The organism is Stenotrophomonas sp. SMYL41, assembly GCF_036319965.1.
In the GTDB taxonomy this organism is placed as follows: domain Bacteria; phylum Pseudomonadota; class Gammaproteobacteria; order Xanthomonadales; family Xanthomonadaceae; genus Stenotrophomonas; species Stenotrophomonas maltophilia_R.
This window is the reverse complement of the sequence record NZ_JAWIRX010000002.1, coordinates 56,438-112,533: the sequence shown is the minus strand read 5'-3', so window position 1 is coordinate 112,533 and position 56,096 is coordinate 56,438. Positions and strand designations below refer to the sequence as shown.

The 56,096-nt window shown below is 67.1% G+C and carries 53 protein-coding genes (2 of these 53 running past the window's edge); 27 read left to right on the top strand and 26 right to left on the bottom strand.

Annotated elements, in window-relative coordinates; genetic code table 11:
- The 3 genes from V3B30_RS02920 to V3B30_RS02910 form a co-directional block, all read left to right on the top strand.
- Positions 1-332 carry the 3' portion of a carboxymuconolactone decarboxylase family protein gene (locus V3B30_RS02920; RefSeq protein WP_053509636.1) on the top strand. The gene continues 118 nt to the left of window position 1, outside the view, so only the last 332 of its 450 coding nucleotides appear in the window; its start codon lies beyond the left edge, outside the window; it ends in the stop codon at positions 330-332.
- Positions 333-572: 240 nt separating this feature from the next.
- Positions 573-2,444: an ABC transporter ATP-binding protein gene (locus V3B30_RS02915; RefSeq protein WP_262082700.1), complete on the top strand. Its 1,872-nt coding sequence runs from the start codon at positions 573-575 to the stop codon at positions 2,442-2,444.
- A 79-nt stretch (positions 2,445-2,523) separates the two neighbouring features.
- Entirely contained in the window at positions 2,524-3,303 is a 780-nt protein-coding gene (locus V3B30_RS02910) for a ferredoxin--NADP reductase (RefSeq protein WP_262082701.1), read from the top strand.
- Between the two features lie 77 nt (positions 3,304-3,380).
- Here V3B30_RS02910 and V3B30_RS02905 read toward each other — a convergent pair whose 3' ends face one another.
- Positions 3,381-3,860 carry a glutathione peroxidase gene (locus tag V3B30_RS02905; protein WP_100473345.1) on the bottom strand — a complete coding sequence of 160 codons (480 nt, stop codon included), beginning with the start codon at positions 3,858-3,860 and terminating at the stop codon, positions 3,381-3,383.
- Between the two features lie 130 nt (positions 3,861-3,990).
- Here V3B30_RS02905 and V3B30_RS02900 point away from each other — a divergent pair, with 130 nt between their 5' ends.
- Positions 3,991-6,159, top strand: a complete 2,169-nt coding sequence (locus tag V3B30_RS02900; RefSeq protein WP_262082702.1) for a M3 family metallopeptidase — start codon at positions 3,991-3,993, stop codon at positions 6,157-6,159.
- Positions 6,160-6,229: 70 nt separating this feature from the next.
- Here V3B30_RS02900 and cfa read toward each other — a convergent pair whose 3' ends face one another.
- The 3 genes from cfa to V3B30_RS02885 are packed head-to-tail and all read right to left on the bottom strand — an operon-like array spanning position 6,230 to position 8,586.
- Positions 6,230-7,345, bottom strand: a complete 1,116-nt coding sequence (gene cfa, locus V3B30_RS02895) for a cyclopropane fatty acyl phospholipid synthase (protein ID WP_262082703.1) — start codon at positions 7,343-7,345, stop codon at positions 6,230-6,232.
- A 19-nt stretch (positions 7,346-7,364) separates the two neighbouring features.
- Positions 7,365-8,246 (bottom strand): DUF3298 and DUF4163 domain-containing protein, encoded by an 882-nt coding sequence (locus V3B30_RS02890; protein ID WP_262082704.1) that lies wholly within the window; start codon positions 8,244-8,246, stop codon positions 7,365-7,367.
- 37 nt (positions 8,247-8,283) lie between these two features.
- Complete coding sequence (locus tag V3B30_RS02885; protein ID WP_006455911.1) at positions 8,284-8,586, bottom strand: GNAT family N-acetyltransferase; 303 nt, start codon at positions 8,584-8,586, stop codon at positions 8,284-8,286.
- A 209-nt stretch (positions 8,587-8,795) separates the two neighbouring features.
- On the opposite strand from V3B30_RS02885, the gene V3B30_RS02880 reads away from it, so the two are divergent.
- Entirely contained in the window at positions 8,796-8,957 is a 162-nt protein-coding gene (locus tag V3B30_RS02880) for a hypothetical protein (protein ID WP_014037806.1), read from the top strand.
- Positions 8,958-9,000: 43 nt separating this feature from the next.
- Here V3B30_RS02880 and V3B30_RS02875 read toward each other — a convergent pair whose 3' ends face one another.
- Positions 9,001-9,627, bottom strand: coding sequence for a rhomboid family intramembrane serine protease (locus V3B30_RS02875; RefSeq protein WP_014037807.1), 627 nt, complete (start codon positions 9,625-9,627; stop codon positions 9,001-9,003).
- Between the two features lie 7 nt (positions 9,628-9,634).
- Complete coding sequence (locus V3B30_RS02870; protein ID WP_262082705.1) at positions 9,635-11,200, bottom strand: oligopeptide:H+ symporter; 1,566 nt, start codon at positions 11,198-11,200, stop codon at positions 9,635-9,637.
- Between the two features lie 161 nt (positions 11,201-11,361).
- Here V3B30_RS02870 and V3B30_RS02865 point away from each other — a divergent pair, with 161 nt between their 5' ends.
- Positions 11,362-12,198, top strand: coding sequence for an endonuclease/exonuclease/phosphatase family protein (locus V3B30_RS02865; RefSeq protein WP_262082706.1), 837 nt, complete (start codon positions 11,362-11,364; stop codon positions 12,196-12,198).
- 170 nt (positions 12,199-12,368) lie between these two features.
- Here the strand turns inward: V3B30_RS02865 and V3B30_RS02860 are convergent, their stop codons facing one another.
- Positions 12,369-12,980: a superoxide dismutase gene (locus tag V3B30_RS02860; RefSeq protein WP_005410310.1), complete on the bottom strand. Its 612-nt coding sequence runs from the start codon at positions 12,978-12,980 to the stop codon at positions 12,369-12,371.
- 218 nt (positions 12,981-13,198) lie between these two features.
- On the opposite strand from V3B30_RS02860, the gene V3B30_RS02855 reads away from it, so the two are divergent.
- Both V3B30_RS02855 and V3B30_RS02850 read left to right on the top strand, forming a co-directional pair.
- Positions 13,199-13,660, top strand: coding sequence for a ribonuclease domain-containing protein (locus V3B30_RS02855; protein ID WP_100473352.1), 462 nt, complete (start codon positions 13,199-13,201; stop codon positions 13,658-13,660).
- Entirely contained in the window at positions 13,657-14,070 is a 414-nt protein-coding gene (locus V3B30_RS02850) for a barstar family protein (RefSeq protein WP_100473353.1), read from the top strand. The genes V3B30_RS02855 and V3B30_RS02850 overlap by 4 nt, the downstream gene beginning before the upstream one ends.
- Positions 14,071-14,254: 184 nt before the next feature.
- Here V3B30_RS02850 and V3B30_RS02845 read toward each other — a convergent pair whose 3' ends face one another.
- Both V3B30_RS02845 and V3B30_RS02840 read right to left on the bottom strand, forming a co-directional pair.
- On the bottom strand, positions 14,255-16,015 hold the full coding sequence (locus tag V3B30_RS02845) for a hypothetical protein (RefSeq protein ID WP_262082707.1): 1,761 nt from the start codon (positions 16,013-16,015) through the stop codon (positions 14,255-14,257).
- 10 nt (positions 16,016-16,025) lie between these two features.
- The gene (locus tag V3B30_RS02840; protein WP_100473355.1) at positions 16,026-16,625 is read right to left on the bottom strand and encodes an NfuA family Fe-S biogenesis protein; all 600 of its coding nucleotides are present in this window, start codon (positions 16,623-16,625) and stop codon (positions 16,026-16,028) included.
- A gap of 90 nt (positions 16,626-16,715) precedes the next feature.
- Between V3B30_RS02840 and V3B30_RS02835 the strand changes: the two genes are divergently transcribed.
- The 3 genes from V3B30_RS02835 (at position 16,716) to zupT (ending at position 18,388) form a co-directional block, all read left to right on the top strand.
- Positions 16,716-17,066, top strand: a complete 351-nt coding sequence (locus tag V3B30_RS02835) for a 4a-hydroxytetrahydrobiopterin dehydratase (RefSeq protein WP_100473356.1) — start codon at positions 16,716-16,718, stop codon at positions 17,064-17,066.
- Entirely contained in the window at positions 17,063-17,479 is a 417-nt protein-coding gene (locus V3B30_RS02830) for an energy transducer TonB (RefSeq protein ID WP_262082709.1), read from the top strand. The genes V3B30_RS02835 and V3B30_RS02830 overlap by 4 nt, the downstream gene beginning before the upstream one ends.
- Before the next feature lie 99 nt (positions 17,480-17,578).
- On the top strand, positions 17,579-18,388 hold the full coding sequence (gene zupT, locus V3B30_RS02825; RefSeq protein ID WP_100473358.1) for a zinc transporter ZupT: 810 nt from the start codon (positions 17,579-17,581) through the stop codon (positions 18,386-18,388).
- A 54-nt stretch (positions 18,389-18,442) separates the two neighbouring features.
- On the opposite strand, the gene V3B30_RS02820 is transcribed toward zupT, so the two are convergent.
- Entirely contained in the window at positions 18,443-19,417 is a 975-nt protein-coding gene (locus V3B30_RS02820) for an RluA family pseudouridine synthase (protein ID WP_049401092.1), read from the bottom strand.
- A gap of 407 nt (positions 19,418-19,824) precedes the next feature.
- Between V3B30_RS02820 and V3B30_RS02815 the strand changes: the two genes are divergently transcribed.
- A complete protein-coding gene (locus tag V3B30_RS02815; protein ID WP_262082711.1) occupies positions 19,825-23,088 on the top strand; it encodes an Rne/Rng family ribonuclease in 3,264 nt (1,087 codons plus the stop codon).
- A gap of 171 nt (positions 23,089-23,259) precedes the next feature.
- On the opposite strand, the gene V3B30_RS02810 is transcribed toward V3B30_RS02815, so the two are convergent.
- The 10 genes from V3B30_RS02810 to V3B30_RS02765 all read right to left on the bottom strand — a co-directional run bounded on the left by V3B30_RS02810 (position 23,260) and on the right by V3B30_RS02765 (position 37,113).
- Complete coding sequence (locus V3B30_RS02810; protein ID WP_262082712.1) at positions 23,260-24,147, bottom strand: endonuclease/exonuclease/phosphatase family protein; 888 nt, start codon at positions 24,145-24,147, stop codon at positions 23,260-23,262.
- Positions 24,148-24,149: 2 nt separating this feature from the next.
- Complete coding sequence (locus V3B30_RS02805) at positions 24,150-27,317, bottom strand: discoidin domain-containing protein (protein WP_262082713.1); 3,168 nt, start codon at positions 27,315-27,317, stop codon at positions 24,150-24,152.
- Positions 27,314-28,150 (bottom strand): carbohydrate ABC transporter permease, encoded by an 837-nt coding sequence (locus tag V3B30_RS02800; protein WP_006456347.1) that lies wholly within the window; start codon positions 28,148-28,150, stop codon positions 27,314-27,316. The genes V3B30_RS02805 and V3B30_RS02800 overlap by 4 nt, the downstream gene beginning before the upstream one ends.
- Positions 28,147-29,028, bottom strand: coding sequence for a sugar ABC transporter permease (locus V3B30_RS02795; protein ID WP_005410323.1), 882 nt, complete (start codon positions 29,026-29,028; stop codon positions 28,147-28,149). Before V3B30_RS02795 ends, V3B30_RS02800 begins: the two co-directional genes overlap by 4 nt.
- Positions 29,025-30,362, bottom strand: a complete 1,338-nt coding sequence (locus tag V3B30_RS02790) for a sugar ABC transporter substrate-binding protein (protein ID WP_100473362.1) — start codon at positions 30,360-30,362, stop codon at positions 29,025-29,027. Before V3B30_RS02790 ends, V3B30_RS02795 begins: the two co-directional genes overlap by 4 nt.
- A 4-nt stretch (positions 30,363-30,366) precedes the next feature.
- On the bottom strand, positions 30,367-31,971 hold the full coding sequence (locus V3B30_RS02785; protein ID WP_100473363.1) for a glucoamylase family protein: 1,605 nt from the start codon (positions 31,969-31,971) through the stop codon (positions 30,367-30,369).
- 250 nt (positions 31,972-32,221) lie between these two features.
- Positions 32,222-35,278 carry a TonB-dependent receptor gene (locus V3B30_RS02780; protein ID WP_100473364.1) on the bottom strand — a complete coding sequence of 1,019 codons (3,057 nt, stop codon included), beginning with the start codon at positions 35,276-35,278 and terminating at the stop codon, positions 32,222-32,224.
- A gap of 76 nt (positions 35,279-35,354) precedes the next feature.
- Positions 35,355-36,392, bottom strand: coding sequence for a LacI family DNA-binding transcriptional regulator (locus V3B30_RS02775; RefSeq protein WP_042358849.1), 1,038 nt, complete (start codon positions 36,390-36,392; stop codon positions 35,355-35,357).
- Between the two features lie 149 nt (positions 36,393-36,541).
- Positions 36,542-36,817 (bottom strand): BolA family protein, encoded by a 276-nt coding sequence (locus V3B30_RS02770; protein WP_262082715.1) that lies wholly within the window; start codon positions 36,815-36,817, stop codon positions 36,542-36,544.
- The gene (locus tag V3B30_RS02765; protein WP_032129789.1) at positions 36,814-37,113 is read right to left on the bottom strand and encodes a YciI family protein; all 300 of its coding nucleotides are present in this window, start codon (positions 37,111-37,113) and stop codon (positions 36,814-36,816) included. The genes V3B30_RS02770 and V3B30_RS02765 overlap by 4 nt, the downstream gene beginning before the upstream one ends.
- Positions 37,114-37,488: 375 nt before the next feature.
- Here V3B30_RS02765 and V3B30_RS02760 point away from each other — a divergent pair, with 375 nt between their 5' ends.
- The 3 genes from V3B30_RS02760 to V3B30_RS02750 are packed head-to-tail and all read left to right on the top strand — an operon-like array spanning position 37,489 to position 40,910.
- Positions 37,489-38,397, top strand: coding sequence for a ScpA family protein (locus V3B30_RS02760; RefSeq protein WP_100473366.1), 909 nt, complete (start codon positions 37,489-37,491; stop codon positions 38,395-38,397).
- Between the two features lie 13 nt (positions 38,398-38,410).
- Entirely contained in the window at positions 38,411-39,286 is an 876-nt protein-coding gene (scpB, locus tag V3B30_RS02755) for an SMC-Scp complex subunit ScpB (RefSeq protein ID WP_100473367.1), read from the top strand.
- Positions 39,279-40,910, top strand: coding sequence for a pseudouridine synthase (locus V3B30_RS02750; RefSeq protein ID WP_262082716.1), 1,632 nt, complete (start codon positions 39,279-39,281; stop codon positions 40,908-40,910). Before scpB ends, V3B30_RS02750 begins: the two co-directional genes overlap by 8 nt.
- A 116-nt stretch (positions 40,911-41,026) precedes the next feature.
- Here V3B30_RS02750 and V3B30_RS02745 read toward each other — a convergent pair whose 3' ends face one another.
- Positions 41,027-41,815, bottom strand: a complete 789-nt coding sequence (locus tag V3B30_RS02745) for a helix-turn-helix transcriptional regulator (protein ID WP_262082717.1) — start codon at positions 41,813-41,815, stop codon at positions 41,027-41,029.
- A 90-nt stretch (positions 41,816-41,905) separates the two neighbouring features.
- Here V3B30_RS02745 and V3B30_RS02740 point away from each other — a divergent pair, with 90 nt between their 5' ends.
- Positions 41,906-43,036, top strand: coding sequence for an MFS transporter (locus V3B30_RS02740; RefSeq protein ID WP_262082718.1), 1,131 nt, complete (start codon positions 41,906-41,908; stop codon positions 43,034-43,036).
- Here V3B30_RS02740 and V3B30_RS02735 read toward each other — a convergent pair.
- The 3 genes from V3B30_RS02735 to V3B30_RS02725 form a co-directional block, all read right to left on the bottom strand.
- Positions 43,023-43,457: a hypothetical protein gene (locus tag V3B30_RS02735; RefSeq protein WP_262082720.1), complete on the bottom strand. Its 435-nt coding sequence runs from the start codon at positions 43,455-43,457 to the stop codon at positions 43,023-43,025. The two genes, V3B30_RS02740 and V3B30_RS02735, sit on opposite strands and share 14 nt — an antisense overlap.
- Before the next feature lie 103 nt (positions 43,458-43,560).
- Positions 43,561-44,367 (bottom strand): amidohydrolase, encoded by an 807-nt coding sequence (locus V3B30_RS02730; protein ID WP_262082721.1) that lies wholly within the window; start codon positions 44,365-44,367, stop codon positions 43,561-43,563.
- Positions 44,368-44,381: 14 nt separating this feature from the next.
- The gene (locus V3B30_RS02725) at positions 44,382-45,530 is read right to left on the bottom strand and encodes a pyridoxal phosphate-dependent aminotransferase (RefSeq protein WP_164116333.1); all 1,149 of its coding nucleotides are present in this window, start codon (positions 45,528-45,530) and stop codon (positions 44,382-44,384) included.
- 180 nt (positions 45,531-45,710) lie between these two features.
- Here V3B30_RS02725 and ccmA point away from each other — a divergent pair, with 180 nt between their 5' ends.
- The 11 genes from ccmA (at position 45,711) to V3B30_RS02670 (ending at position 54,014) form a co-directional block, all read left to right on the top strand.
- Positions 45,711-46,340 (top strand): heme ABC exporter ATP-binding protein CcmA, encoded by a 630-nt coding sequence (gene ccmA, locus V3B30_RS02720; RefSeq protein WP_014037834.1) that lies wholly within the window; start codon positions 45,711-45,713, stop codon positions 46,338-46,340.
- A complete protein-coding gene (ccmB, locus tag V3B30_RS02715) occupies positions 46,337-47,032 on the top strand; it encodes a heme exporter protein CcmB (protein ID WP_006456616.1) in 696 nt (231 codons plus the stop codon). Before ccmA ends, ccmB begins: the two co-directional genes overlap by 4 nt.
- Positions 47,033-47,075: 43 nt before the next feature.
- On the top strand, positions 47,076-47,846 hold the full coding sequence (ccmC, locus tag V3B30_RS02710) for a heme ABC transporter permease CcmC (RefSeq protein ID WP_087923100.1): 771 nt from the start codon (positions 47,076-47,078) through the stop codon (positions 47,844-47,846).
- A complete protein-coding gene (gene ccmD, locus V3B30_RS02705; RefSeq protein WP_005410342.1) occupies positions 47,843-48,031 on the top strand; it encodes a heme exporter protein CcmD in 189 nt (62 codons plus the stop codon). The genes ccmC and ccmD overlap by 4 nt, the downstream gene beginning before the upstream one ends.
- Complete coding sequence (gene ccmE, locus V3B30_RS02700) at positions 48,028-48,489, top strand: cytochrome c maturation protein CcmE (protein ID WP_100473374.1); 462 nt, start codon at positions 48,028-48,030, stop codon at positions 48,487-48,489. Before ccmD ends, ccmE begins: the two co-directional genes overlap by 4 nt.
- Positions 48,490-50,409 carry a heme lyase CcmF/NrfE family subunit gene (locus V3B30_RS02695; protein ID WP_262082722.1) on the top strand — a complete coding sequence of 640 codons (1,920 nt, stop codon included), beginning with the start codon at positions 48,490-48,492 and terminating at the stop codon, positions 50,407-50,409.
- Between the two features lie 8 nt (positions 50,410-50,417).
- The gene (locus tag V3B30_RS02690; RefSeq protein WP_201116834.1) at positions 50,418-51,035 is read left to right on the top strand and encodes a DsbE family thiol:disulfide interchange protein; all 618 of its coding nucleotides are present in this window, start codon (positions 50,418-50,420) and stop codon (positions 51,033-51,035) included.
- A 4-nt stretch (positions 51,036-51,039) separates the two neighbouring features.
- Positions 51,040-51,489: a cytochrome c-type biogenesis protein gene (locus V3B30_RS02685; protein ID WP_262082723.1), complete on the top strand. Its 450-nt coding sequence runs from the start codon at positions 51,040-51,042 to the stop codon at positions 51,487-51,489.
- Positions 51,483-52,472: a cytochrome C biogenesis protein gene (locus V3B30_RS02680; protein ID WP_100473378.1), complete on the top strand. Its 990-nt coding sequence runs from the start codon at positions 51,483-51,485 to the stop codon at positions 52,470-52,472. The genes V3B30_RS02685 and V3B30_RS02680 overlap by 7 nt, the downstream gene beginning before the upstream one ends.
- Before the next feature lie 84 nt (positions 52,473-52,556).
- Positions 52,557-53,669 (top strand): homoserine O-acetyltransferase, encoded by a 1,113-nt coding sequence (locus V3B30_RS02675; RefSeq protein ID WP_100473379.1) that lies wholly within the window; start codon positions 52,557-52,559, stop codon positions 53,667-53,669.
- On the top strand, positions 53,670-54,014 hold the full coding sequence (locus V3B30_RS02670; protein WP_100473380.1) for a DUF1294 domain-containing protein: 345 nt from the start codon (positions 53,670-53,672) through the stop codon (positions 54,012-54,014).
- Between the two features lie 55 nt (positions 54,015-54,069).
- Here V3B30_RS02670 and cydC read toward each other — a convergent pair whose 3' ends face one another.
- Positions 54,070-55,749 carry a thiol reductant ABC exporter subunit CydC gene (gene cydC, locus V3B30_RS02665; protein ID WP_262082725.1) on the bottom strand — a complete coding sequence of 560 codons (1,680 nt, stop codon included), beginning with the start codon at positions 55,747-55,749 and terminating at the stop codon, positions 54,070-54,072.
- Positions 55,746-56,096 carry the 3' portion of a thiol reductant ABC exporter subunit CydD gene (gene cydD / locus V3B30_RS02660; RefSeq protein ID WP_262082726.1) on the bottom strand. 1,395 nt of this gene lie beyond the right edge of the window, so the window shows 351 of its 1,746 coding nt (coding positions 1,396-1,746); the start codon falls outside the window, past its right edge — the gene reads right to left on this strand; the stop codon is at positions 55,746-55,748. The genes cydC and cydD overlap by 4 nt, the downstream gene beginning before the upstream one ends.

The following is a 56,096-nucleotide window of genomic DNA, read 5'->3' as shown; positions in this document are numbered from 1 at the left end:
AACTGCTGTTCCTGCGCGTATCGCAGCTCAACGGCTGCGGCTACTGCATGGACATGCATGGCACCGCGCTGCGCAAGGGCGGCATCGAGCCGCGCAAGCTGGACACCCTGCCTGCCTGGCACGAGAGCCGCTTCTTCGATGCCCGCGAGCGTGCGGCGCTGGGCTGGGCCGAGGCACTGACCCGGCTGACCGACGGCGCACCGTCGCAGGCGGCGTTCGATGCACTGGCGCCGCACTTCGATGAGAAGGGCATCAGTGACCTGAGCATGGGCATTGCGGTGATCAATGCCTGGAACCGGCTGGGCGCCGGGCTGCTGCCGCCGCTGCCGTAAAAGAGGCCAGCCCGGTGGGTCAGGTTCCTGCAGCTGCTGGTAGGTGTCGACCTTGGTCGGCACGGTAGATCCACGCCATGCGTGGATGTGGTTGGGTCGGATCCCTTCGCATTGCGAAGGGCTCTGACCCGATTCGGGCCGATGGGGTCAGAGCCCTTTGCACAGCAAAGGGATCCGACCCCGGCGGCCACACGGCTGCACTGACCCCACCTGCACGCATCGGGCGCGCACAATACGCGCATGCCTGCTCCCTCCACCGCTGGCGCTGCCGCCGCAAAGAAACCGAGCCTGCGCCAGCGCTTCAGGGCGATGCGCAACCTGCCACCGTTCCTGCGCATGGTGTGGCAGACCAGTCCTGTCCTGACCCTGGCCAGCCTCGGGCTGCGCCTGATCCGCGCACTGCTGCCGGTGGCGATGCTGTACGTCGGCAAGCTGATCATCGACAGCGCTCTGCACCTGAGCCAGCACGATGCCGGCTTCCCGCCGCTGGGCGAGGCGCTGGCCAGTGGCCTGCTCAATCCGCTGCTGGGCCTGCTGGCGCTGGAGTTCGGCCTGGCCATCGCCTCGGACCTGCTTGGCCGGCTGGTCAGCTATGCCGATGCCCTGCTCTCGGAGCTGTTCGCCAATGCCACCAGCATCCGGCTGATGGAACATGCCGCCACGCTGGACCTGGAGGATTTCGAAGACCCGGACCTGCAGGACAAGCTGGACCGTGCGCGGCGCCAGACCATGGGCCGGATGAACCTGATGAGCCAGCTGTTCGGCCAGGTGCAGGACGCGATCACCGTGGCCAGCCTCGCCATCGGCCTGCTGGTCTACGCACCGTGGCTGATCCTGCTGCTGGCGCTGGCCCTGGTGCCGGCCTTCATCGGCGAATCGCACTTCAACGCGGCCGGTTACAGCCTCAACTTCCAGTGGACGCCCGAGCGACGCCAGCTCGATTACCTGCGCCAGCTTGGTGCCAGCGTGGAAACGGCCAAGGAAGTGAAGATCTACAACCTGCACCGTTTCCTGGTGGAACGCTACCGACGCTTGTCGGTGGCTCTGTTCCAGGCCAACCGTGCCCTGGCCCGGCGCCGCGCGCTCTGGGGCACGCTGCTGGCCGCACTCGGTACGCTGGGTTACTACACCGCCTACGCCTATATCGCGTGGCGCACGGTGCGCGGCGACTTCTCGATCGGCGACCTGACCTTTCTCGCCGGCAGTTTCCTGCGCCTGCGCCAGCTGCTGGAGGGCCTGCTGATCGGGTTCTCGCAGGTGGCCAGCCAAGCGCTGTACCTGGATGACCTGTTCTCGTTCTTCCAGATCCAACCGGAAATCCACTCGCGCGAAGGCGCCGTGCGCGTACCCCAGCCAATCCGCCAGGGCTTCGTGTTCGAGAACGTCGGCTTCCGCTACCCGGATGCCGAGCAATGGGCCGTGCGCCACCTCGATTTCCAGCTGCGGGCCGGCGAAGTGCTGGCGCTGGTCGGGGAGAACGGCGCCGGCAAGACCACGCTGGTGAAGCTGCTGGCGCGGCTGTACGAGCCGGACGAGGGCCGCATCCTGCTCGATGACCGCGACCTGCGCGACTACGACCTGGACGACCTGCGCGCCAACCTCGGGGTGATCTTCCAGGACTTCGTGCGCTACAACCTCAGCGCCGGCGAGAACATCGGCGTTGGCCAGGTCGAGGCGATGGACGACCAGGCACGCATCGCCGACGCCGCGCGCCGGGGCATGGCCGAGGAGGTGATCGACGACCTGCCCGGCGGCTACGACCAGCTGATCGGCCGCCGCTTCAAGCAGGGCGTGGACCTGTCCGGTGGCCAATGGCAGAAGATCGCCATCGCCCGCGCATGGATGCGCAATGCGCAGGTGATGATCCTGGATGAGCCAACTGCAGCGCTGGATGCGCGCAGCGAGTTCGAGGTGTTCCAGCGGTTCAGGGAACTGGCGGATAATCGCACCGCAGTGCTGATTTCCCACCGCTTTTCCTCGGTACGCATGGCCGACCGCATCCTGGTGCTGGCCGATGGCCGGATCGAGGCCAGCGGCACCCACGCACAGCTGATGGCACAGGGCGGCCGCTATGCCGAGCTGTTCGAGCTGCAGGCGGCGGGTTACCGCTGAGAACGCCTCTCGTTCCGCCCAATGAGAACTTGTCTCATTTGAGATAGAATTCCCCCGACGACTTACGATAGATACGCTCATGTCCTCCGCTTTTGGCGCCGAAACGGTGCTTGAGGTCCGTCACTGGACCGATGCCTACTTCAGCTTCACCCTTACCCGCGACAGCGGTTTCCGCTTCGAGAACGGCCAGTTCGTGATGATCGGCCTGGAAACCGAGGCGCGGCCGCTGTTGCGCGCCTATTCGATCGCCAGCGCCAATTGGGAAGAACAGCTGGAGTTCTTCAGCATCAAGGTGCAGGACGGCCCGCTGACCTCGCGCCTGCAGCACATCAAGCCGGGTGACAAGGTGCTGGTCGGCAAGAAGCCCACCGGTACCCTGCTGATCAGCGACCTGCACCCCGGCAGGAACCTGTACCTGCTGGGCACCGGTACCGGCCTGGCGCCGTGGCTGTCGGTGATCAAGGACCCGGAAACCTACGAGCGCTTCGAGAAGGTGATCCTCTGCCACGGCGTGCGCTACGAAAAGGACCTGGCCTACCGCGACTACTTCGAGAAGGAACTGCGCGAGCACGAGTTCCTCGGCGAGATGATCGGCGACAAGCTGCTGTACTACCCGGCCGTTACCCGCGAACCGTTCGCCAACCAGGGCCGCCTGACCTCGCTGATGGAAAGCGGCGAGATGCAGCGCACGCTCGGCCTGCCGGAACTGAGCCCGGAGAACGACCGCGCGATGATCTGCGGCAGCCCGCAGATGCTGGCGGACCTGCGCAGCGTGCTCGATGCCCGTGGTTTCCAGGTCTCGCCGCGCATCGGCCAGCCGGGCCACTACGTGTTCGAGCGCGCGTTCGTCGAGAAATAAGCAAAAAGGGGACGGAGGGGATTAAGTCGTTTGTGCACAAACGACTTAATCCCCTCCGTCCCCTTTTTGGGTTCATCTCACAGCAGCGCTTCGATCTCGCCGCGCAGCTGCTCCGGCCTGGTGGTCGGCGCATGACGCGACACCACCCGCCCCTGGCGGTCAACCAGGAATTTGCTGAAGTTCCATTTGATGCGGGCGCTTCCGAGCAGGCCACGCTTCTCGCGCGCGAGCCATGCCCACAGCGGGTCGGCACCTTCGCCGTTGACCTCGATCTTCTCCGACAACGGGAAGCTGACCGGATAGTCCAGCGAACAGAACTGACGGATCTGCGCGGCGTCGCCGGGCTCCTGCGCACCGAACTGGTTGCACGGGAAGCCGATCACCACCAGGCCGCGTTCGCGGTACTCCTGCCACAGCTGCTCCAGACCGGTGTATTGCGGGGTGAAGCCACAACGGCTGGCGACGTTCACCAGCAGCAACGGCTGGCCCTGGTACCGGGCCAGCGCCTGAGGCTGGCCGTCAAGGTCTCGGAAGCTGAAATCGTAGGCGGTGGTCATGGCAGCGGGCCGTGGGCGGTGAATGCATGGTATCCGGGCCCGGCCCCGGCAACATGCCTTTTGACACAAGTGCAGGCGACGCCGGCCGGGTTACCCTCGGGCCCTTGTTTGCCTTACCGGAGCTTCTACCTTGACCACTCGCCTTGCCCTTGCCGTGGCCATGACCCTCGGCCTTGCCCTGCCCGCCTACTCGGCCGGCGCCGCCACCCCGGCCGCCAGCACTACCGCCCAGCAGGCCAACCCGTTCTTCGCCGAAAGCCCGCTGCCGCTGCACTTCCCGCAGTTCGACAAGATCAAGGACAGCGACTTCGCCCCGGCCTTCGACGCCGGCATGGCGCAGCAGCTGAAGGAAGTGGAGGCCATCGCCAACAACAAGGCCAAGCCGACCTTCGACAACACCATCATCGCCCTGGAAAAGAGCGGTGACATCCTCGACCGTGCGACCACCGTGTTCTTCAGCCTGGTCGGCGCCGACACCAACGACACCCGCAAGAAGCTGCAGGCCGATTACTCGGCGAAGTTTGCCGCGCACAGCGATGCGATCGCGCTGAACGGCAAGCTGTTCGCCCGCATCCAGGCGCTGTACGACACCCGCAGCCAGCTGGGCCTGGACGCCGAAGGCGTGCGCCTGGTCGAGAAGTACTACGACAACTACGTGCGCGCCGGCGCCAAGCTGTCCGAGGCCGACAAGGCCACGCTGAAGGCCATGAATGCCGAGCTGGCCAACCTGGGCACCAAGTTCAGCCAGAACGTACAGTCGGAAGTGAACGCTTCGGCGATCACCGTCGACGACGTCAAGGAGCTGGACGGCCTGTCCAGGGAGCAGATCGCCGCCGCCGCCGAAGCCGCCAAGGCCCGTGGCCTGGAAGGCAAGTACGTGATCACCCTGCTCAACACCACCGGCCAGCCGCCGCTGACCAACCTGGCCAACCGCGCCCTGCGCCAGAAGATCTACGAAGCCTCGACCACCCGCGGCAGCCGCGGCGGTGAGTTCGACAACACCGCGCTGGTCTCGCGCATCATGCAGCTGCGTGCCGACAAGGCCAAGCTGATGGGCTTCCCGAACTTCGCCGCCTACAACCTGACCAACCAGACCGCCAAGACCCCCGAAGCAGTCAACGCGATGCTGGGCAAGCTGGCTCCGGCCGCGGTGGCCAACGCCAAGCGCGAAGCCGCCGACCTGCAGGCGATGATCGACCAGGAACAGAAGGCCGCTGGCAAGCCGACGTTCAAGCTGGAACCGTGGGACTGGGCCTTCTACAGCGAGAAGGTGCGCCAGGCCAAGTACAACTTCGACGAGTCGCAGCTGAAGCCGTACTTCGAGATGAAGAACGTGCTGGAGAACGGCGTGTTCTACGCCGCCGGCCAGGAATTCGGCCTGACCTTCAAGCAGCGCACCGACCTGCCGGTCTACCACGATGACGTCACCGTCTACGACGTGTTCGACGCCGACGGCAGCCAGCTGGCGATCTTCATCTTCGACCCGTATGCACGCGCCTCCAAGCGCGGCGGTGCGTGGATGAACTCCTACGTCTCGCAGTCCAAGCTGACCGGCTTCAAGCCGGTGGTCGCCAACCACCTGAACATCCCGAAGCCGCCAGCCGGCCAGCCGACCCTGCTGACCTGGGATGAGGTGAACACCACCTTCCACGAGTTCGGCCATGCCCTGCACGGCATGTTCTCCAACGTGAAGTACCCGTACTTCTCGGGCACCTCGGTGCCGCGTGACTTCGTCGAGTTCCCCTCGCAGGTCAACGAGATGTGGGCGGACAACCCGGTCATCCTGAAGAACTACGCCAAGCACTACCAGAATGGTTCGGCGATGCCGCAGGCGCTGCTGGACAAGGTGCTGGCCGCGGCCAAGTTCAACCAGGGCTTTGCCACCACCGAGTACCTGGGTGCGGCGATGCTGGACCAGCGCTGGCACCAGATCGGCGCCGACCAGGTGCCGGCAGCCAAGGACGTGATGGCCTTCGAGCGCGCCGCGCTGGAAAAGGACGGCATCTACTACGCGCCGGTCCCGCCGCGCTACAAGACCCCGTACTTCAGCCACATCATGGGCGGCTACTCGGCCGGCTATTACGCCTACATCTGGTCGGAAGTGCTCGACGCCAACACCCAGAAGTGGTTCAAGGACAACGGCGGCCTGAGCCGCAAGAACGGCGACCACTTCCGCGCCACCCTGCTGTCCAAGGGCGGCAGCGTCGACGCGATGCAGCTGTTCCGCGATTTCGCCGGCCACGAGCCGCAGATCGAACCGCTGCTGGAAAAGCGTGGCCTGACCGGCGCCGGCAACTGATCGCCAGCGCGGTAGCGTGAAACGAAAACCGCCCGGGCGACCGGGCGGTTTTTTTGTTGGGTCATCCAGATCAGCGCGGCGCCACGTACCCGCCCGGCACGCCCTCCGGCGACAGCACCAGCTGCCACAACTGCGCATGGCGGCAGCGGAAGGTGGCCATCGACCCGGCCAGGTAGAAGCGCCACATGCGGCGGAAATGCTCGTCGTAGCGCGCGTCCAGCTGCGGCCACGCCGCTTCCACGTTGCGTCGCCAGGCCTGCAGGGTCAGGTCGTAATCGGTGCCGAAGTTGTGCCAGTCCTCCAGCACGAAACGGCCTTCGAACGCTCGGGTGATCTGCACCGCCGACGGCAGCATCGAGTTGGGGAAGATGTAGCGCGCGATCCACGGATCGGTGCGATGCCGGGAGATGTTGGTGCCGATGCTGTGCAACAGCAGCAGGCCACGCGGCGACAGGCAGCGTCTGGCCACCTCGAAGAAGCTGGCGTAGTTCTTGTCGCCGACGTGCTCGAACATGCCGATCGAGAAGATCGCATCGAACGGTTCGTCCAGTTCACGGTAGTCCTGAAGGCGGATCTCGATCGGCAGGCCGGCGCACAGTTCGCGCGCGAACTCGGCCTGCTCCTGTGAAATCGTCACGCCGACGCCGCTGACGCCGTAGCGCTCGGCGGCGAACTTCAGGGCCTCGCCCCAACCGCAACCGATGTCCAGCACACGCTGGCCCGGGCGCAGGCCCAGCTTGCGGCAGACAAGGTCGAGCTTGGCTTCCTGTGCGGCATCGAGGTCATCGGCATTGCGCCAATAGCCGCAGCTGTAGACCAGGCGCTGGCCGAGCATGGCCTGGTAGAGATCGTTGCCGAGGTCGTAGTGGCGGCGGCCGACCTCGTAACTCCCCTGCCCGGCCTGCAGGTTGAACAGACGCGCCTTCAGCGCATCGGCCACTTCGCGCCAGCCGTGCACCCGCTCATCCAGGTGCGCCTGCATCAGGTGGACGAGGAATTCATCCAGGACGTTGGCATCCCACCAACCTTCCATGTAGCTCTCGCCGAGGCCGAGCGAGCCATGGCCCATGACCCGCGCGAAGAAGCGCGGGTCATGCACCTGGATGTCCTGTGGCTGGGTGCCGCCGATGCGGACCCCGGCTTCGTGGAGCAGGCCGGCGACCCGCTCCTGCAACCCTGTATCCACGCCACCTCCTCGACTGCGGTCAACCGCGTGCGAACAGCTCCACGTAGTCCTTGGCCACGTGCGGCAACAGCACCGCCGCCGGAACATCGGCGGTCTGGGTACCGTCCGAGTATGGACCCACCTGGTACGGCGGGAAAACAAAGCGCAGCGCGGTGATCTGCCCCTTGTCGTCGGTCAGCGGCTGGAACTGGCTGAAATTGTCGGCCTGCGGGCCGGTACCGTCGGCGATCATGCGCGATGCATTGCGCAGCGATTCCTGCAGCTGGGCCGGGTCCATGTCCTCGCCGCTGAACCGCGTGGCCACGCGTTCGCGCAGCTGGTCGGCGACAAAATCGCTGATCGCCTTCCAGCCCTTGGCGTCGGCCACCAGCTTGTCGGCGCTGAGCATCTGCTGATGCTGCGGCAGCCAGACGAAGCGGGCCACCAGCGGTTCGCCGTGGGCGCCACCGGTGTAGCGGCTGCCATCGGCACTGACCACCACCAGCTGCGGCGTTTCCAGCAGCTTCTCGAAGCTCAGCGACAGCTCGTAGGGCATGGTCGGCTTGTCGTTGCCAAGCCCGTCCAGCGCCTGCTGCAGGTCACTGCGCGCACTCGAGGCATAGCTCTGCAGCGCGCGGGCCAGGCCCGGATAACGGTCAATGCCGGCCGGGTAGCTGATGCCCACCACTTCGCGCTCGTTGTTCTCGATCACGTCGCGCAGGTCCAGCGGCGCTTCCGTGGCCGGCGTTTCGCCTGCCGCCGTCGCCTCGGCGGCGGGCGCCGCGTCAGTCGCCGGCGCCGGCTCGCTTTCACGCTGGCAACCGGCCAGCAACAGCACGCCCACCACGCCGGCCAGCACGCTGCCGTGCAGTGGCCGGTTGTTTCCAGTCTTCATCGGGATCCCCTGTTCATGTTTGTACATCATCGCCTGCCATGGCTGAAGCGTGGCCCGCTGGCATTCAGCCAACGAGCAGGTCGTGGTACTCCTCGTGCCGCTGCAGGAAGGCCTCTGCATAGGAACATGCCGGCACCACCTTGTACTTCTGTTCGCGGGCGAAACGCAGTGCCACGCGGGTCAGTTCACCGGCAATGCCACGGCCGGCAATCGGCTCGGGCACCTCGGTGTGGGTGATGACCATGCGCCTGCGTTTGATCTGGTAGTCCAGCACCGCCAGCTGTCCTCGTACACGGGCGGTGAAGCGGTGGTTGGCCAGGTCGTGTTCGACCTCATAGGCCAGACCGGGGGGCGTGACCGAAGCCATGGAACGTTCTCCTGCGGCGACTGCGTGGATGGTGCGCAGCCGGGCGCCATGATCGCGTGAAGCCTGAACAGGGGCAAGTCCAGTCCATTCACGTCAGTTTTCGCCCCTCAAGCTGGAGGCGGGCCGGCCGCTATCGCCTATGGAGGGGTACGGCCAGGCTGGCACGACCCTTGCGACCGTTGACCATGCGCACCACCGTGGAGGCTCCCATGCACGCCAGCAATTCCCATTCCGATACCGACCGCGCCCTGCTGGAGGGCCTGCTGCAACTGGCGGTGGAAGGGCAGACCGAGGATCAGGATTTCCAGCGCATCGGCGAGGAAGTGTTCGCCCGCCTGCTGGATACCTACGGCCAGCAGACCGCGGCCTGACCCGGCCGGGGCGGATCGCACCCGATCCGCCCCGATCCCCGCATCAGCCGCCGCCGAGGCGGAAGGTCGGGTTGGAGAGTTCGCGCAGGAAGTGGTTGAAGATGCTCGGCTGCATGGCCAGCATGAAGATCACACCGAACGCCGCACCTGCCAGGTGCGCGCTGTGGTTGATGCGGTCGCCGCCGCGCTTGTCCATCCAGATGCTGTAGCCGACGTAGAACGCGGCATAGATGATTGCCGGTGCCGGGATGAAGAACACCAGGATGATCGACCACGGCTTGATCAGGATGAAGGCGAACAGCACCGCCGACACCGCACCGGACGCGCCGAGGCTGAGGTAGTTCGGGTTCTTCTGGTTCTTCAGGTAGCTGGGCAGGATCGAGACCAGCAGCGCGCCGATGTAGAACGCCGGGTAGGTCAGGTAGCTGCCGGTCAGCTGCACCATCACGCTTTCAATGAATCCCCCGAAGAAGAACAGGGTGATCATGTTGAAGATCAGGTGCGACCAGTCGGCGTGGATGAAGCCATAGGTCACCAGCCGGTCGTACTGGCGGTGACGGTCGATGGCCGGCGGCCACAGGATCAGGCGGTCGGCCAGCTTGCGGTTGTTGAACGCCATCCACGACAGGATGGCGGTGATGGCGATCAACAGCAGATTGACGGGGGTCATGTCAGGCTCAGGCGCTACGGTAGTTGTCGACCATACGATAGCGTTTCGCATACCAACCGAAAGCCAACGCCGCGACGAAGGCGAAGCCGGCGAAGAAGAACATCAGGAACGCCGCCTCACTCAGGCCCGTGCCGGCGATCTGGTGGGTCACCGTGTCGTTGCGCACCGCCGCGTTGGACAGCAGCACCCACAGGTTGCCGATGGTGGTGGTCAGGTTCCAGAAGCTCATCACCACGCCCTTCATCGCCTGCGGCGCCTGGCTGTAGGCGAACTCCAGGCCGGTGGCCGAGACCAGCACCTCACCGAAGGTCAGCAGCGCATACGGCAGGATCTGCCAGAAGATCGACATGGCGTTGCCACCGTCCATCACCACCTGGATGCCGCCGATGACGATCCAGGCCAGGCCGCTGAAGGCGATACCGGCGGTCATGCGGCGCAGCGCGGTCGGCTCGAAGCCAAAACGGCGCAGGGCCGGGTACAGCACCAGGTTGTTGAACGGAATCAGGATCATCACCAGCAGCGGGTTCAACGCCTGCATCTGCGAGGCGGTGAACCAGCTCGGCATCTGCATCTGCTGGCCCTGCAGGACCCAGGTCGAGGCCTTCTGGTCGAACAGCGAGAAGAACGGCGTGGTCAGCGCGAAGATCACCAGCACGCGCAGCACCGAGCGCACGCCTTCCACGGCTTCGGCCGGATGCTGGCCACGCGCGCGGTCCAGCTGCAGCCAGGTGCCCCCGCCGATGCCGGCGAGGATGGCCACCAGCGCCAGGCACAGGCAGATCACGATGCCCAGCGAACCGACCAGGCCGAACGAGGCCGCCGCCAGCACCAGCCCGAGCACGGCGATCACCAGGCCCGGACGGCCCTGGCCGGCCACGCGCGCGGTCAAGGCCGTGCGCACCACGTTGGCGAACGAATGCGGATCCTTCGGCGGCAGCGGCACCAGCACGTAGCGCTTGCGGCCCAGCCAGAACACGAAGGTGGCGATGAACATCAGGATGCCCGGGATGCCGAACGCCCACTGCGGGCCCCAGTTCTTCAGCACCAGCGGGATCAGCAGCGAGGCGAACAGCGAGCCGAAATTGATGATCCAGTAGAAGGCGTCGAAGACGATCTTGGCCAGGTGCTTGTTGCTCTGGTCGAACTGGTCACCCATGAACGAGGCCACCAGCGGCTTGATGCCACCGGCACCGAGCGCGATCAGGCCCAGGCCGAGGAAGAAGCCCTCGCGGCTGTTCTCGAACAGCGCCAGGCACAGGTGGCCGGCGCAGTAGACCAGGCTGAACCAGAGGATGGTGTGGTACTTGCCGAAGAACCTGTCGGCCAGCCAGCCACCGAGCAGCGGGAAGAAATACACGCCGATCATGAAGCTGTGCATGATGTCCTTGGCTTCACCGGCACGGCCTTCCGCCGTGATTTCCTGCAGCAGCAGCGAGGTGATCAGGAACTGCACCAGGATGTTGCGCATCCCGTAGAAACTGAACCGTTCGCAGGCCTCATTGCCGATGATGTAGGGAATCTGGCGCGGCATCCTTCCTTGGCCGGCGATGGGGGCGACTGCGTCGTGGCTCATCCTGTAAGGCATTCCTGCAAAGCGAAAGCCGCAAGGTTACCGGAAGCGGGGCTTGCGAAGCACGCTGCAGGGCTGCGTGACAACGGTGCCAATCCATGGCAGGCAGTGCTGGCCCGCCGGAAGTCACGGCACCTGCACGACAAAAGCGTAAACTTATCGTTATGCGCCCCCTCGCCCACGCCCGTCTCCTGCTCAGCTGTTTCGTGCTGCTGCTGGCGTTGCAGGCGCAGGCGCCGGGCGCCGCTGCCAGTGAAGGCGCCCCCCGGCAACTGACCGTGGCCGCGCTGGAACTGCCCAGCCGCGATGACACGCAATGGAAGCAGCGCCGCGAGCAGGTGGCGCAGCTGCTGACCGACCTGCAGCCGGACGTGATCTCGGTGCAGCAGGTGCTGCAGCAGCAAGGCCGCAACCCGGCCTGCTGGCTGGCCAGCCGGCTGCGCTACAGCTGCGACTTCGTTACCGCCGACCCGCCCAGCCAGCCGCTGCGGCATGGCAATGCCATGCTGACCCGGTTGCCGGTCAGCGAGGATGGCGTCACCCTGCTGCATCCTCCCAGCACCTTCAGCGCGGCCGGCATGATGCGGCTGAAGCTGGGCGAGGCGCTGGTCAACATCTATGTGGCGCGGCTGCGCCCGGACCCGGACGAGGCCACCGCCCGCCAGCACCAGACCAGTGACCTGATGACCTGGATCGGCGCCACCGCCGAAGGCATGCCCAGCCTGATTGCTGGCGATTTTTCGGCCAACACGGTGGAACTGGTGCGCAGCACCCCCGGTTTCCAGCCGGCCCGGCGTAATCCCGGCGGCCGCGCCGAAGCGCCTGCAGCCAGTGGTGGTGGCAGCAGCGGCCATGGCCTGGACGTGCTGTTCCAGGTCAAGCACTTCGGCGGCATCCGCCAGCAACCCATCCTGCTGCCGGCCGACGGCGACCTGCCTGGCCTGCGCCTGGGCGTGATGGCGACGGTGCGCCTGCAGGGCGATGCGCCCACGGCCGAATAGCCCCGCCTTCGGCCCAGGTGCCGACCTTGGTCGGCGCATTCCCACTGCGCTCGCACCCTCTCCCGTGCCGACCAAGGTCGGCACCCACCAGGTCCTGCCCGACATCCGGAAGCTGGCAAAAAAAAGGCCGGGGTCACCCCCGGCCTTTTCCGTTCATCCAGTTACCGCGATCAGGCGATCGCTTCCTGGTAGCGGCGCTCGACTTCGTTCCAGTCGATGACGTTGAAGAACGCGCCGATGTATTCCGGGCGGCGGTTCTGGTACTTCAGGTAGTACGCGTGTTCCCACACGTCCAGGCCCAGGATGGGGGTGTTGCCTTCCATCAGCGGGCTGTCCTGGTTACCGGTGCTCTCGACCACGACCTTCTTGTCCGGGGTCACGCTCAGCCACGCCCAGCCGCTGCCAAAACGGGTCAGTGCTGCCTTGGTGAAGGCGTCCTTGAACTTGTCAAAGCCGCCCAGGTCCTTGTCGATGGCCTTGGCCACGTCGCCCACCGGGTTGCCGCCGGCATTCGGGGCCATCACGGTCCAGAACAGCGAGTGGTTGGCGTGGCCACCACCGTTGTTGCGCACCGGGCCCTGCAGGTTCTCCGGCAGCGACTTGAGCTTCTTCACCAGCTCTTCGACCGGCAGGTCAGCGTACTCGGTGCCTTCCAGCGCCGCGTTGACGTTGTTGATGTAGGTCTGGTGATGCTTGGTGTGATGGATCTCCATCGTCGCCGCATCGATATGCGGTTCCAGCGCGTCGTAGGCGTAGGACAGCTTGGGCAGGGTGTAGGCCATGATGCATCTCCTGAGTGCGAGGGCACCCGACGGTGTCGGGCGGTGCGCGGTGAATGATGGGGACAGACCACCAGATTACCAAGGGGGATGTAAAGGAAATTGCGTCCTGCCAGTGAGCACGACGGCAATTGTTACGCAGCAGTGACGCAATGCTCTCCTCATGCACGGTGCAGCACGCAGGCGCTACAGTGCGTGCATCGCCCTTGCCCGCCCTGCCCATGCGCAACCCCCGGCTGCTGATCACCGCCATCGCCCTGCTGCTGCTCGGCCTGGTCGCCAACCATTTCCTGCAGCGGCCGCCGGCACCGCAGTTCGCGCCCGGCCTGCAGGGAGCACCGGCCGCGCCGGCACCCGCCACGGCCACCGCAACGCCCGGCAAGGACAGCGGGCTTCCCGCGTTCCTGCCTGCCGAAGCGCGCGCGACCATCGCCCTGATCCAGCGCGGCGGCCCGTTCCCGCATCGCCAGGACGGCAGCACCTTTGGCAATCGCGAGCAGCAACTGCCGCAGCGCGCGCGTGGCTACTACCGCGAATACACCGTCGACACCCCCGGTGCGCGCACCCGCGGCACGCGCCGCATCGTCACCGGTGGCGATCCGCCGGAGGCGTGGTACTACACCGACGACCACTACGCATCGTTCCGCAGCTTCACCGTACCGGCCCAGGGAGCACAGCAATGAGCCACGATGATTTCGGCCTCGGCCTGCATGACATCAACAACGCCGGCGTCTACGCCATCGACAGCGGCGACATCAGTGCACTGGCCGCGGCGATGCGCGATGCCGGCCTGAAGGTGATCCGCATCGACCTGGAGAACGTGGCGGACAAGCGCACCCTGCTCGCCCGGCTGGCCGCGCAGCTGGATTTCCCGGCCGGCTTCGGCGGCAACTGGGATGCGCTGTCGGACAACCTGCGCGATCTGCAATGGCTGCAGGCCAAGGGCTACGCGCTGTTCCTGGCCGACGTGGATGCGCTGCGCGCCGGCGCACAGAAGGACTTCGACACCCTGCTGGACGTGATGGACGAGGCCAGCCGCGACTGGCTCGGCCGCAACGTACCGTTCTGGGTGTTCCTGTCGCAGAGCGCGTAGGCGCACGTCCTGGTGGAGGCCGACCTTGGTCGGCGCTTCTGTGCCAACCAAGGTTGGCACCTACCAAAGCGCGCCAGCATGGCCGTCACATCCCGCGATGGGTCCATCGAAAAGCCCCCTTGTTGTTCAAGGGGGCGCGCCAACGGCGCGGGGATAAGGAAACATGCGTGGACAACGGGAGCCCTTAGCGGCTCCCGTTGTCTTCCTGGAGCTCTTTCTTGAACGGGATGTCCGGCGGCGGTCGTGCCACCGCCGGCTGGTCCTGCATGTTGGGGTTGGTCAGGCCACAGCCGCCACCGGCCTGCAGGATCGAAATGACGCAGGAGATCTTCGTGTTGGTGCCCGGCAATGGGATTTCCATCGCCTTGACGCCCTTGCGGACCCATTCGGCCAGCAACGATTCCTGCGGCACCCAGTATTTGTCGAACGAGGTCGGCGTGTAGTCGTACGGCGGGCGCTTCAACCAGGTGCCGGACTGCGCGATGCGCTCCTTGCTCCAGCTGTCGTTGGCGCCACCGGGCGCACCGCGCTCGGCATGGCCATCGCCTTCCTGGCCGGGCACCCTCACGCTGCCATCGGCATTGAACAGGCCATTGCCCCTGCCAGCGGCGCTGGCCTGGCGGGCACCGTCGCTGCTGCCATCGCGGTTGCGGCTGGAAGCCCCCCAGTCATCGCCCTTGGCAGGCGTCGCCCAGTTGCCGGGATCGGGGGCTGGGCGTGCTCCTGCGTTCGCCGGTGCACTGCTGGACGCTGACGGACGCGTACTGCTGCTCGCCTGCGCCGCGCTGCCATTGGCCACAGCTGAAGGCGTCGCCGTGGCACTGCCACTGGAGGATGCGGGTGCCACCGCCGGTGCGGAGGCCACTTGACGTTCCCGCACCTGCACGTCGCGGCCGCTGGGCACGCGCACGGCAGGCTCACGCCCGGCCACCGCCGCCATCCGCACCTGCGGATCGACCACGGCCTGCACTTCACGTTCGCGCACCTGCACGTCCTGCTGCGGCACGCGCACCTGCATTTCCGCGCTACGCAACGGTTGTGGCACGTCCGGCGCATCGACCGTACTGACTTCGCGTTCGCGCACCTGGATGTCACGCACCTGCGGCGTGCGCACGGCCAGTTCCGGGATGCGCACCTGGCTTGGTGCCGGCGGCGCCTGCACCGGCTGCACGCTGCGCTCGCGCACAGCGGGTGTGCTGTCCCGCGGTACGACGCTGACTTCGGTACGCGGCACACTGACCGGCGGCACCACGAAATCCGTGCTGGCCTGCGCCACTTCGGTGGCCTGGACGGGCGAAGGCGGCGGCGCGGCAACCGGCGCCGGCTCGGCTTCGGCGGGTGGTGGTGGAACGCTGGCGGTCGGCGCGGATGCCGGGGATGAGGCGGCGGCTTCGGCAGCCACCGGACGCGGCGCAGGGACCGTGGCAGCGCCCGCCTCCTGGCCCGGCGCAACGCGACCCGCCGCCGCGGTCGCAGCCGCTTCGGCGCCCGGCTGATCGCCACCGCCTTCCCGCGTGGCACGGCCGACGAACTCCACCTGCACCCGCTCGCCCTCGGCGCCCTCTTCTTCCGGCGCAGTGGTACGGATCACCGCCACCCAAAGCAACAACACGAAGAACAGCAGGTGCAGCAGTGCACTGGCCAGTGCCGAGGTCCAGCGCATCCAGCGCTGGTCGCGCGGCGCAGCGTCCCAGTCCTGCCAGAACAAACGGCGCAGTGCCTGCCACGGTGACAGCTGCGGCAGCTGTCCGGGCGGGCCGGGCAATGGGCGGGGCAGCAGGATGGCGATCACGTCGCGGGCATGGAACGGGCGCGGCAACGGCCCCATCGAGCGCAGCCACAGCGCCCAGCCATACGGCAGGCGCGTAGTCTTCTCGAGGACGGCGCGGGGCTGCTGGCGCGCCAGCAGCAGATCGATGAGTTGCTCGGCCCGGGTCAGAGGCACGCGTCAGCGGTCAGGCGACGTTGCCGCGCGGGATGTACGGCGCGTGGCCGCTGTCGTGGTCGGTCGCGTCGCGCACGGCAGTCACGCCCGGCACGCGTCCCATCAGGGTCTTTTCGATGCCCTGCTTGAGCGTCACGTCGGCCATGCCGCAGCCCTGGCAGCCACCGCCGAAGCGCAGCAGCACCACGCCATCGGACGAGACTTCCTGCACGGCCACCTTGCCGCCATGCGAGGCCAGCTGCGGATTGACTTCGTTCTCCACCACCCAGTGCACGCGCTCGACCAGCGAGGCGGCATCACCGGGCGCCTCCCCCTTGATGCGCGGCGCCTTGATGGTCAGCTGCTGGGCACCGGCGGTGCCGGCAACGATGTCGATCTCGGCGCCATCGAGCCAGCCGACGCTGCCGGCATCGACATAGAGCGTGAAACCATCGCAGTCCACCGCCCACTCATCGCCGAGCAGATCGGTCGGTTCGGCGAATTCCAGCCTGGCATCGGCGCGCGGGGTGCCGGGGTCGACCGCACTCAGGCGCACGCCCATGCCGGGCACGGCCTCGCGTTCGATCAGCTTGCGGAAATGGGTCTGGGCAGTGTCGGAGATCTGGATCATCAGGCTATTCTAGCCAAGTAAGCGTCAGCCGCTCATTCGGTTTATACACCGTCCGGCGCATTGTTCAGTCAACACGAGGTGGAGATTCCCATGGCCGACCTGATTCCACTGGCCCAGGCCCGTTGCGTGCCACGCAAAGGCAGCGACCACAAGCTTGGCGAAGCCCGCCTGGCCGAACTGTTGCCGCAGATTCCCGGCTGGGAGCTGAGCGAGGGTGGCCAGGCCCTGTCGCGCACGTTCCGCTTCAAGGATTACTACGCCACCATGGCCTTCGTGAATGCGTTGGCCTGGGTTGCCCACCGCGAGGACCATCATCCGGACCTGGGCGTGCACTACGACCGTGCGGTCGTGCGCTTCTCCACCCACGATGTGGGTGGCCTGAGCGAGAACGATTTCATCTGCGCGGCGAAGACTTCGGCCCTGACGGAGCAACTGCCATGAACGTACGTTTGCTGAGCCTGTCCCTGATCGCTGCGGCCGGCGTGGCCGGTTGTGGCGCGTCCGAACCGCCGGCACCGCCACCGCCGCCGCCGACCGAAGTGGCCGCAGTGAAGACGCCGCCGCCGCAGTATCCGCTTGAACTGGCCTGCATGGGCGTAGGCGGCACCAGCACCTTCAAGGTGACCATCGGTACCGACGGCAAGCCGAGCGACATCGCGCTGTTGAGCGGTGCCGGCAACCCGCAGCTGGACGAACTGGCCAGGACCGCCGTGCAGGGCTGGCAGTTCAAGGCGGCTACCCGCAACGGCGCTGCGGTGCCGGCCACCATCCAGGTGCCGGTCAGCTTCAACCCGCCGCAGCCGAAGCCGGACCAGTGCTTCGCCATCGAAGAGCGCCTGCGCCGCGGCGGCTGATCCCGCGCGCCCCGACGAGGCCAGCCGACGCCCGCCTCGCCCTCCCCCGCCCCGGCTTCATCCGGGGCGGTTGTCTGTTGACCAGGACCGCGTCGGTACATGCTGCAGATTCCCCCCGAAAATGTCTGGATCGCACTGGCGGTCACCCTCGCAGCCGGCCTGGCCACCGCCATCGGCAGCCTGCTGGTGCTGTTCTCGCGCCGCCCCAACCCGCGCCTGCTGGCCTTCGGCCTGGCCTTTGCCGGTGGCGCGATGGTCTATGTGTCGCTGTCGGAAATCCTCAACAAGTCCATTGCCTCGTTCGCCATGGCCTATGGCGAGCGCACCGGCTTCACCTACGGCACCCTGGCCTTCCTGCTGGGCGTGATCGTCATCGTGCTGATCGACCATTTCATCCCCAACCCGCATGAAAGCCTGGACAAGCAGGATCCCGCATTCCGCGAGAACAGCCGCGAGTACCTGAAGCGCGTCGCCCTGCTGACCTCGGTCGCGATCACCGCGCACAACTTCCCGGAAGGCCTGGCGACCTTCTTCGCGACACTGGAGAGCCCGTCGGTGGGCATGCCGCTGGCCTTCGCCATTGCCATCCACAACATCCCCGAGGGCATCGCGATCGCGGTGCCGGTGTATTTCGCCACCCAGAACAAGCTCTACGCATTCACCGCCAGCCTGCTGTCCGGCCTTGCCGAGCCAGTGGGCGCGGCGATCGGTTACGTGCTGCTGTCCGGATCACTGTCGCACGCCACTTTCGGCTGGGTGTTCGGGCTGATCGCCGGCGTGATGGTGTTCCTGGCACTGGATGAACTGCTGCCAGCGGCCAAGCGCTATGCCAAGGGCCACGAGACGGTTTATGGACTGGTCGCAGGCATGGGCACGCTGGCGATCAGCCTGGTGCTGTTCAAGTGGTGAGGGGCTTGCGGCTCGCTTTTACAGGGGAGCGCCGGGCACGGCCCGGGGCAAGCTTCAGCGGAGCCGGTCCAGCGCCTCGACCAGCTCATCGGCCAGCGGTGCGTTCAGCACATACGGGCTCTTGCCGTCGTCCAGGGCAAACTCCAGCGAGGCCGCATGCAGGAACAGGCGCTTCAGCCCGATCTGCTCACGAAGCCGCTTGTTGACGGCGGGATCGCCGTATTTGTCGTCACCGGCCACCGGGTGCCCCAGATGCTGGGCATGCACGCGGATCTGGTGGGTACGCCCGGTCTCGATGCGGACCTCGCAGTAGGAATGACCACCGCGGCGCTCCAGCACGCGGAAGTGGCTGATCGACTCCTTGCCGATCGCATTGACCTGCACATGGCGCTCGCCGCCCTGGCGCAGGCCCACGTGCAGCGGCGCGTCGACCGTCATCACGCCATCGGGCATGCGTCCGGCCAGCAGGGTCAGGTAGCGCTTGCGGATGCCGGCGCCGTGGTCTTCCCGCAGCAGTGCCTGCAATTCGCTCAGCGCCGAGCGCTTCTTGGCCACGATCAGCAGGCCCGAGGTGTCGCGATCCAGCCGGTGGACCAGCTCCAGGGTCTGGCCCGGGCGCAGGGCGCGCAGGGTCTCGATGGCGCCAAAGCTGATGCCGCTGCCGCCGTGGCTGGCAACGCCGGTGGGCTTGTTCAGGGCCAGCAGGCGGGCATCCTCGAAGACGATGGCCTGCTCCAGGCGGCGCATGAACGCCTCCGGCGGACCGGCCTTGTCTCCCTCTTCCGTGAGACGAACCGGCGGCACGCGCACTTCGTCACCGGCCTCCAGCTTGCGTTCGGCCTTGGCGCGGCCACCGTTCACCCTCACCTGGCCGCTGCGCACCAGCTTGTAGACCAGGCTGCGCGGGGCGCCCTTCAGCTGGCCGAGCAGGAAGTTGTCCAGGCGCTGCCCCGCGCGGTCGGCGGGAACGGTGATCATGCGCACGGAAGGCTTGTCGCCAGCGGGTTTGGTCGGGTCTTGGGCGGTCATCAGGCTGTTTATTCTGTTACACTCGGGGGGCGAGATAAGGGATTGATTTCGTTGGAAGTTACTCAGGGCCAGAAGCCCAGCTTCCGACGAATCCGGCACAGTGCGCGACCACCGCCCGCGGGGCGGCCATGTTAGCGGCTCACCGGCCTTCCCGGCCATCGCCGGATGCCTGACACGCAACCGTGCTGAACATGTCCCGCGTGGCGCTCCAGCCTGGCTGACAGCTGCCTGCGGCCCTGCAACACCCAAAACCCATAAGAGTGAAGCGCTCCCGCGGCCTGCCGTGGTGTCGTAGCGCTGGAAACCCAAGCCGCCCTCCCCGCGCTTGCGCGAATGGGCGGCGAGCCGTGTCCAGAGGCGAAACCCCATGGCGTTCCGCGCGGTAGCCGCTTGCGAGGAACGCAACAATGAAGCGAATGCTGATCAACGCCACGCAGGCTGAAGAGCTGCGTGTTGCCATCGTGGATGGCCAGTCGTTGTATGACATCGACATCGAACAGCCGTCGAAGGAACAGAAGAAGTCGAACATCTACAAGGGCCGGATCTTCCGCATCGAGCCCTCGCTGGAAGCCGCCTTCGTCGAGTACGGCGGTGGCCGCCATGGCTTCCTGCCGCTGAAGGAAATCTCCCGCGACTACTTCCAGGCCGGTGTCGACCACAACAAGGCCGGCATCCGCGAGCTGCTGAAGGAAGGCCAGGAAATCGTCGTCCAGGTGGACAAGGAAGAGCGCGGCAACAAGGGCGCCGCCCTGACCACGTTCATCTCCCTGGCCGGCCGCTACATGGTGCTGATGCCGAACTCGCCGAGCGCGGGCGGTGTCTCCCGTCGCATCGAAGGCGAAGACCGGGCCGCCCTCAAGGACGCCCTGGACAAGCTGAACATCCCCGACGACATGGGCGTGATCATCCGCACCGCAGGCGTCGGCCGCGATGCCGAAGAGCTGCAGTGGGATCTGGACTACCTGCTCAACGTCTGGCGCGCCATCGCCGAAGCCGCGCTGAGCAAGCCGGCCCCGTTCCTGATCTACCAGGAATCGCGCCTGATCGTGCGCGCCCTGCGTGACTACCTGCGCGCCGACATCGGCGAGATCCTGGTGGACACCGAGGAGATGTACGAGCACGCCCGCGAGTTCATGCAGCAGGTGATGCCGCAGACCCTGCGCAAGCTCAAGCACTACAAGGACGATATCCCGCTGTTCAACCGCTTCCAGATCGAGTCGCAGATCGAAGGCGCCTACGAGCGCAACGTGCGACTGCCGTCGGGCGGCTCGATCGTGGTCGACCAGACCGAAGCACTGACCGCGGTCGACGTGAACTCTTCGCGCGCCACCAAGGGCAGCGACATCGAGGACACCGCGTTCCAGACCAACCTGGAAGCGGCCGAGGAAGTGGCCCGCCAGCTGCGCCTGCGCGACCTGGGTGGCCTGGTGGTCATCGACTTCATCGACATGGCCTCCAACAAGCACCAGCGCGAGGTCGAGAACCGCCTGGCCAACGCGCTGAAGTACGACCGTGCGCGTGTGCAGGTCGGCCGCATCTCGCGCTTCGGCCTGCTGGAAATGAGCCGCCAGCGCCTGCGCCCGAGCCTGGGTGAATCCAGCCAGATCGTCTGCCCGCGCTGCGACGGCCACGGCCGCATGCGCAGCGTCGAGTCGCTGTCGCTGTCGATCATCCGCGTCGCCGAAGAGCATGCGATGAAGGAAAACACCGGGCAGGTGCTGGTGCAGGCTCCGGTGGAGATCGCCAATTACCTGCTGAACGAGAAGCGCAGCGCCCTGCGCGAGATCGAACAGCGCCACGAGGCGCCGATCGTGATCGTCGCCGACGAGCAGCTGCACACCCCGCACTACGCCGTGACCCGCCTGCGCGAGAACGAGCTGGGCGAAGAGAGCACCAAGCCCAGCTATCAGCGCGGCACCCCGCGCAAGCTGCCGGTGCACGCCCTGACCAAGGGCCAGCTGAACATCCCGCCGCCGGCGGTGACCCAGGTCAAGCACACCTCCCCCGCCCCCGTGCGCGAGGAAGTGGAGCCGGCCGCAGCCGCTCCGGCCCCGGTCGTGGCAGCGCCGGTGGCGCCCGCCTCGAGCGGCGGCGTGATCGGTTGGCTCAAGCGCGTGTTCGGTGGCGAACCGGCGCCGGCGCCGGCACCGGCGGCTCCGGTCGCCCGCCCGCAGCAGGACGGCGGCCGCAAGGACCGCAACAAGGATCGCAACAAGGACCGCAAGGATCGCCGCGACGACAGCCGTGGCAACGCCGGCGGCAACGGCAATGCGCAGCAGCAGAAAGATGGCGGCAACCGCAAGGAGCGCGGTGAGCAGCGCAAGGACGGCCGCAACGGCAATGCCCAGCAGCAGCCGCAGCAGGGCAAGCAGAAGGATGGCCAGCAGCAGCCGCAGCAGCAGAACAAGCCGCGCAACGAGCAGCAGGGCCAGAACCAGAACCAGAACCAGAACCAGCAGCAGCCGAAGCTGAAGCAGCCCAAGCAGCCGCGCCCGCAGCAGGACGGTGACAAGCCGGCGGAGAAGCCGCAGCGCAACGCCGCCGAAGCACCGGCCGAAGTCGTGACCGCGGCTGCCGCCGTGGCCGCCACGGCTGTCGCCGCCAACGTGGTGACCGCCCAGGAAGCTACCGCGCCGGCGGCTCCGGTGGCACCGGCCGCCTCCGCGCCGGTCGAAGCCGCTGCAGCGGTCGATACCGCAGCCAACGCGGGCAACGAAGCCGAGGCGGTTGCTGTGAGCACTGACGAAGCTGCAACCGACGCCAATGGTGACCAGGCCGGCGAAGGCGCGACTCGCCGTCGTCGCGGCCGTCGCGGCGGCCGTCGCCGTCGTCGCGGTGGCGCCGAGAATGCCGCCGGCAGCGACGTCCTAGGCGATGACCAGGACGAGGGTGACGACAACGATGACGCCGATGGCGCCGAGCCGAACGTCGACAACACCGCTGGATCGGCTCCGGTGGCTGCTGCGCAGCCGGCCCGTTCGCAGCCGGAATTTGACTTCGATGATGAAGTCGAGCCGACCGCAGACGCCGCGAAGCCGGTCCGCGCCGCCGCTGCCGTTGTGGCCGCGCCGGTCGCGGTGGTGAGCACCGCCGTGGTAGAAGCCGCCGCCCCGGTCATGGCTGAAGGGGAGACCCCGGTCGAAGCTGCTGCGAAGACCGAAGCGGTGTCCTCGCCGGTGCAGACCAGCATGCTCGATGCCATTGACGCTGCGACCCCGGCCCAGCCGGTGGCAGCGTCAGCCCCGGCGGTCGAAGCGAAGCCGGTGGTGGCTGAGGTAGCCCCGGTCGCTGAGGCCACTCCGGTGGTCGAAGTGAAGCCGGTCGTGGCCGAGGCTGCTCCGATCGTGGAATCGAAGGCGCAGGTTGTTGAAGCGGCCCCGGTGGTTGAAACCCAGCCGGCGGCGGTCGAGGTTGCCCCGGTGGTGGATGCCACTCCCGCGGTTGAAGCCAAGCCAGTCGTCGAGACGGCGCCGGTCGCCGAACAGCCGGTCGCTCCGGTAGCGGTCGAAGCTGCGCCGGTGGAAGCCGCTGCCCCCGTCGCCGAGGCGGTGGTGACGCCGTCGATCGATCCGGTCGCCGATGGTCACACCGACGCCGCCGCGCAGGCCGCCGAAGCCAAGGCCGAGGAAGAAGACGAAGACGCCGCCAAGCGCACGCCGCCGGCGAACTGATCGCGCCTTGATCGCGTAGAAAACGAAACGGCGGGGATCACGGATCCCCGCCGTTTTTGTTTGTGCGCCGGGCGCGTGCAGCGCTCTGGTAGAGGCCAACCTTGGTTGGTGCCGTTGTTGGAGCGAACGCGGACACGTCCGTGCCAACCAAGGTTGGCACCTGCCAGGGCATCAGCGCGCCGGCGCGAACTGCAGGCGGGTCCACACACCGTAGTGGTCCGAGGCCCACCGGCCGCTGTCGTCGGGCTGGTCGAACAGGAGCTTCGCCTCGCGCGCGACCATCCCGTCCTGCTGGAAGAAGATGTGGTCGATCCGCGAGGGCGCCTGGTAGTAGTGCCGGTTCAACGTGCTGACCCCGGCCAGGTCGGTGTTGACGTGGACGCTGCCGTAGCTGTCGCCGTAATGGCTGCGCAGCTCGCTCAGGTCGCCGGCATCCACCAGTGCGTTGAAATCGCCGGCAATCACCACCGGCGCACCGGCCGAGGTGGTGGCGACAAAGCGCAGCAGATCCTCGACCTGGACGCGGCGGATGCGCTGGCCGCGTTCGTCACTACGCTCATTGAGATGCGTGGCATAGACGTTCACCGGGTGACCGTCCACGTCGATGCGCAGGTGCGCAACGGTACGGTAGTCATCCAGTGGCTGCAGCAGGTGGTCACCCTGGGCCAGGATCGGGCGCCGGCTCAGCAGTGCGTTGCCGTAACGCTTGGCGGCCCCGACCGGATCGGTGGAGACGAAGATGTACCTGTAACCGAGCTGACTGGCCAGCCATTGCGCCTGGTTGCGCACGTTGCGGCGCTGGATCACCTCCTGCAACGCAATGGCATCGGGCTGCAGGCGCTTGAGTTCGGCCAGGATGGTGCGGCGACGGCTGGGCCAGTCCTCGCGGTCATGGTGCAGGTTGAAGGTGACCATGCTCATGCCTGGCCCGCTGGCAATCTCCGCCGCTGGCGACGCGACCTGCGGCACGGCTGCCAGCGCCAGCGGCGGCAATGCCAACGCGATCGCCAGCCCCAGGGCACGCGCCATCGCGCGCACCCTCGCCCCCTGTTGCTTCATCGTTACTGCCCCTTGCGCTCGGCGCGGCGCACCGCGCTCGGTACATCGATCTCGACCCGCGCCGGCAGCTGGTGCACGTGCAGTTCCTTGTTGATCCATTCGGCCGCTTCACCGTTGATGGTCGCCTCACCCGGATCACCGGCGTACGGCCACGGCAGCACCACGCCACCGACCGGTGGCACCAGGCCCGGCTGCACCTCCAGCACCAGCTGCTTGTCGCTGCGCTGCAGGCGGTAGTTGAGCTGGCCCTGCGGCGTGCGCAGGCCCTGCACGGCGATGCCCTCGCCCTGCAACCAGGCCGTCGGAATGCCGGCGGCAAGCACCAGCGCATCGTCCATGTCACGGCTGTAGGCGAACATGTCCAGGGCTGAGCGCACGAAGTCCGAGGCTACCCAGGCATGTGGCAGGTCACCGACGAAGAACGGCTTGCGTGGCGTGCGCGAGACCACTTCGGCCCACTGGTTCCAGGCCTGCGGCGCACGGTCCTTGAAGAAGAATTCGGTCGCCTGCCAGGCGCGATCACGCCAGCCCATGCGGACGAAGGCGGCCACGTTGCGCCACTCGTAGGGCGTGTAGTCCTTCCACTCGCGCTTGCCGTCGCGACGGGCCACGAACTCCTTCCAGTAACGCTCGAAGGTGGCATCCAGTGCCTGTTGCGGCAGGCGGCCCTGCTCGCCGCCTGGCGCCAGTGCGATGGTGGTGGAGGTCGCGTCGAAATCGCCCAGCTCGGCCGAACCCGGCAGGTAGTCGATGTTGTGCTGCTGCATCGCCGACAGCAGCGAGGCCTGCAGGTCATCACGGAACTGGTCACGCGATTCGGCGATCTGCATCGCCTCGACCTTGCCCAGCTGGGCCGCCAGCATTGCCGCGTCCTTGTAGCCGCGCAACGCCCAGAAGTTGTCCCAGTATGAGTGCATCGGCTTTGCCGAATAGCCTTCGTGGCTGATCGAAGCCGGCATCATCCCGTAGAATGCCGGATTGCGCGCACGGTTCTCGTCCGTGCGCTCGCTGGCGCGCAGTTGCTCCATGTAGCGGTAGGCGCCCTGCACATGCGGCCACATCAGCTCGGCGAAGGTGCTGTCACCGGTATAACGCCCATATTCGGCGATGCTGTAGATCAGCTCGCCGTGGCTGTCGTTCTCCGGCACCGGGTCGCTGCCACGTGCATCGACACAGCACGGCACCTTGCCGTTCTCGAACTGGTAAGGCGCATACCAGTTGATGTAGTCACGCACGGCGTCGCTGCGCCCCATGCGCAGCAGGCCCTCGGAAATCATCGCGCCATCGCGGATCCAGCTGCGCGCGTAGGAGCGCGTGCCCGGCTGCAGGCGCGGGCCAACCCGCGAGATCAGCATGTGTGCCACTGCGGTGCGCAGGGTGTCGACCAGTGCCTGGCCCGCAGCAGGTACCTGCAACGAGACCGCGCCCAGCTTCTGCCGCCACTGCTCGGCCACCTGCGCCTGCGCCTTGGCCACGTCCAGCGCCTGGGGCGCCCAGCCGCCGGTCTGCGGCAGCACCACCGCCACTTCACGGCTCTGGCCGGGTTCCAGCTTGATCGTATACAGCAGCGCGCCAGACGCCATGCCGGTGCTGTCCTTCACCGCCGTACTGGCCGGATACTTTCCGGACGCCAGGTGCATCGCATCGAGCTTGCCATCGAACGTGCTCGCAAAGCGGGCATCCGGCACCTGCAGCGGATAGATGCGCGGCTCGCCGTTGATGCGCACCAGCTGTTCGCCCACATCCAGCGCATCGATGCGGCTGAACCCGCCGACGGTATTGAGGAACTGGGTCGGCGGGTTGACCTGCCATGGTCGGATCGCCAGCGCCAGGGTGTACTCGTGCGCCACCTTGTCCGGATTGCTCAGCCGGTAGCGGCCGATCAACTGCGCGCGCTCGGGCGTGCCCTGCACGAAGCCGGTCACCGCCAGGCCGGCCTTCTCGTGCACCCAATCGACATTGGCGATCGGCAGGTAGTGATCCTGCAGCGACTGGGTGATGGCGACCTTCGACCAGTCCAGCAGCTTGCCGTCGAGGCGGACGAACGGCTCGATGCTGAAGCTGCCCTTGGCCGGCTCCAGCGCACCGTCCTCGCTGATCAACGCCTGTTCCTGGCCGCCATCGAGGCCGAGCAGGGTCCAGTACGGCTGTTCGTCCACATACGCGCGCGGCAGCGAGCCGCGCGGCAGGTCGGCCGCCACCGAGGACAGGAACGCGTTTGGCGTGGCGGCGAAGGCCAGCGGCTTGAGCGTGATGTCACGGATGCCATAGCGCCAGTTCGGGCCATCGAGCAGATCGAAGCGTACGTAGCGCGCGTCGGTGTCCGGCAGCGCCAGCCAATCGCGGCCACCGGCACCGCCGGTCACCTCGCGCACGGTGCGCCAGTCCCGGCCATCCTCGGAGATCCGCACGGTGTAGCGGTTGGCTTCCAGGCTCGGCAGCCAGTCGATCACCGCACCACCGATCTCGCGGCTCTTGTGCAGATCCAGGCTGACCGTCTGCTGCTTGACCCCGCCACTGATCCAGAACGTATCGCCCTTGCCATCGATAATGCGGTCCTGCAGCGCGGTGGCGGTATCGGCGATCACCGATGGCACCAGCGCCGAATCATCCTGCGGCGGCAGGCCCTGCAGGGTCAGCTTGTCGAAGCACACCGTGCCGCGGCCGCCGACCTTGCTGTAGATCGTGAACTCGACCGCGGCGCTGCGTGCCATCTCCTTCCCGGGCGACGGCCCCCACGCCTTGTCGATCTGGCGACGGCGGTACTCGACCGGCGTCCACGCCTTGGGGAAGCTGTAGCCCGGGCGATTGACCCACCAGACGTTGTCGCCGCTGGCGTCGATCAGCTTGAACTGCAGGTCGTTGGCCGGCGAATCACCGCGCAGCTGGAAACCGAAACGGTAGTTGACCGGGTAGTCGATGTTCAGCGCGCGGCGGATGCCGACATAGCCGGAGACCTTGTGGAAATCGTAGTCCAGGCACAGCGCACGGCCGCCGCCGGCGCCACTGACCGGCCGCAGCGAACCACTGACCTGGTCGGACAGCACCAGTTTCCAGGCGCCGATATCGTCGAAGTCGTCCAGCACCTTCGGCGCCGGCAGTGCCGGTGGTGCGGCGATCGCCAAGGAGGTCCACAACAGTCCCAGTCCAACGGCGATCGCTCGCTTCATCCCTTGACGCTCCCCAGCAACAGACCTTGGATGTAGTACCGCTGCAGCACCAGGAACAGCGCCAGCACCGGAACCACGGTGACCACCGCGCCGGCCATCATCATTTCCACGTCCATGATGTGTTCGCGCGAGAGGGTGGCCAGTGCCACCGGCAAAGTGTAGTGCTCCTGGTCGGTCAACACGATCAGCGGCCACATGAAATCGTTCCATGCGCCCATGAAGGTGAAGATCGCCAGGGTCACCAGCACCGGCTTGAGCATCGGCAGCACGATCTGGAAGAAGATGCGCAGCTCCCCTGCCCCGTCGATGCGCGCCGCTTCAAGCAGTTCGTCAGGGATCGAACGCGCATACTGGCGCACCAGGAAGATGCCGAACACGCTGGCCAGCGCCGGCACGATCACGCCGCCGAAGCTGTTGACCAGCCCCAGCTGCTTCATCAGCAGGAACAGCGGCAGCATCGCCACCTGCGCCGGAATCACCAGCGCCGCCATCAGTACCTGGAACAGGCGCTCGCGGCCGACGAAATTCAGCTTGGCGAACGCATATCCGGCCATGGTGTTGAGCAGCAACGAACCGATCGTGATGCCCAGCGACACCAGCAGGCTGTTGGCGAAGTTGCCGCCCATGCCGGTACGCGCGAACAGCTCATGGTAGTTGTGCGTGGTGATGCTCGACGGCAGCAGCGGCGGCGGGAAATGACTGGCCTCGCCCTGCGGCATGAACGAGACCGAGACCATCCACAGCAGCGGTGCCAGGCTGACCAGGGCCAGCACCAGCAACGCACCATTGATCATCCACGGGTACCAGCGCGACTGGCCGATTTCACGACTCATACCAACTGCCTCTTGCGGCCGAAACGCAGCATCACGGTGGTCACCGCCAGGATGATCAGGAACAGCAGGAACGCCACGGCGGAGGCGCGTCCCAGGTTCCACCACTTGAAGCCTTCCTCGAACATGAAATACAGCACGCTGACGGTGCTCTGCAGCGGGTCGCCGCGGGTCATGACATACGGTTCGGCGAACAGCTGGAAGTAGCCGGACACGGTGATCACGCCGACCACCAGCAGCACCGGCCCGAGCATCGGCAGGGTGATGTGCAGGAACTGCTTCCAGCGTGAGGCGCCGTCGATGCGCGCCGCTTCGTACAGGTCATGCGGGATCGCCTGCAGGCCGGCCAGGAAGATCACCATGTTGTAGCCGAAGTTCTTCCACACCGCGAACAGCATGATGGTCGGCATCGCCCAGTTGGGATCGCCCAGCCAGTCGATCGGGCTGATGCCCAGATGGCCCAGGCCGTAGTTCACCAGGCCATAGCTGGTATGGAACAGGTAGCGCCAGATCACCGCCACCGCCACCAGCGTGGTCACCACCGGTGCGAACAGGGCCGTGCGGAACAGCGCCTTGAAGCGCGCGGCCGGCGCATTGAGCAGCATCGCCGCGCCCAGCGACACGCCGATCGACAACGGCACGCCGATCAGCACGAAGTAGGTGGTGTTCCACAGCGACTTCCAGAACATCGGCGTCTGCAGCAGGTCGATGTAGTTGCCCAGGCCAACGAAGCGCAGGTTGCTGCTGTCGGCCAGCGCATAGAGGTCGAAGTCGGTCACGCTCAGCGCGAGCGCCGAGGCGACCGGCAACCCGAAGAACACGCCCAGCACGATCAGCGAGGGGCCGGCGAAGATCCAGCCGGCCAGCGAAGTACGTTTCATTGCGCGCTCCCGGCGGCCACGGCGCTGCTCGATTGCGGCGACGGCGCGCGCTCCTGCAGGCGTTGTTGTTCATGCATCCAGCGGCGCTTGGCCAGCACCTTGTCCACGCGCTGGTCCAGCTCTTCCACGGCCTTGTCCTGCGCCAGGCCACCACGCACCACCTTCTCGGTGACGATGCGCATTTCCTGCACGATGCGCTCCCATTCGAGCACCTTCGGCGTCGGCCTGACCCGCTCCAGCTGATCGCGGAACGCAGCTGCCAGCGGATCGTTGGCCAGTGACGGTGCATTCCATGCACTGCGGCGCGGTGGCAGGTCGCCGATGATCGAATGGAAGCGCGCCTGGATTTCCGGGCGCGACAGGAATTCGATCAGCTTCCAGGAAGCCTCCTTCTGCTGCGACTTGCGGAAGATCACCAGGCTGGTGCCACCGGCGATGCCCGCGCCCGGACCATCCGGCCCCGGCAGCGCGGCGGTGCCCCACTGCCCTTCCAGTTCCTTCGGCTGCAGTTTCTTGAACTCGCGGATGTTCCAGGGGCCGGAGATGTAGAACACGTTGAAGCCGCGGAAGAATTCGTCCCAGACGTTGGAAATCTGCGTCTCGGACATCTTCGGCGCCCAGCCCTGCTCGAACATGTTGGCGTAGAAGGCCAGCGTGCGGCGGAACCCCGGGCTGGCGAAATTGCCGCGGGTGTCATCGTCGCGCAGCAGCGGGTCGGGCTGCTGCAAGGCCAGCGACAGCTGCTGCTCGAATTCGTTGATCGGCATCAGTACCGCGTAGCGGTTCGGGCCCTGCATGCGCTTGATCGCCGCCATCTGCTCCTCCCATTCCTGCCACGTGCGCGGCGGGTGGTCGTAGCCGGCCTTGGCCAGCAGATCCTTGCGGTAGTAGATCAGGCGCGTATCGACATACCACGGCACGCCGACCAGTTCGCCGTGGATCACGTTGGTATCCCAGATGCCCTGGAAGTAGTCCTTCGGGTCGACCACGGTGGAGCGCTGCACGAACGGCTGCAGCGGGGTCAGCGCGTCGAGTTCGGCGAACTCCGGCACCCAGGTGTTGCCCAGCTGGCACACGTCCGGCAGGCCGTCGGCGGCGAACGCGGTCAGCAGCTTCTCATGCGCGGCGGTCCACGGGATGTTCTGCACATCCACCTTGATGCCGGGATTCTCGGCCTCGAATTCGTGGATCAGCTCGCTGACCACCTCGGCTTCGCGGCCCATCGCCCAGAAACGCACGGTGGTGCCCGGTTCGGTACGGGCGCAGCCGGCCACGGCCAACACGGCCAGGGCAGGCAGCGCCCAACGGCGCAGGCGGTCGATCCAGTTCGGCATCGGGTTACTTGCCCTGGCCTGTGGTGCGGTTGGCATTGTTCTTCTGTTCCTGCGCGGCAGCCGCGCGTGATTCGGCGATACCCACCGCGCGTGCTGCCGCGGCCTTTTCGTCCTTCTGCAGTTCCAGCGGCTGGAACGAGCCTTCCGGCGCCAGCCAGCCACCGCTGAACCCGGCCCGCTCCAGGCCCTTGCGGATATACGGGTTCTTCTTCATCACTTCCCAGACGAAGTCGTCGCGGTAGTTGGCGATCATGGTCAGGATCGGCCCCTGGTCGATGGCGATGTAGTCGCTGGCGACCCAGCCACGATCCGGCACCAGGCGACCGGTCTTGATCGGGATGTCGTAGTTGAAGCTGGGGTTGAACGAATCCAGGAACCCGTAGCTGGAATAGATGTAGTCGCCGTAGCGCTTGTGCATTTCCAGCGTGGCCGGGATCACCTGCTCGGGGGCGAACACCACCGATGCAATTGCAGCGGTCGGGGCGATGGTGCCGTCATCGAAGTTCTCGCGCAGGCCGGCGCCGCGCGAGGAGTAGTGGCGGAACTGGCGCTGCTCGCCGCGGTACTCCTGCGTGGTGTTCTGCGGACCATCGCTGGCGGTCAGGCCCCAGACGTTCTCGCCATAGTCCTTCCACTGCATCGGGTTGGCGATGGCGTATTCGCGCTGGGCCAGGGCGGCCGAGCGGCTGTTGAGGAAATAGGTGCTGCCACGCTCGCGCATGTACGCATCCTGGATGTCGCGGAAGTCGATCCAGACGTGGCTGTACTGGTGGCCGAACAGCGGGCCGAAGGACAGGTATTCCTGGCCCTGGTAGACCCCCCAGTCGTTGTCGTAGGTGCGCGTCCACACCGTCCACGCGTCCGGGCTGACCGGGTGCGTCGGCGAGCCCAGGGCGAGGATGTAGACCATCATCGCCTCGTTGTAGCCCATCCAGTCGTGGTCGATGAAGCCGCTCTCCGGGAACCAGCCCATCGAGATCAGCGGCGCACGCTGCTGCAGCCACGGCCAGTCGACCTTCTTGTACAGCGTATCGGCGATCTGGCGGATTTCCTTCTCGCGCGGATCGTCGCCATCGTAGTACGACTGCGCGAACAGCACCCCCATCATCAGCAGCGCGGTGTCCACCGAGGACAGTTCAACCCAGCTGTCGTAGCGACGGCCTTCCTGCATGTCCAGGAAGTGGTAGTAGAAGCCCTTGTAGCCGGCCTTGCCGGTGCGCTGCGGGCCCATCGGCACGTCGCGGAAGAACTTCAGCGTGGTCAGGGTGCGGTCGATCGCCTGGTTGCGGCTGACCCAGCCGTTCTCGATGCCGATCGGGTACGCGGTCAGCGCGAAGCCGACCGAGGCAATGCTGGCGAACGGCCGCGACGGGTAGCGGTCCGGGGTCAGCCCGTTGATCTCGTTGGTGGTGTCCCAGAAGAACTGGAAGGTGCGGCGCTCGATGTCATCGAACAGCGGCGGCAACTCCGGCTTCATCGGTCGCGGCGGTGCGTCGGCCTCGATCAGGATCACCGGCGGACGTGGCTTGGCAGGCTCCTGCTGGGCCGGCTGGCAGGCGGCCACGGCCAGGCTCAACGCTGCGGCGGACAACAGATGGCGTGCCTGCATGGCTCGATTTCTCCGGTGGTCTGATCGATGGGAAAGCATAACGTCCAATGATCTGAAATCGTTTACAAGCTGCGCCCTGAAAAAACCACGAAAAACGTGGCCTGACACCGCGATCATTGCCCACGCCGCTGCCCCCTGGCCGGCAGCGGCGTGGGCAATGGACCGGCACGAGGCCGGCCATTGCCATTGTTCATCCTGCCGATGCCGCCGGCGGACCGGCGGCATCGGGGTACTGCTTCAGGGTGTCCGCTTAGAAGCGGAAGCCCACTTCGGCCTTGACCTGGCGCGGGGTGCCGATGATTTCACCGGTCTCGTTGTAGCTGGCCTGCAGCTTGCCGTTGGTCTTGACGTAGTTGTAGGTGGAGAAGTTGTCGAAGTTGAACACATTGATGATGTCCAGGCGGGCGTACAGCTCGGTGTTGCCCGCCAGCTTGAACGTCTTCGTCGCCTGCAGGTCGACCGAGCGGTAACCGAAGATCTTGCCACCCACCAGGAACTTGCCGGTGGCATTCGGCACGGCCGCCTGCGGGGTCGGCAGCGTGTAGCCGCTGGCCTGCATCACCGGGTACCAGTCGTTGACGGCGGTCGGGGTGGCCAGGGTGATCTTGCCGCCGAAGGTGATGCCCCAGAAGCCGGCGTACGAACCGGTCACCACCAGGCGATGGCGCGGCGCACCGTTGGAGCGGATGGTCGGGTAGTCACCGATCAGGCCGCGGTCAAACGCGTACTTCTCGTTGATATCGCGGTTGTGGCGGGCGGTGGTCCAGGTATAGGCAATCGACGTGCCCCAGCCGCTTTCCTTGGTGAACGGCTTCTGCGCCGACAACAGGATCTGGGTGGCACGGGTCTTGATGCCCTGCTGGCCGATGATCAGGCTGCCGAAGCCAGGCACATTGCAGCTCCACGCCTGGCTCAGGCCCGGGTCGGTGCCACCGCACAGGCGCGGATCATCGAAGAACTGGCCGGTCGGGTAACGGTTGCCCAGGGTGAAGGCGAAGCCGTCGTAGCTCAGGGTACGTGCGATGGTGGCGTCGGTCAGCCAGTCACCGATCTGGTTGCTCATACCGAGGCTGAACTGATCCGAGTACGGTGCCTTCAGCTTGTTGTTCAGCAGATCCACTTCAAGACCGGCATTGCTGGTCGCACCGACCAGTGCCTGCAGGTTGCCGATGCCATTGAGCAGGTTCGGATTCCAGTCATAGCAGGCGGCCTGGCCGTTGATGCAGGTGCCGGTGGCCGGGTTGCGGAAGTAGATGGTCGGCTGCGGCAGGGCCAGCTTGGTGGTTTCAAGCTGCAGGTTGTCGAACAGATCGCGGTCGTAGGAACGGCCGGCACCGCCGTGGATCACATGCTGCTCGTCGGCATTGATGTCATACGAGAAGCCCAGGCGCGGCTGCCAGGCATCCTTGAACGCCTTGCGGTTGTGGCCGTTACTGATGTAGTCGCTGATGTCCAGGCCGCCCAGTGCCAGCGAATCGGCGTAGGTCTGCCCGGCAGGCGCGCGCGGATCCTGCGAATAGATGGCGTCGACCACCTGCTGCGGGGTCACGAAGTCCAGGTAGGACGGGGTCTTTTCGTAGTCCCAGCGCAGGCCGAGGTTGATCTGCAGGTGGTCATTGACCTGCCAGTCGTCCTGGATGAACACACCGTACTGCTTGGACTTCGAACGCACTTCCCCGGAAACACCCGACACGCCGGTCACCGGCTTGACGAACTGCGCCTTGTACGGAATGTCGGAGCCGAAATCCGGGTCGCCCAGTGTGTAGGTGAAGGTCGGGTTGATCTGTGCCGCATCGGAAGCGTACAGGTCGATCTGCTTGTACTTCACACCCATCTTGATGGTGTGGTCGCCGGCCCACTGGATGCCGTCCAGGGTCAGGTTGTCCTCGATCGACCAGCCCTTCTGGCCCTTCACCTGTGAATCCAGCGCCGAGGCACCGCCGATCTTCACCACGGTGCGGTCTTCGGTACCATCCGGCGCGGTGTAGGTGATGCCGTTGGCCAGCGTCAGCGGGTTGGGGTTGTTGAACGAATCTTCGTGGGTGAGCATCAACTCGTTGTAGTAGCGCTCGCCGCTGTGGTTCCAGCGCAGAGCGTAACGACGGTCAGTGTTGACCACTTCGCGGCCCGCTTCCGGCGAGGTCTGGCCGCTGAACTGCGACTGGGTCTCGTCGCGGTCCTGGAAGGTCAGCTCGATGCGATCGTTGTCGGTCGGCTCGAAGTCGATCTTGCCGAAGATCAGGTCCTGCTTGAACGGCTGGCTGGCCGGGCCGAGGCCGGCGGCGCCGGCGGGCGGCAGCAGGCCGGCGGCCCCGGTGACGGCGCCATCCGGCGCGATGGTGACCGGCAGGTCGAAGCGCTTCGCTTCGTAGGTCACGAAGAAGTGGGCCTTGTCCTGGATGATCGGGCCGCCCAGGGCGAAACCGTATTCCTTCTCGGCCGAGACCATCTTGTCCTTGCCCCCCTGGCGCTCGGCCGGGGTCTTGGCGCGCATGTCCTCGTCGGTGTAGCGGTAGAACGCCTCACCCTTGAATTCATTGGTACCGGACTTGGTCGCAGCGGTCACCGCAGCACTGGAGACCTGGCCGTACTCGGCCTTGTAGTTGCCACTGATGACCTTGTATTCGCCGATGGCCAGCTGCGGGAACGGGTTGCCGGCGCTGCCGGACTGGCCGGCTACGCCGCCGCCCTTGACGTAGCTCTTCTGGCCCACGCCGTCGATGTACACGTTGGTGCCGTCGGCATTGGTGGCACCGCCGCGCAGCGAAGTGTTGCCCTTGGCATCGCGGGTAAAGATCAGGCCCGGCACCGCGTCGGCGAACTCCAGGAAGTTGCGCGACACCTGCGGGGTGGTCTGGATCTGCTGCAGGCTGACGGTCTTGCCGACTTCCGAAGTGCGCACTTCCTGCAGCAGGGTCGGCGCGACGACGTTGACGGTGTCCAGGTTGGTGGCCGCGGTCGAACCCGGGGTGCTGCTGGCAGCGCCGGCGAAGTTCAGGGTGGCGGTCGAGGCCACGGTGACGGTGACCTTCTGGGTCTGGCCGTTGGCGACCACGTCGTAGGTGCCCGGATCCAGGCCCATCAGCGAATAACTGCCGTCGGCGCGGATGGTGCCGCGACGGACGGTACCGGTGGCCACGTTGGTGGCGGTGACTTCGGTGCCTGCCTGCGCGCCGGCGACCTGGCCGCGAAGGCTGGCATTGGCCGACTGCGCCATGACGTTCGGAGCAGCAGCCAGCATCAGGCAGCTGACCAGCGCGGTGCTCAGCAGCCGGCGCGCCGGCGTGCGGAAGGTGGTATGCATCATCAACTCAATCTCCGGGTGGCGGTAACCGCTTGCGCGGTCCCTGCGATCAATCAGAAAAGAAGGAACGCCTCTGGCTTCAACGGCCCGATGGCGGAGTGGTGGAATCGCGAACTATCAAGCGGGGAACCAGGGTCTGCTTGTCCCCTGTCCCATCCGTGGAGGTGCCGTCCATCAACTGCAGCAGGCGCGTCATGGCCCGGTCGCCGAGCTCGGCGATGCTGACCTGCATGGTGGTCAGCGACGGGTGGACGAAACGCGCCAGAGGAATGTCATCGAAACCCGCCAGAGCCACATCGGCCGGGACACGCACCCCTGCCTGCGTGAACGCATACAGGCAGCCCAGGGCCATCATGTCGTTGGCGGCGAACACGGCATCGGGCAGCGCTCCGGCTGCCAGCAACTCCTGACCGGCGCGATGGCCGGAAGCTTCGTCGAAATCACCGGGCAGCTCGATGCCCTCGGCGCCACTGCCAAAAGCCACCAGCGCGTCACGGAAGCCGCGCAGGCGCTCGCGCGCGTCGAAGTTGAGGTCCGGGCCAGAAATGAATGCAATGCGGCGGTGGCCAGCGTCCAGCAGGTGGCGGGTCATCGCCATCGCACCGGCGTGGTCGTCGATGCTCAGCACCGGGTGGTCCTGCCCGGGCAGATAGGTGTTGATCAACACCGTCGGCAACGACTGCGGCAGGTTGTCGGTCAGGAAGCCCGGGCTCTCGGCATACGGCGAGAGCACCAGCAGGCCGTCGACGCGGCCGCGCATGGCACGCAGGGCCGCGCCCTGCTGTTCCTGGTCGCCGTGGTAGCTGGACACCAGCAGGTGCTGGCGGCGGTTGCGGGCCACGCCGTCGATGCCGCGCATCAGCTCGGAGAAGAATTCGCCGTACAGGTCGGGCAGCACCACGCCCACCGTATTGGTGCGGCGGCTGCTCAGGCTGCGGGCGGCGGCGTGCGGGGTGTAACGCAGCCGGGCGGCCACCTCCAGCACAAGCTGGCGGACCGGTTCGGCGACATTTTCATGCCCGTTGAGCGCGCGGGAAACCGTGGCCACGGAGACCCGGGCTTCGCGTGCGACGTCTTTGATTGTGATAGCTGCCTTGTTCACGAAGCCGCCCTCCACGGCTTGGACCTACCAGCATTGGCGCGGAATGTAAGCGTTTCCATCTGGGCTTGTAAACAGTCCGTTAGGCGAATGTCCCGAAATGGACATGAAAATCTGTCCGCAGCACGGCCCACGAAGGACCCACCCGGACAGTGCGGGACAAGGGCTCAGCCCTGTTCTGACGGGGTGTGCGCGCGGATGGACAACGCGTGGATATCGGTGTCCATCATCAACCCCAGCGCGGCACAGATCGCCCGATGCCGGGCCAGTGGAGCCAGGCCGGCGAAGCGTTCACTGACCACATGCACGTTGAAATGGCCGCGCCCGTCGCGGGCACCGGCATGGCCGGCATGGCGATGGCTGTCATCCTCGATCTCGAGCACGCTGGGGGCCAGCGCCTGCTGCAGTGCGTCACGGATCCGTTCGATCCGCTCCGCGTTCACGGCAGGACCTTGCGGAACGGGCGCACCTGCACGCGGGTGTAGACGCCGGCGGCCACGTATGGGTCGGCATCGGCCCAGGCCTGGGCCTGCAGCAGCGACTCGAACTGCGCGATCACCACCGAACCACTGAAACCGGCCGGGCCCGGGTCTTCGCTGTCCACCGCCGGGCACGGCCCGGCCAGCAGCAGGCGTCCCTCGTCGCGCAGCGCGTGCAGCCGCGCCAGGTGTTCCGGCCGCGCCTGCAGCCTCTGCGCCAGCACATCCTGGCCGTCATACCCTTCGATCACATACCACACCGGCATTTCCTCTCTTGCGTTGTCGGGTCCGCAGATTCTAGCCAATGCGGCCCTCGTCCCGGCCCGGCTGGACACTGGCGCGACAAAGGCTTACCCTAGACTCCATTGCACGTGGCTGGATGCAGCAGCCCGTCGGTTTTTGCGGCCAACGCAGCCCCCGACGACCGATCCGCTGCTTCAAACCGGACCATCCGGCCGGGCCACGTAGACGACCTCCCCGTAGTTCCGTCGCTGCCGTCTCCTGCGGCGCGTCCTGCTGTTTGATATGTGTGGAATCGCGCCGATCCCGGCGTGTCTGGTGCCCTGGGGCTCCGTGGCGCTGGCCCGGTGAACCCGGTGCCGCGACTGGTCCGTTGCAATCCTGATGTCCATTAGATGACTTCCGAACTCGCGCTCGACGCGAACCCGCCAACCCGGCCGCCCGCCCCCCAGCAGCAGGAAATGCCGCTGGCCGTCGTGCATGGGCAACCTGTCCTGCAGATTCCGCAGGACCTGTACATCCCGCCGGACGCGCTGGAAGTCATCCTGGATGCCTTCGAAGGCCCGCTGGACCTGCTGCTGTACCTGATCCGCCGCCAGAACCTGGACGTGCTGGACATTCCCGTCGCCGAGATCACCCGGCAGTACGTGGAATACATCACCGTGATGCGCGAGCTGCGCTTCGAGCTGGCGGCCGAGTACCTGGTGATGGCCGCGATCCTGGCCGAGGTGAAGTCGCGGATGCTGCTGCCGCGCCCGGTCAGCGACGAAGGCGATGAAGCCGACCCGCGCGCCGAGCTGGTGCGCCGGCTGCAGGAGTACGAACGTTTCAAGCAGGCCGCCGAGGACATCGACGCCCTGCCCCGCCAGGACCGCGATACCAGCCTGGCACACGCCTTCATGCCCGAGCGCGCCACGGTGAAGCTGCCGCCGCCGGTGGACCTGAAGGAAATGCTGCTGGCCCTGCACGACGTGCTCAAGCGCGCCGAGCTGTTCAGCGGCCACGCCATCAAGCGTGAGGCACTGAGCGTGCGGCAACGCATGGGCGAAGTGCTGGGACGCCTGGAAGACGGCAAGTTCTATCGCTTTGAAGGGTTGTTCACGGCGGAAGAAGGCAAGCTGGGCGTGCTGGTCACGTTCCTGGCGGTGCTGGAACTGGCCAAGGAACAGCTGCTGGACATCGTCCAGGAAGAACCGCTGGCGCCGATCTACGTGAAGTCGCTGGCTGCCGGCAACACCAATGCCCCGCTGCAGTTCAGCAGCGAGTTCGACGACAACGACGACGCCGCCAATGCAAACGAGTGAGCGCTGACTGCCGATGGATCAATCGCTGATCAACCGCATTGTCGAGGGTGCCCTGCTGGCTTCCAGCCAGCCACTCACCCTGGCCCAGCTGAAGGACCTGTTCCCGGAAGAGGAACCGGCACCGCCGGGCAGCATCGAACGTGCGCTGGAACGCCTGCGCGAGGCCTGCGAAGGCCGCGGCGTGGAACTGGTCGAGGTCGCCTCCGGCTTCCGCTACCAGGTCACCGGCGAAGTGCATGGCTGGATCAGCCGGCTGTGGACCGAACGCAAGACCCGCTATACCCGTGCCACCCTGGAAACCCTGGCGCTGATCGCCTATCGGCAACCGATCACCCGCGGCGAGATCGAACAGGTGCGCGGCGTGGCGGTCAGCAGCAACATCATCCAGGCACTGGAAGAACGCGAATGGATCCGCGTGGTCGGCCACCGCGACGTGCCCGGCAAGCCGGCACTGTTCGGCACCACCAAGGGCTTCCTGGACTACTTCGGGCTGAAGCGGCTGGACGAACTGCCGCCGCTGTCGGAACTGAAGGACCTGGGCGAGCTGGAACCACAGCTGGCGCTGGACCGTGATGCACCGGCCGGCGCCGGCGCCGAGGGTCCGGACATCTCGGCCGGCGCCGATGGCGCCGCCGCGAACGATGACGCCGGCCTGGCCGGCAGTGACACCCCCGATTCCGCCGAGGCAGTTGCTGCGTCGGCCTCCGATGAGCAAGCACCTTCGCCCCTCGATGATGGGCACCCCGATTCCGCGCCGGGCGAGCGCGCGGTGCCAGTGAACGAACGCGAAGACAACGCCGTCGCGATGACGACCGTGGCTGTTGACCAAGCCGATTCCGAACCAGAGGCCGACCTCGAAACCGTCGGCCGGAGCAAAACTGATGAGTGACACCCCCCGTAACAAGCTCTCGCTGAAGCGCGAAGCCACCTCCGAACAGTTCAAGCTGGAAGAGCGCCTGCACAAGGTGCTGGCCCAGGCCGGCCTCGGCTCGCGCCGCGCGCTGGAACAGCGCATCGCCGAAGGCCTGGTCAAGGTCAATGGTGAAGTCGCGCAGACCGGCATGTCGGTCAAGAGCGGCGACAAGATCGAACTGGATGGCCGTGGCTTCGTCGCCACCGCCCTGGCCGAGCCGTCGCGCGTGCTGGTCTACAACAAGCCGGAAGGCGAAGTGACCACCCGCGATGATCCGGAAGGCCGCCCGACCGTGTTCGAGTCGTTGCCGCCGCTGAAGGGCGCGCGCTGGATCGCCATCGGCCGCCTGGACATCAACACCACCGGCCTGCTGCTGGCCACCACCGACGGCGAGCTGGCCAACGCCATGATGCACCCGTCGTTCGAGGTCGAGCGCGAGTACGTGGTGCGCGTGCGTGCGCCGGAAGGCGAGGAAAAGGTCTCCGACGCCATCGTCGACCGCCTCACCCGTGGCGTCGCGCTGGAAGACGGCCCGGCCAAGTTCGATGAAATCGAACGCATCGGCGGCACTGATTCGCACGACTGGTTCCGCGTCGTGGTGAAGGAAGGCCGCAACCGCGAAGTGCGCCGCCTGTGGGAATCGCAGGGCTGCCAGGTCAGCCGCCTGAAGCGCACCCGCTATGGCAAGGTGAGCCTGCCGCGCGAACTGGCCCGTGGCCATTCGGTGGAACTGGGCACCGCACAGGTTGAAGCCCTGCGCGCGCAGCTGAAGCTGGAAGAAGGCGCGCCGTCGGCACTGACGCTGCAGCCGGTGATCGGCCAGCGCCGCGCCGCCAAGACCACCGTGCGCGTGCGCGAAGGTGGCCGCGGCAACGCCTACGTCAACGGCCACAACACCGCCGACGAAGGCCGCGAGCTGCGTCGTTTCGACAACGTCCGCGAGGACCGCGGCCGTGGTCGCGGTGGCAAGGGTGGCGGCTTCAAGGGCGGCCTGACGGTCAGCGGTGAAGCGGCAGCCAAGCAGTCGCAGAAGCCGTTCAAGCAGCGCACCCAGAAGAACGATCGTTCGCTGCCGGAAGGCAATCCGGCGGCGTTCCGCACCTGGTACGTGCCGGATGGCGTGAGCACCGGCCCGAGCGGCCATCGCAACGCCGGTCCGGGCGCACGCGGCCCGGGTGCCCGTGGTCCGGGTGCAGGCGGCCAGGGTCGTCCGTACGGCAAGCCGAAGGGCCCGGGCGCCGGTGGCGGCCAGGGCCGTGGCGGTTTCGGCGGTGAAGGCCGTGGCGGCGCAGGCGGCCAGGGTCGTCCGGCCGGTGCGGGCAACCGCTCGCAGGGCCAGGGCAACAAGCACCCGTACGGTCATCCGGGCAATGCCCCGAGCTTCCCGTCCGACCACGCCACACCGGGTTTCAACCCGTATGGCAGCCCGAAGCCGGCGCATGGCGCCCGTCCGGGCGGTCGCGGCCCGGGCGGTGGCAACAACCGTGGCCCGGGCGGTAACCGTGGTCCCGGTGGCCCGGGTGGCAACCGTGGCCCGGGCGGCCCCGGCGGCAACCGCGGTCCCGGCGGCCCGCGTCGCAGCGGCCCGCGCGGTGGCTGATCACCGGCCCCACTGAAATGAAAAACCCCGGCTCCGGCCGGGGTTTTTCTTTGAAAAGGGGACGGAGGGGATTAAGTCGCTTTCTCCCCTTCGACACACAGCGCGGCAAAAGCGACTTAATCCCCTCCGTCCCCTTTTGCGTGGCGCTGGAAGGCGGCGGGCGTGGTACCGGTCATGCTGCGGAAGAATGCGATGAACGGGCTCTCGGCGGAAAAGCCGGTGTCCTGCGCCACATGCGCGACGCGATGGCCCAGCAGCAGCAACTCCATGGCCCGCATCAGTCGCCATTGCTGGCGCCAAGCTTGGTAGCCCATGCCGGTATCACGCTGCATCAACCGGCCAACGGTGCGCACGCTCAAGCCCGCACGCGCGGCCAGCTCGCCTAGTTCGGGCGGCAACTGCTCGGCCACTGGCAGGCAGCGCGCGATGCGTGGGTCGCGTGGCAGCGGCAGGTCCATCGGGGCCACCGGGGCGGCGGCGATCTCCAGCATGCACAACGCCAGTTGGTGGTGCGCACGCGGCGCCCGCCAGTCATGGTCGAACGGCGCCTGCGCGATCGGCTCCAGCAATGCCTGCAGCAGCGGACCCACGCCGATGATCGCCGGCTGCTGTGGCAACTGGGCCGACAGGGTGGCCTCGAAGTACAACGAACGGTAGTCGACCGCTTGGCGCATCTGCGCGCGATGGCGCAGCCCACCCGGAATCCACGCCGCGCGCGCGGGCGGCAGCAGGCTGATGCGGTCACCGTAGGTCAGGCGCGTACAACCTTGCCGGGTATACAGCAACTGCGCGCGTGCATGCTGGTGCCAACCCGAGTCGTGATCCGCCAGTGAGGCCGCGATGCCCAGCACCGGCGCGCTCCAGGCATCGGCATCGAAGTGCGCATCCGGCTGCAACCAGGCCATGTCTGATTTCATCCATTCAATGACAGGATAGACAGGGTGCGCCATCGCGGACACGACCACAATGCGCGGCCCTGTTCCTGGAGCGCCCGCATGTCGCGCCGCCTGTTGTTGCTCACCATCGCGCTGCTGATGTTCCCCCAGCTTGCGCAGACCCTTTACAGCCCTGCCCTGGCCGATCTGGCCGGGCGCTTCGCATTGCCCCCCGGCGCCGCCAGCCAGGCCATGAGCCTGTACCTGTTCGGTTTCGCCGCCGGTGTCCTGCTATGGGGGCGGATGGCCGACCATATCGGCCGTCGCCCTGCCCTGCTCTGCGGTCTGGCCGTGTTCGCACTGGCGGCCTGCGGCGGACTGCTGGCCAGCACGTTCGGCCAGGTCCTGCTGGCCCAGGCACTGGCCGCGCTGGGTGCAGCGACGGCCTCGGTGGTCACCCAGACCGTACTGCGCGACCACCTGAAGGGACCCGCGTTGGCGCAGGCGTTCTCGTGGATCGGCATGGCGTTGGCCCTGAGCCCGGCGATCGGGCTGGCACTGGGGGCATTGCTGGTTGCCAACCATGGCTATGCCGGCGTGCAGGCCGGCCTGCTGCTGATTGTCATCCTGCTGATGCTCGGATGCGCATCCGGCCTGCAGGAGAGCCGCCCTGCCGAAGTCGCGCACACGCCCCTGCTGCCACTGCTGCGACAACTGCTGCGTGATCGCTGGATCTGGTCACAAGCGCTGTTGGTGATGGCGTTCAACGTGGCCATGTACAGCTGGTACGCGCTGGGCCCGTTCGTGTTCGAACGCCTGCACTGGCCGCTGGCCTGGTTCGGCGCCAGCGGCGCGGTGCTGGCGTTGGGTTCGGCGCTGGGCGCATGGGGCAATGGTCGCCTGCTGCGCGCAGGCATTGCCTCCGCCACGCGCATCCGGCTCGCCGCAGGACTGGTGCTGGCCGGCGGGCTGTTGGCTGCATTGCTGCGCAATCAACCGGCACTGGTCGCGGCGATGGTACCGGTGGTGGCCGGGTTTGGCCTGGCCATCCCCAATGTGCTGGGCCAGGCCCTGCGCGGATATCCGCACTGCCTGGGCAGCGCGGGCGCCCTGTTCGGACTGCTCTACTACCTCTTGATCGGCGTGGCGATGGCGGTGGTCGGTGCACTGCAACTGCTGGCACCGACCCTCATCGTGTGTGGCCTGCTGGCCCTGTGGCTGCAGCGGCCAGTGCGGCTCAACGCCGGCTGATGGTGAAGGCGGCGCCGTCCACGCCCAGGTCCCAGCCCTTGCCGGTGCCGGACAGGGCCAGCGAGATGTCACCCTTGGTCATCACCTGCGCGTTGCTGGACTTCACTGCGCCCGCATGCGCGCCGACCGAGGCGTAGGTGCCCAGCAGTTCGTTGACACTCACGGCACCGGTGAAGCTGCCACGGCCATTGGTGATCTTCGACTTGCCCACGGTCAGGCCGCCGCCCTTCACTTCGATGCGCACCGGCAGGCTGGTGCCGTTGCTGCAGCTGACCGTGCCATTGCCGGAGGCGGTCTTGTAGATCAGTGACCAGCCGGACAGGTTGTAGCGCAGCTGGCAATCAAGGTTGCCGGCAGCGTGCGCGGCCGGGGCCAGCGTTGCAGCGGACATGGCCAGCAGCAGGGCGAAGGACTTGTTCATGGCAGGACTTCCAGTTCGGTCGGACTGCCGGCGAATCTAGCAGCGCGCGCGTGCACGTTGAATGCAGGCGCGCGCGCTGGTGCGACGGCGTTCAGGCCATTGCTCAGGCCTGTTCGTCCAGGTGGAAGGCATCGGCATCGAGCATCGCCGGGAAGCGCGCGCGGTGCGCGGCCAGCGCCTCGGCCGAGATGGTGGTGGTGACCACCTGTTCGCGTTCGCGGATTTCCACCTGCGGCTGTCCAAGGAAGTCGATCACCGCGCTGTCGCCAGCGTAATGCAGCTGGTTGCCATCGATACCAACACGGTTCACCGCCGCCACGAAGCACAGGTTCTCGATCGCCCGCGCACGCAACAGGGTCTTCCACGCATAGGCGCGCGCCGACGGCCAGTTGGCGACGAAGATCTGCAGGTCGAAATCCAGCTGCTGCGGACGCTCCACATTGAAGCGGTTGCGGCAGAACACCGGGAAACGCAGGTCGTAGCAGACCTGCGGATTGATCCGCCAGCCTTTCCATTCCACGCTCAGGCGCTCACGGCCGGCGGCATAGCGTTCGTGCTCGCCGCCGTAGCGGAACAGGTGGCGCTTGTCGTAGTACTGCAGGTCGCCATCGGGCGTGGCGAACAGCAGGCGGTTGTAGACGCCCTCGCCCTCGCGCAGCTGCACGCTGCCGATCACCGCCGCGTTCAAGGCCTGGGCCTGTTCACGCATCCAGGCCACGGTCGGGCCATCCATGCCTTCGGCCTGGGTGATGGCGTCGTTGGAGAAGCCACTGGTGAAGGTCTCCGGCAGGATCACCAGGTCGGTGGTGCCGGCCAGCGGTGCCAGCAACGCACCGTAGTAGGCGCGGTTGCCCGCCGGGTCATGCCAGCGGGTGTCGCCCTGGACAAGGGAAATGCGCAGGTCCTGCATGTCCGTACCTTCGCTCACAGCAGGCGCAGGCGTTCGATCGCCGCGTCCATGGTCGCTTCGTTCTTGGCAAAGCACAGGCGCACCAGGCGCTGGCCGGCCGGCGGGTTCTCGTAGAACGGCGACAGCGGAATGGCGGTGACGCCCTTCTCGATGGTCAGCCACTTCACGAACTCATGGTCCGGCAGGTCACTGATGGCCGAGTAGTCAACCAGCTGGAAGTAGCCACCCGGCACCGGCAGTGCTTTCAGGCGGGTGCCGGCCAGCTGCTCGCGGAAGCGATCGCGCTTGGCCTGGTAGAACGCGCCCAGCTCCAGGTGGTGTTCGGGCTCGTCGCGGATCATCGCGGCGAAGCCATGCTGCGCCGGACCGAAGCTGGTAAAGGTGTTGTACTGGTGCACCTTGCGGAACTCGGCGGTCAGCGCCGGCGGGGCGATCGCGTAACCGATCTTCCAGCCGGTGCAGTGGTAGGTCTTGCCGAAGCTGGAGATGACGAACGCACGCTCGCGCAGTTCCGGGTAGCGCAGCGCCGATTCATGGCGACGGCCGTCGTAGATGATGTGTTCGTACACCTCATCGGAGATCAGGTAGATCTGCGTGCCGCGCAGCAGCTCGGCCAGCGCCTGCATGTCCTGCGCCGACAGCATCGCGCCGGACGGGTTGTGCGGGGTGTTGACGATCAGCATGCGGGTGCGCGGGGTGATCGCTGCACGCACGCGGTCCCAGTCGACCGCGAACGTCTGCGGATCGAGCGACACATGCACGGCCCTGGCACCGGCCAGGTCGATCGCCGGTTCGTAGCAGTCATAGGCCGGGTCGAGCACGATCACTTCCTCGCCGGCACGCACCACGGCATGGATGGCGTTGAAGATGGCCTCGGTGCCGCCGCTGGTGACGGTGATCTCGCTGTCCGCATCGACCTGCGCGCCGTAGCAGTCCAGCGCCTTCTGTGCGATGGCCTGGCGCAGCGGCGCCACGCCGGTCATCGGCGGGTACTGGTTCAGCCCGGCGGCCATCGCCCTGGCGGTCTCGTCGATCAGGCGCTGCGGCGCCGAGAAATCCGGGAACCCCTGGCCCAGGTTGACCGCGCCGTGTTCGGCGGCGAGCTGGGACATCACGGTGAAGATGGTGGTACCGACCTTGGGCAGCTTGGTGGTGGGTTGCATCGGCCTGGGGATATGGGGAGACAGACCCCCGAGTTTACGCAATCCCTGCTTCGGTAGCGCCGGCCGGCAACCCGGGACGATCTGCGACGCTGGGTCGCACCTGCCGGGCAGCGGCCGGCACTACCCTGTGGATTCACCGCTACAATTGCCGCTGCACTCCGGCATGAAGACCTTTGCCCCTTGAACACCCCTGCATTGCTGGCCGCCAGCGGCCTGAGCTTCTCCCGCAATGACGAGCCGGTGTTCGGCCCGCTGGACTTCCATGTGGACGCCGGCGAAGCCCTGCTGGTGCAGGGCGGCAATGGCGCCGGCAAGACCACCCTGCTGCGCGTGCTGGCCGGCCTGGCCCGGCCCGGTGCTGGCCAGGTACGGATCGACGGCAAGCCGGCCAGCAATGCCGAGCGCGCGCGCTATGTCGCCTATCTCAGCCACCTGCCGGCCCTGAAGCCAGACCTCGGCACGCTGGAAAACCTGCATTTCCTGTGTGGCCTGCACGGCCGCCGTGCGCGGCAGATGCCCGGCAACGCGCTGGCCATCGTCGGCCTGGCCGGCTACGAAGACACCCTGGTACGGCATCTGTCGGCCGGACAGAAACGGCGGCTGGCACTGGCGCGCATCTGGCTGTCGCCGGCGCCGCTGTGGCTGCTGGACGAACCCTACGCCAACCTCGACCTGGAGGGCATCACCCTGGTCAACCGGATGATTTCGGCGCACCTGCGCGCCGGTGGCGCTGCGCTGGTCACCACCCATGGCGCCTATGCCGCACCGCCGGTGCGTACCCGCCAGCTCGACCTCGGCGGTGCCGCATGATCGCACCGGGTACCGAACCGGGCCTGTGGCAGACCGCGGGCGCCCTGCTCAAGCGCGACCTGCGCCTGCTCTGGCGCCGCCGCGGCGATGCGCTGCAGCCGCTGCTGTTCGCGGTGCTGGTGGTGGTGCTGTTCGCGTTGGCCCAGGGCCGCGAACCACAGCTGCTGGCCGCCACCGCCGGTGCGGTGCTGTGGCTGGCCGTGCTGCTGGCGGGACAGCTGTCGCTGGATTCGCTGTTCCGTTCCGATGCCGAGGATGGCTCGCTGGAACAATGGCTGCTGGCGCCGGTGCCGCTGGCCTGGCTGGTGCTGGTGCGCGTGCTGCTGCATTGGGCCACCACTGCGCTGCCGTTGATCGTGGTCAGCCCGCTGCTGGCCGAAATGCTGCATCTGCCGCATGACCAGCTGCCGATGTTGCTGGCATCGTTGCTGCTGGGAACGCCGTTGCTGAGCCTGATCGGTGGCGTGGTCGCCGCGCTGACCGTAGGCATCCGACGCTCTGGTATTCTCGTGGCGTTGCTGTCGTTGCCGCTGTACGTGCCGGTGCTGGTGTTCGGCGCGGGCAGCCTGGCGGCAGCCGGGCGCGGGCAGGATCCGGTCGGTGCGCTGCTGATGCTGGGCGCCGGCCTGCTGGTCGCGCTGGTGCTGGCGCCGCTGGCCACCGCCGCTGCAATACGTATTTCTCTGAGTTGACCGAGCTGAGAGCCAATCCACCCCTGCTGGATAGCCGCCACGCATGAATCCGATTGTCCGCTGGTTCCACCAACTCGGCTCGCCCCCCACGTTCGACCGTTTCGCTGCCCGCTGGTCGCGGGTGTTCTACCTCGCGGCGGTGCCGGTGCTGCTGGTCGGCATGTGGCAGGCGCTGCTGGTGGTGCCGCCGGAAGCCAAGCAGCTGGACAGCTTCCGCATCCTCTACATCCACGTGCCCAGTGCCTGGATGAGCCTGTTCGTGTTCGCGCTGATGGCGTTGTATGCGGCCATCGCGCTGATCTGGCGGATCAAGGTCTGCGAGATCCTGGCAATGGCCTGTGCGCCGATGGGCGCCGGCTTCACCCTGATCACCCTGTTGACCGGCAGCATCTGGGGCAAGGGCACCTGGGGCACCTGGTGGGACTGGGACCCGCGCATGACCAGCGAACTGGTGCTGCTGTTCCTGTACCTGGGCGTGATCGGCCTGTACCACGCCATCGAGGACCGCCGCAGCGCCGCGCGCGCAGCCGGCCTGCTGGCCATCGTCGGCGTCAGCCTGCTGCCGGTGATCCGCTACTCGGTGGACTGGTGGGGCGGCCTGCACCAGCGCCAGTCGATCAACGTGTTCGGTGAATCGGCGATCAGCAGCGCGATGATCGCGCCGCTGTGGTGGATGGTGATCGGCACCAAGTTCTGGTTCGCCGGTTCGGTGCTGGCCAAGGCCCGCGCCGACAATCTCGACCGCGAGGCCGGCAAGGCCTGGGTCGGCGGCCGCGTCGATGCCGAACGGCCGGCCCGGGAGGCCCAGCCATGACCCACCTGCCCTATGTGATCGGCGCCTACGCCGTGTTCGTGCTGGTGCTCGGCGCCGATGCCATCGGTTCGTGGCTGCGCCTGCGCGTGGCACGCCGGTTGGCACTGGCCCGCCAGCAGCGGCAGCAGACCCGCGCCGGCAGGCAGGACGCAGCGGCGCCGCTGTCGACGGAGCTCGAGCGATGACCCCGGTACAGCGTCGCCGCCTGGTGTGGGTGCTGCTGGCCCTGCTCGCCTCCGGCCTGGCCACCGCGCTGGTGGCGATGGCGCTGGAGCGCAACATCGCCTACCTGTACACCCCCTCGGAAGTCCTGCGCGGCGATGTCGATGCGCAGTCGCGCTTCCGCCTCGGCGGCATGGTGGTGAAAGGCTCCTTCAACCGCGCGGTCGGCTCGCTGGAGGCACGCTTCGAAGTGACCGACGGCGATGCCCAGCTGGCGGTGACCACGTCACGGATCCTGCCGGACATGTTCGCCGAAGGCACGGCGGTGGTCGCCAGTGGCCGCCTGCAGGACGGCGTGTTCGTCGCCGACGAGGTGCTGGCCAAGCACGATGAGAAGTACGTGCCGAAGGAAGTGGCCGACAAGATGGGCGACGCGCATCGCAAGCACGATGTGCCGGTGACGGCACCCGAGGTGCGCTGAGTGCTGCCCGAACTGGGTCAGATCCTGCTGCTGTGCGCGTTGCTGGCCTCGCTGCTGCAGGCCGGCCTGCCGCTGGTCGGCGCGCAGCGCAACAACACGGCGTGGATGGCGGTGGCACGGCCGGCCGCGTTCGCGCAGCTGCTGCTGCTTGCCGGCGCATTCGCCGTGCTGACCGCCGCGTTCGTGCAGCAGGACTTCTCGGTGCGCTACGTGGCCGAGAACTCCAATTCGCTGCTGCCGATGGTCTACCGCTACTCGGCGGTCTGGGGCGCGCACGAGGGCTCGCTGCTGATGTGGGCGCTGGTGCTGGCGCTGTGGACCGGCGCGGTGGCGCTGTTCTCGCGGCACCTTCCCGCGCCGGTGCAGGCACGCGTGCTGGCGGTGATGGGCGTGGTCAGTGTCGGCTTCCTCGCCTTCCTGATCTTCACCTCCAACCCGTTCCTGCGCCTGAACCCGGCACCGCTGGAAGGTCGCGACCTCAATCCACTACTGCAGGACCCGGGGCTGATCATCCACCCACCGATGCTCTACATCGGGTATGTCGGCTTCGCTGTGCCATTCGCGTTCGCGGTGGCCGCATTGCTGGAAGGCCGCGTCGACGCCCGCTGGCTGCGCTGGACGCGACCGTGGACCAACGTCGCCTGGAGTTTCCTGACCCTGGGCATCGCGCTGGGCAGCTGGTGGGCGTATTACGAGCTGGGCTGGGGCGGCTGGTGGTTCTGGGACCCGGTGGAAAACGCCAGCTTCATGCCGTGGCTGGTCGGTGCGGCGCTGATCCATTCGCAGGCCGTCACTGAAAAGCGTGGCACCTTCGGCAGCTGGACGCTGCTGCTGGCGATCGCCGCCTTCGCGCTGTCGCTGCTGGGTACGTTCCTGGTGCGCTCCGGCGTGCTGACCAGCGTGCATTCGTTCGCTGCCGATCCCTCGCGCGGCCTGTTCATCCTGGTGTTCCTGTCGGTGCTGGTCGGCGGCAGCCTGCTGCTGTACGCGCTGCGTGCCAGCCAGCTGAGCGTGGACGCCGACGATCCGCGCCGTGGCTTCACCGCCACCTCGCGCGAGACCCTGCTGCTGGCCAACAACCTGCTGCTGGCCACCGCCTGCGCGATGGTGCTGCTCGGCACGCTGTACCCGCTGCTGGCCGATGCGCTGGCGTTGGGCAAGATTTCGGTTGGCCCGCCCTACTTCGGCAGCCTGTTCCTGCTGCTGATGGCGCCGATGATCCTGCTGCTGCCGTTCGGCCCGCTGGTGAAGTGGCAGCGGGACCAGCCCTCGCGCGCGTTCGCGCTGCTGGCACCGTGGCTGGGCCTGGCGCTGCTGCTGGGCGCGCTGGCCTGGTGGCAGGCGCCGCAGAACGGCTGGAAGGCCGGCATCGGCGTGGCCGCTGCGGCCTGGGTCGGGTTGGGTACCGCGCGCTTCGTGTGGCAGCGCCTGCGCGGCAATGGCCGGTTCACCGCCGAGATGCTCGGCATGATCGTCGCCCACGCCGGCATCTCCGTGTTCCTGGCCGGCGCGCTGCTGGTGGAAGCGCTGAACGTGCAGCGTGAGGTGGCGCTGGCGCCGGGCCAGCAGCTGGTGGTCGGCCACTACGAAGTGCGCTTCGAGGGCGTGGACCATCGCGAAGGGCCGAATTTCATTGCCGACCGTGGGCACCTGCGCCTGTTCCGCAACGGCCGCGAACTGGCGCTGCTGCATCCGGAGAAGCGCCAGTACGCCAGCGGCGGCCAGGTGATGACCGAGGCCGGCATCGATGCACGCTTCGATGGTGATGTCTACGTGGCATTGGGCGAGCCGCTGGGCAACAATGCATGGGCGGTCCGGGTGCACATCAAGCCATTCGTGCGCTGGATCTGGCTGGGCGCGCTGTTGATGGCCCTGGGCGGATTCATCACCGCCGCCGACCGCCGTTTCCGTCGTCCGTAGGAGTTCCCATGTCCGAGTCCCCCACCCCGCGCCCCGCCCGCCCGCTGCCGCCGGTAGCCATCGTGATCGGCGTGCTGTTCTTCTTCGGCCTGCTCGGGCTGATGATCTACGGGGTGATGAAATCGGGTGATCCGCAGCGCGACGTACTGCCGTCGGCGCTGATCGACAAGCCGGCGCCGGCATTCGCGCTGCCGGTGCTGCACGACCCTGAGATGATCGTGAACAGCGACGAACTGCGCGGCGCGCCCTACCTGCTGAACGTGTGGGGCAGCTGGTGCGCGGCCTGCCGCGAGGAACACCCGGTGCTGACCCGTTTCGCCGAGAGCAAGCGCGTGCGCGTGATCGGCTACAACTGGAAGGACGACCCGACCGACGCGCTGCACTGGCTGGAACAGCTGGGCAACCCATTCATGGTGGTGCTCAGCGACGTCGAGGGCCGCACCGCGATCGACTGGGGCGTGACCGCCGCACCGGAAACCTTCCTGGTCGATGGCAGTGGCATCGTGCGCTGGAAGTACAGCGGTGCGATGACCCAGCGCGTGGTCGACGAGAAGCTGATCCCGGCGCTGCAGAAGATCGAGAAGGCCCAGGGCAGTGCCGGCAACACACTGCACACGGCGCCCTGAGCCCATGCGCTGGCTGCTGGCGCTGCTGCTCCTGATGCTGCCGCTGGCCGCGCTGGCGCAGCAGCCGCTGCATGATCCGCAGCCACTGCAGTTCCGCGACGGCGCCGAGGAGCGCCGCTTCCACGACCTGGCCGCGCAGCTGCGCTGCGTGCAGTGCCAGAACCAGTCGCTGGCCGATTCCAATGCGCAGATCGCGCAGGACCTGCGCCGCGAGGTGCTGCAGCTGATGCAGCAGGGCCACGACGACGCACAGATCAAGCAGTTCCTGGTCGCCCGATACGGTGAGTTCGTGCTCTATCAGCCACCGTTGCAGCCGGGTACCTGGCTGCTGTGGGGCGGCCCGTTGCTGATGCTCGGCGCCGGCGCACTGGTGGTGCTGGGCATCGTTCGCCGCCGTGGCCGCGCCGTCGCCGCCGTGCCGGCCAGCAAGGCCGACGAAGGAGATGGATGGTGAGTCATTGGCTGCCGATGCTGGCTGGGCTGGTGGCCGCGCTGATGGCGGCGCTGGTGCTATGGCCACTGCGCCATCACGGTCGCCGCGGTTTCGTGGTGGGCGTGCTCGCGCTGGGCGTGGCCGGTGCCTGCCTGTATCTGCTGGTCGGTGATCCGCGTGCGGCACAGGTACAACCGACGCCATCGGCAGCCACCCTGCGCGATGGCGTGCAGGCCCTGCAGGACGCACTGAAGCGCGACCCGCAGCGGGCTGATGGCTGGGCACTGCTGGGCCGGTCGCAGGCCGAACTGGGCAATGTCTCGGCCGCGGCAGACGCCTTCGCGAGGGCCGCCGCATTGGCACCGGATGATCCGGGCGTGCTGGTGGAAGCCGCACAGGCACGCGCGCAGGCCGATGCCGGCAAGCAGTTCGATGACACCGCAATGGCCTGGTTGCAGCAGGCGCGCACGCTGGCCCCGGACGCCGAGCGCGCCAGCTGGCTGCTGGGCATCGCCCTGCGCCAACGCGGAAAGAATGCCGAGGCTGCCGACGTCTGGAGCGGCCTGCTGCCACGGCTTGAACCGGGTGCTGCGCAGGCGCTGCAGGCACAGATCGCCATCGCCCGCGAGGCCGCCGGCCAGGCGCCCGATGCCGCCGCTGCGGCGCCACCGGCGCTGCTGCAGGTGCGCGTGCAGTTGCCTGCGCTGGAGAACGCCGAGTGGCCCGCCAGCACCCAGGTGTTCGTACTGGCCCGCGCCGTGGGTGGACCGCCGATGCCGGTGGCCGCGCGCAAGCTGCCCCTGGCAGGTTTCCCGGCCACGGTCGGGCTGGGCGACGGTGACAGCCCGATGCCCACCGCACCGCTGTCGGCCCATCGCGAAGTGGAAGTGCTGGCACGCATCTCGCGCAGCGGCAGCGCCAACCGCAGCGAGGACGACCTGCAGAGCGTTCCGGTGAAGGTGAGCCTGCCACATCAAGGCGTGGTGGAACTGCGGTTCCCTTGACGCGCCGCACGGCACTGCCGGGGGCATCGCCGATGGAAACCAGCGTGTCGCCAGCTCCACATGCGGCCCCGCTAGAATGACTGCATGACCGAATTCATCCCGCCCGGCACCCGCTTCCACGCCCTGCCCTCGCCATTCCCGTTCAAGCGCGGTGGCGCACTGCATGGCGCACGCGTGGCCTACGAAACCTGGGGAACACTGGCTGCCGACGCCAGCAACGCGATCCTGATCGTGACCGGGCTGTCGCCGGACGCGCATGCGGCGGCCAACGAGGCCAACCCGGCACCAGGCTGGTGGGAAGCGATGGTTGGCCCGGGCAAGCCGATCGATACCGGCCGCTGGTTCGTGGTCTGCGTGAACTCGCTGGGCAGCTGCAAGGGCTCGACCGGTCCGGCCTCGCTCAATCCTGCCAACGGCGAACCCTACCGCCTGGACTTTCCCGAACTGTCGATCGAAGACGGCGCACGCGCCGCCATTGAAGTCGTGCGTGCACTGGGCATCGAACAGCTGGCCTGCGTGGTCGGCAATTCAATGGGCGGCATGACCGCGCTGGCGGTACTGATGCTGCACCCGGGCATCGCGCGCAGCCACGTCAACATTTCCGGCAGCGCGCAGGCACTGCCGTTCTCGATCGCGATCCGCTCGCTGCAGCGCGAGGCGATCCGCCTTGATCCGCGCTGGAATGGCGGTCGCTACGACGATGCCGAGTACCCCGAGTCCGGCATGCGCATGGCGCGCAAGCTGGGCGTGATCACCTACCGCTCGGCACTGGAATGGGATGGCCGCTTCGGCCGCGTGCGGCTGGATTCGGACCAGGCCGACGACGATCCGTTCGGCCTCGAATTCCAGGTGGAAAGCTACCTGGAAGGCCATGCACGGCGCTTCGTGCGCTTCTTCGATCCGAACTGCTACCTGTACCTGAGCCGATCGATGGACTGGTTCGATCTGGCCGAGTACGCCGACGGCGATGTGCTGGCCGGGCTGGCGAAGATCCAGGTGGAGAAGGCGCTGGCGATCGGTGCCAACACCGACATCCTGTTTCCGGTGCAGCAGCAGCAACAGGTCGCCGACGGCCTGCGTGCCGGCGGTGCCGATGCGCGCTTCATCGGCCTGGAATCGCCGCAGGGCCATGATGCCTTCCTCGTCGATTTCGAGCGTTTCGGCCCGGCCGTGCGCGGCTTCCTCGACGCGCTGTAAGTGGCGTGGCGGCGTAACCTCGCGCTGGCTGCATTCGGCGCGCTGGCCGCCTTGATGATCAGCGGTGTGCTGCCGCTGTGGCTGGGTGGCTGGTGCCTGCTGGCCAGCGCGGTGTCGTTCGGGCTGTATGGCCACGACAAGCGCGCGGCGCAGCGAAAGCGATGGCGCATTCCCGAGCGCACCCTGCAACTGCTGGCCTTTGCGGGTGGTTGGCCCGGCGCGCTGCTGGGCCAGGCGCTGTTCCGCCACAAGCACCGCAAAGCCGAATTCCAGTGGGTGTTCTGGCTGTGCGTGCTGGCCAACGTAGCCTCGATCGCGGTGATGCTGCGCGAGTTCTCGCGGTAACCGTTGGAATGGATGGATCCACGCCATGCGTGGACGTGCCGACCAGGGTCGGCATCTACCGAAGCACTTCGCGCTCCAATACTCCATCACGCAACCGGTACTGCGCATCGACCACGCCGTCGGGCAGCTCGTCGTGGGTGATCATCAGCAGGCTGCGCCCGTCCAGAAGCCCGGAAAGATCCTGCAGCAGCGCGCGCGCGGTATCCACGTCGAGGCCTTCGGTCGGTTCGTCCAGCAGCAGGATCGGCGCAGTGCGCAACAGCGCGCGCGCCAGCGCCAGCCGTCGCGCCTGGCCTGCCGACATCGTTGCGCCGTTCTCGCCGACCCAGGCCTGCAGGCCACCGTTGCGCTCGGCCCAGTCACCCAGGCGCACGCGACGCAGCACCGACCACAACGCGGCATCGCTGGCATCGGGATCACCCAGCCGCAGGTTCTCGGCCACCGTGCCGGCAAAAACCGGTGCGTTCTGCGGCAGCCAAGCGAGCTGGCGGTGCCACTCGGCCTGGGCGACGTCGCGCAGGTCACGGCCACCATAGGTGATTCGCCCCTGTTGCGGATCCCATAGCCGCAGCAGCAGGCTCGACAGCGTGGTCTTGCCACTGCCACTGTCGCCGCGAATCGCGATGCGTTCGCCCGGCGCCAAGGTCAGCTGCACGCCGGACAACACCGGCCGTGCTGCACCCGGCCACTGGAAATGCACGTCATCCCAATGCACGCGCGCCGCCTGCGGCACCGGCTGCGGTGCCTGCGGATCCTGCACCGTCGGCGGTTGCTCGACGATGGCCTGCAGGCGATCGGCAGCAATGCGCCCGGACTGCAGCGACTGCCAGGCCAGGCCCATGCCGGCCCACAGTTCGATCAGCGCCACGGTCAGGAACACGAGGCCTGCGGCCATTTCCGGCGCGATGCGCTGCTGTTCGGCCGCATGCAGGGCCAACGCCAGCATCGCCACTAGCCCCAGCCCGGCGACCAGGCCGTGCAGGGTCGAGGCCGCGATCAGACGCCAGCGCCGACGACGATCCCGCGAGGCCAGCTGCTTGGCGGCCACGCGCACCTTCAGCTGCCAGGCCGCATCGGCATGCAGCGCGGCCAGATCACCGGCCCCTTCCAGCCCTTCGAACGCGGCGGTGCGCAATGCGGCGCGGTGCGCGGCACGGTCCGCCTCTTCATCGTCGTGGCCACGCACGCCCAGCCACGGCACACCGAAGGCGATCAGCAGTGCCAGCACCGCCAGCAGCATCGCTGCCGAGGGCAGGATCAGCGCCGCCGAGGCGACCGCCACCAGTGACAGCGCGCCCAGCGCCACCAGCGGCCCGATCGCACGCACCAGCAGCCCATCCACTTCGCCGATGTCCCCCAGCAGCCGCGCCAGCAGCTCGCCGGTACGCGTGGCCCCCAACCGTGCCGGGGCAAGTGGCAACGCGCGGCGGAAGAACCACACGCGCAGGTCACGGGCAATGCGCAGCGTGGCATCGTGGCCAACCAGCTTTTCGAAGTAGCGCGACACGATGCGCGCCATGGTCAGGCCGCGGATTCCGGCCGACGGTGAGAAGAAATTGAAGCCCTGGCCGAGGCCGGCTGCACCTGCCAGCGCGGCTGCGGTGAGGAAGCCACCCGACAGGCCGAGCAACGCGGTGCCTGCCAGCATCGTGGTCCACAGCAGCAGCACGGTCAGCAACAGGCGCGGGCGATGGCGCAGGAACACCGCGCGCAACGAATCGGGCGAACGGCTCATGCGCGCACCGCCTGTGCCGGCTCGACCAGGCGGCCTTCCGGCAACAGCAGGCAACGGTCAGCCCACGCGATCACCGCCGGGCTGTGGGTGGCGACCACCACGCTGCGCCCGCGTGCATACGCGGCCAGGCTGCGCAGCAGGGCCGCTTCGGTATCGGCATCGAGGAATGCGGTGGGCTCGTCCAGCAGCAGCACCTGCGGGTCGCGCAGCAGCAGGCGGGCCAGGCCGATGCGGCGGGCTTCGCCACCGGACAGGCCGAAGCCGCGCTCGCCGATCACGGTATCCAGCCCCTGCGGCAGGCGCTGCGCGAACTGCAGCACCTGCGAGGCCTCGGCCACCGCGCGCAG

What these genes read in the sequence shown, in the direction of transcription:
- V3B30_RS02915 (WP_262082700.1), top strand. Translation starts at nt 573, where the DNA reads ATGCCTGCTCCCTCCACCGCTGGCGCTGCCGCCGCAAAGAAACCGAGC.
- V3B30_RS02910 (WP_262082701.1), top strand. Translation starts at nt 2,524, where the DNA reads ATGTCCTCCGCTTTTGGCGCCGAAACGGTGCTTGAGGTCCGTCACTGG.
- V3B30_RS02905 (WP_100473345.1), bottom strand. Translation starts at nt 3,860, where the DNA reads ATGACCACCGCCTACGATTTCAGCTTCCGAGACCTTGACGGCCAGCCT.
- V3B30_RS02890 (WP_262082704.1), bottom strand. Translation starts at nt 8,246, where the DNA reads ATGTACAAACATGAACAGGGGATCCCGATGAAGACTGGAAACAACCGG.
- V3B30_RS02885 (WP_006455911.1), bottom strand. Translation starts at nt 8,586, where the DNA reads ATGGCTTCGGTCACGCCCCCCGGTCTGGCCTATGAGGTCGAACACGAC.
- V3B30_RS02880 (WP_014037806.1), top strand. Translation starts at nt 8,796, where the DNA reads ATGCACGCCAGCAATTCCCATTCCGATACCGACCGCGCCCTGCTGGAG.
- V3B30_RS02875 (WP_014037807.1), bottom strand. Translation starts at nt 9,627, where the DNA reads ATGACCCCCGTCAATCTGCTGTTGATCGCCATCACCGCCATCCTGTCG.
- V3B30_RS02870 (WP_262082705.1), bottom strand. Translation starts at nt 11,200, where the DNA reads ATGAGCCACGACGCAGTCGCCCCCATCGCCGGCCAAGGAAGGATGCCG.
- V3B30_RS02865 (WP_262082706.1), top strand. Translation starts at nt 11,362, where the DNA reads ATGCGCCCCCTCGCCCACGCCCGTCTCCTGCTCAGCTGTTTCGTGCTG.
- V3B30_RS02860 (WP_005410310.1), bottom strand. Translation starts at nt 12,980, where the DNA reads ATGGCCTACACCCTGCCCAAGCTGTCCTACGCCTACGACGCGCTGGAA.
- V3B30_RS02855 (WP_100473352.1), top strand. Translation starts at nt 13,199, where the DNA reads ATGCGCAACCCCCGGCTGCTGATCACCGCCATCGCCCTGCTGCTGCTC.
- V3B30_RS02850 (WP_100473353.1), top strand. Translation starts at nt 13,657, where the DNA reads ATGAGCCACGATGATTTCGGCCTCGGCCTGCATGACATCAACAACGCC.
- V3B30_RS02840 (WP_100473355.1), bottom strand. Translation starts at nt 16,625, where the DNA reads ATGATCCAGATCTCCGACACTGCCCAGACCCATTTCCGCAAGCTGATC.
- V3B30_RS02835 (WP_100473356.1), top strand. Translation starts at nt 16,716, where the DNA reads ATGGCCGACCTGATTCCACTGGCCCAGGCCCGTTGCGTGCCACGCAAA.
- V3B30_RS02830 (WP_262082709.1), top strand. Translation starts at nt 17,063, where the DNA reads ATGAACGTACGTTTGCTGAGCCTGTCCCTGATCGCTGCGGCCGGCGTG.
- zupT (WP_100473358.1), top strand. Translation starts at nt 17,579, where the DNA reads ATGCTGCAGATTCCCCCCGAAAATGTCTGGATCGCACTGGCGGTCACC.
- V3B30_RS02820 (WP_049401092.1), bottom strand. Translation starts at nt 19,417, where the DNA reads ATGACCGCCCAAGACCCGACCAAACCCGCTGGCGACAAGCCTTCCGTG.
- V3B30_RS02815 (WP_262082711.1), top strand. Translation starts at nt 19,825, where the DNA reads ATGAAGCGAATGCTGATCAACGCCACGCAGGCTGAAGAGCTGCGTGTT.
- V3B30_RS02810 (WP_262082712.1), bottom strand. Translation starts at nt 24,147, where the DNA reads ATGAAGCAACAGGGGGCGAGGGTGCGCGCGATGGCGCGTGCCCTGGGG.
- V3B30_RS02805 (WP_262082713.1), bottom strand. Translation starts at nt 27,317, where the DNA reads ATGAAGCGAGCGATCGCCGTTGGACTGGGACTGTTGTGGACCTCCTTG.
- V3B30_RS02800 (WP_006456347.1), bottom strand. Translation starts at nt 28,150, where the DNA reads ATGAGTCGTGAAATCGGCCAGTCGCGCTGGTACCCGTGGATGATCAAT.
- V3B30_RS02795 (WP_005410323.1), bottom strand. Translation starts at nt 29,028, where the DNA reads ATGAAACGTACTTCGCTGGCCGGCTGGATCTTCGCCGGCCCCTCGCTG.
- V3B30_RS02790 (WP_100473362.1), bottom strand. Translation starts at nt 30,362, where the DNA reads ATGCCGAACTGGATCGACCGCCTGCGCCGTTGGGCGCTGCCTGCCCTG.
- V3B30_RS02785 (WP_100473363.1), bottom strand. Translation starts at nt 31,971, where the DNA reads ATGCAGGCACGCCATCTGTTGTCCGCCGCAGCGTTGAGCCTGGCCGTG.
- V3B30_RS02780 (WP_100473364.1), bottom strand. Translation starts at nt 35,278, where the DNA reads ATGATGCATACCACCTTCCGCACGCCGGCGCGCCGGCTGCTGAGCACC.
- V3B30_RS02760 (WP_100473366.1), top strand. Translation starts at nt 37,489, where the DNA reads ATGACTTCCGAACTCGCGCTCGACGCGAACCCGCCAACCCGGCCGCCC.
- scpB (WP_100473367.1), top strand. Translation starts at nt 38,411, where the DNA reads ATGGATCAATCGCTGATCAACCGCATTGTCGAGGGTGCCCTGCTGGCT.
- V3B30_RS02750 (WP_262082716.1), top strand. Translation starts at nt 39,279, where the DNA reads ATGAGTGACACCCCCCGTAACAAGCTCTCGCTGAAGCGCGAAGCCACC.
- V3B30_RS02745 (WP_262082717.1), bottom strand. Translation starts at nt 41,815, where the DNA reads ATGGCCTGGTTGCAGCCGGATGCGCACTTCGATGCCGATGCCTGGAGC.
- V3B30_RS02740 (WP_262082718.1), top strand. Translation starts at nt 41,906, where the DNA reads ATGTCGCGCCGCCTGTTGTTGCTCACCATCGCGCTGCTGATGTTCCCC.
- V3B30_RS02735 (WP_262082720.1), bottom strand. Translation starts at nt 43,457, where the DNA reads ATGAACAAGTCCTTCGCCCTGCTGCTGGCCATGTCCGCTGCAACGCTG.
- V3B30_RS02730 (WP_262082721.1), bottom strand. Translation starts at nt 44,367, where the DNA reads ATGCAGGACCTGCGCATTTCCCTTGTCCAGGGCGACACCCGCTGGCAT.
- V3B30_RS02725 (WP_164116333.1), bottom strand. Translation starts at nt 45,530, where the DNA reads ATGCAACCCACCACCAAGCTGCCCAAGGTCGGTACCACCATCTTCACC.
- ccmB (WP_006456616.1), top strand. Translation starts at nt 46,337, where the DNA reads ATGATCGCACCGGGTACCGAACCGGGCCTGTGGCAGACCGCGGGCGCC.
- ccmC (WP_087923100.1), top strand. Translation starts at nt 47,076, where the DNA reads ATGAATCCGATTGTCCGCTGGTTCCACCAACTCGGCTCGCCCCCCACG.
- ccmD (WP_005410342.1), top strand. Translation starts at nt 47,843, where the DNA reads ATGACCCACCTGCCCTATGTGATCGGCGCCTACGCCGTGTTCGTGCTG.
- ccmE (WP_100473374.1), top strand. Translation starts at nt 48,028, where the DNA reads ATGACCCCGGTACAGCGTCGCCGCCTGGTGTGGGTGCTGCTGGCCCTG.
- V3B30_RS02690 (WP_201116834.1), top strand. Translation starts at nt 50,418, where the DNA reads ATGTCCGAGTCCCCCACCCCGCGCCCCGCCCGCCCGCTGCCGCCGGTA.
- V3B30_RS02685 (WP_262082723.1), top strand. Translation starts at nt 51,040, where the DNA reads ATGCGCTGGCTGCTGGCGCTGCTGCTCCTGATGCTGCCGCTGGCCGCG.
- V3B30_RS02680 (WP_100473378.1), top strand. Translation starts at nt 51,483, where the DNA reads ATGGTGAGTCATTGGCTGCCGATGCTGGCTGGGCTGGTGGCCGCGCTG.
- V3B30_RS02675 (WP_100473379.1), top strand. Translation starts at nt 52,557, where the DNA reads ATGACCGAATTCATCCCGCCCGGCACCCGCTTCCACGCCCTGCCCTCG.
- cydC (WP_262082725.1), bottom strand. Translation starts at nt 55,749, where the DNA reads ATGAGCCGTTCGCCCGATTCGTTGCGCGCGGTGTTCCTGCGCCATCGC.